This is a genomic window from Burkholderia sp. Bp9143, assembly GCF_003853645.1.
Taxonomy (GTDB): domain Bacteria; phylum Pseudomonadota; class Gammaproteobacteria; order Burkholderiales; family Burkholderiaceae; genus Burkholderia.
The window spans coordinates 1-56498 of record NZ_QTPO01000051.1; the positions used below are offsets into that span (position 1 = coordinate 1).

General features: G+C 67.6%; 52 protein-coding genes (1 of these 52 running past the window's edge). 26 read left to right on the forward strand and 26 right to left on the reverse strand.

Going from position 1 to position 56498, the window contains the following annotated elements; translation table 11 throughout:
- The 6 genes from DIE23_RS30650 to DIE23_RS30675 all read left to right on the forward strand — a co-directional run.
- On the forward strand, positions 1 to 528 hold a 528-nt coding region (locus DIE23_RS30650; RefSeq protein ID WP_148093478.1), incomplete at its 5' end, for an alpha-E domain-containing protein.
- Positions 529 to 538: 10 nt separating this feature from the next.
- Positions 539 to 1513, forward strand: coding sequence for a transglutaminase family protein (locus tag DIE23_RS30655; protein WP_124615546.1), 975 nt, complete (start codon positions 539 to 541; stop codon positions 1511 to 1513).
- A gap of 93 nt (positions 1514 to 1606) precedes the next feature.
- Positions 1607 to 5035, forward strand: coding sequence for a DUF2126 domain-containing protein (locus DIE23_RS30660; protein ID WP_124615547.1), 3429 nt, complete (start codon positions 1607 to 1609; stop codon positions 5033 to 5035).
- A 212-nt stretch (positions 5036 to 5247) separates the two neighbouring features.
- Positions 5248 to 7854 carry a circularly permuted type 2 ATP-grasp protein gene (locus tag DIE23_RS30665; RefSeq protein WP_124615594.1) on the forward strand — a complete coding sequence of 869 codons (2607 nt, stop codon included), beginning with the start codon at positions 5248 to 5250 and terminating at the stop codon, positions 7852 to 7854.
- Positions 7848 to 8903, forward strand: coding sequence for a transglutaminase family protein (locus DIE23_RS30670; protein ID WP_124615548.1), 1056 nt, complete (start codon positions 7848 to 7850; stop codon positions 8901 to 8903). The genes DIE23_RS30665 and DIE23_RS30670 overlap by 7 nt, the downstream gene beginning before the upstream one ends.
- 185 nt (positions 8904 to 9088) lie before the next feature.
- Positions 9089 to 9361 carry a hypothetical protein gene (locus DIE23_RS30675; RefSeq protein WP_059607812.1) on the forward strand — a complete coding sequence of 91 codons (273 nt, stop codon included), beginning with the start codon at positions 9089 to 9091 and terminating at the stop codon, positions 9359 to 9361.
- A gap of 70 nt (positions 9362 to 9431) precedes the next feature.
- Here the strand turns inward: DIE23_RS30675 and pip are convergent, their stop codons facing one another.
- The gene (gene pip, locus DIE23_RS30680) at positions 9432 to 10364 is read right to left on the reverse strand and encodes a prolyl aminopeptidase (protein ID WP_124615549.1); all 933 of its coding nucleotides are present in this window, start codon (positions 10362 to 10364) and stop codon (positions 9432 to 9434) included.
- Positions 10365 to 10518: 154 nt separating this feature from the next.
- Positions 10519 to 10674, reverse strand: coding sequence for a hypothetical protein (locus DIE23_RS39745; RefSeq protein WP_185646568.1), 156 nt, complete (start codon positions 10672 to 10674; stop codon positions 10519 to 10521).
- Positions 10675 to 10709: 35 nt separating this feature from the next.
- Between DIE23_RS39745 and DIE23_RS30685 the strand changes: the two genes are divergently transcribed.
- A complete protein-coding gene (locus tag DIE23_RS30685) occupies positions 10710 to 11861 on the forward strand; it encodes an acyltransferase (RefSeq protein WP_124615550.1) in 1152 nt (383 codons plus the stop codon).
- 28 nt (positions 11862 to 11889) lie between these two features.
- Here the strand turns inward: DIE23_RS30685 and DIE23_RS30690 are convergent, their stop codons facing one another.
- The 3 genes from DIE23_RS30690 to DIE23_RS30700 all read right to left on the reverse strand — a co-directional run bounded on the left by DIE23_RS30690 (position 11890) and on the right by DIE23_RS30700 (position 14161).
- A complete protein-coding gene (locus tag DIE23_RS30690) occupies positions 11890 to 12714 on the reverse strand; it encodes a multidrug ABC transporter ATPase (RefSeq protein WP_124615551.1) in 825 nt (274 codons plus the stop codon).
- Between the two features lie 164 nt (positions 12715 to 12878).
- The gene (locus DIE23_RS30695; RefSeq protein ID WP_124615552.1) at positions 12879 to 13142 is read right to left on the reverse strand and encodes a hypothetical protein; all 264 of its coding nucleotides are present in this window, start codon (positions 13140 to 13142) and stop codon (positions 12879 to 12881) included.
- A 638-nt stretch (positions 13143 to 13780) separates the two neighbouring features.
- Entirely contained in the window at positions 13781 to 14161 is a 381-nt protein-coding gene (locus DIE23_RS30700) for a hypothetical protein (RefSeq protein ID WP_124615553.1), read from the reverse strand.
- 196 nt (positions 14162 to 14357) lie between these two features.
- Between DIE23_RS30700 and DIE23_RS30705 the strand changes: the two genes are divergently transcribed.
- On the forward strand, positions 14358 to 14666 hold the full coding sequence (locus DIE23_RS30705; RefSeq protein ID WP_124615554.1) for a hypothetical protein: 309 nt from the start codon (positions 14358 to 14360) through the stop codon (positions 14664 to 14666).
- Between the two features lie 355 nt (positions 14667 to 15021).
- On the opposite strand, the gene DIE23_RS30710 is transcribed toward DIE23_RS30705, so the two are convergent.
- The 8 genes from DIE23_RS30710 to DIE23_RS30745 form a co-directional block, all read right to left on the reverse strand.
- A complete protein-coding gene (locus tag DIE23_RS30710) occupies positions 15022 to 16017 on the reverse strand; it encodes a hypothetical protein (RefSeq protein ID WP_124615555.1) in 996 nt (331 codons plus the stop codon).
- A 293-nt stretch (positions 16018 to 16310) separates the two neighbouring features.
- Entirely contained in the window at positions 16311 to 17375 is a 1065-nt protein-coding gene (locus DIE23_RS30715) for a 2-aminoethylphosphonate aminotransferase (protein WP_124615556.1), read from the reverse strand.
- Positions 17375 to 18556 (reverse strand): phosphonopyruvate decarboxylase, encoded by a 1182-nt coding sequence (gene aepY, locus DIE23_RS30720; RefSeq protein ID WP_124615557.1) that lies wholly within the window; start codon positions 18554 to 18556, stop codon positions 17375 to 17377. Before aepY ends, DIE23_RS30715 begins: the two co-directional genes overlap by 1 nt.
- Positions 18553 to 20238, reverse strand: coding sequence for a phosphoenolpyruvate mutase (gene aepX, locus DIE23_RS30725; RefSeq protein ID WP_124615558.1), 1686 nt, complete (start codon positions 20236 to 20238; stop codon positions 18553 to 18555). Before aepX ends, aepY begins: the two co-directional genes overlap by 4 nt.
- A complete protein-coding gene (locus DIE23_RS30730) occupies positions 20235 to 21002 on the reverse strand; it encodes an NTP transferase domain-containing protein (RefSeq protein WP_124615559.1) in 768 nt (255 codons plus the stop codon). The genes aepX and DIE23_RS30730 overlap by 4 nt, the downstream gene beginning before the upstream one ends.
- Before the next feature lie 36 nt (positions 21003 to 21038).
- Positions 21039 to 22040: an HpnL family protein gene (locus DIE23_RS30735; protein WP_124615560.1), complete on the reverse strand. Its 1002-nt coding sequence runs from the start codon at positions 22038 to 22040 to the stop codon at positions 21039 to 21041.
- A complete protein-coding gene (locus DIE23_RS30740) occupies positions 22037 to 22846 on the reverse strand; it encodes a 2OG-Fe(II) oxygenase (RefSeq protein ID WP_124615561.1) in 810 nt (269 codons plus the stop codon). The genes DIE23_RS30735 and DIE23_RS30740 overlap by 4 nt, the downstream gene beginning before the upstream one ends.
- Positions 22843 to 23529 carry a CDP-alcohol phosphatidyltransferase family protein gene (locus tag DIE23_RS30745; protein ID WP_124615562.1) on the reverse strand — a complete coding sequence of 229 codons (687 nt, stop codon included), beginning with the start codon at positions 23527 to 23529 and terminating at the stop codon, positions 22843 to 22845. The genes DIE23_RS30740 and DIE23_RS30745 overlap by 4 nt, the downstream gene beginning before the upstream one ends.
- A gap of 642 nt (positions 23530 to 24171) precedes the next feature.
- Between DIE23_RS30745 and DIE23_RS30750 the strand changes: the two genes are divergently transcribed.
- Complete coding sequence (locus tag DIE23_RS30750) at positions 24172 to 25686, forward strand: acetyl-CoA hydrolase/transferase family protein (RefSeq protein ID WP_124615563.1); 1515 nt, start codon at positions 24172 to 24174, stop codon at positions 25684 to 25686.
- 37 nt (positions 25687 to 25723) lie between these two features.
- Here the strand turns inward: DIE23_RS30750 and DIE23_RS30755 are convergent, their stop codons facing one another.
- A complete protein-coding gene (locus tag DIE23_RS30755; protein ID WP_124615564.1) occupies positions 25724 to 27256 on the reverse strand; it encodes a DHA2 family efflux MFS transporter permease subunit in 1533 nt (510 codons plus the stop codon).
- 134 nt (positions 27257 to 27390) lie between these two features.
- On the opposite strand from DIE23_RS30755, the gene DIE23_RS30760 reads away from it, so the two are divergent.
- Positions 27391 to 27831, forward strand: coding sequence for a MarR family winged helix-turn-helix transcriptional regulator (locus DIE23_RS30760; protein WP_124615565.1), 441 nt, complete (start codon positions 27391 to 27393; stop codon positions 27829 to 27831).
- Positions 27832 to 28009: 178 nt separating this feature from the next.
- Positions 28010 to 28435 (forward strand): helix-turn-helix domain-containing protein, encoded by a 426-nt coding sequence (locus DIE23_RS30765; RefSeq protein WP_124615566.1) that lies wholly within the window; start codon positions 28010 to 28012, stop codon positions 28433 to 28435.
- A gap of 86 nt (positions 28436 to 28521) precedes the next feature.
- Here DIE23_RS30765 and DIE23_RS30770 read toward each other — a convergent pair whose 3' ends face one another.
- Both DIE23_RS30770 and DIE23_RS30775 read right to left on the reverse strand, forming a co-directional pair.
- A complete protein-coding gene (locus DIE23_RS30770; protein WP_124615567.1) occupies positions 28522 to 29400 on the reverse strand; it encodes a helix-hairpin-helix domain-containing protein in 879 nt (292 codons plus the stop codon).
- A gap of 185 nt (positions 29401 to 29585) precedes the next feature.
- Positions 29586 to 31148, reverse strand: a complete 1563-nt coding sequence (locus DIE23_RS30775) for a sigma-70 family RNA polymerase sigma factor (RefSeq protein WP_124615568.1) — start codon at positions 31146 to 31148, stop codon at positions 29586 to 29588.
- 312 nt (positions 31149 to 31460) lie between these two features.
- Between DIE23_RS30775 and DIE23_RS30780 the strand changes: the two genes are divergently transcribed.
- Both DIE23_RS30780 and DIE23_RS30785 read left to right on the forward strand, forming a co-directional pair.
- Positions 31461 to 31895, forward strand: a complete 435-nt coding sequence (locus tag DIE23_RS30780; protein WP_124615569.1) for a hypothetical protein — start codon at positions 31461 to 31463, stop codon at positions 31893 to 31895.
- A 33-nt stretch (positions 31896 to 31928) separates the two neighbouring features.
- Entirely contained in the window at positions 31929 to 32735 is an 807-nt protein-coding gene (locus tag DIE23_RS30785; RefSeq protein WP_124615570.1) for an SH3 domain-containing protein, read from the forward strand.
- 96 nt (positions 32736 to 32831) lie between these two features.
- Here the strand turns inward: DIE23_RS30785 and ilvD are convergent, their stop codons facing one another.
- From ilvD to DIE23_RS40460, 5 genes are all read right to left on the reverse strand, one after another.
- The gene (gene ilvD, locus DIE23_RS30790) at positions 32832 to 34691 is read right to left on the reverse strand and encodes a dihydroxy-acid dehydratase (protein ID WP_124615571.1); all 1860 of its coding nucleotides are present in this window, start codon (positions 34689 to 34691) and stop codon (positions 32832 to 32834) included.
- Between the two features lie 266 nt (positions 34692 to 34957).
- Positions 34958 to 35980: an Ldh family oxidoreductase gene (locus DIE23_RS30795; protein WP_124615572.1), complete on the reverse strand. Its 1023-nt coding sequence runs from the start codon at positions 35978 to 35980 to the stop codon at positions 34958 to 34960.
- Positions 35973 to 37565, reverse strand: coding sequence for an aldehyde dehydrogenase (NADP(+)) (locus DIE23_RS30800; protein ID WP_124615573.1), 1593 nt, complete (start codon positions 37563 to 37565; stop codon positions 35973 to 35975). Before DIE23_RS30800 ends, DIE23_RS30795 begins: the two co-directional genes overlap by 8 nt.
- Positions 37566 to 37636: 71 nt before the next feature.
- Entirely contained in the window at positions 37637 to 39262 is a 1626-nt protein-coding gene (locus tag DIE23_RS30805; protein ID WP_124615574.1) for an APC family permease, read from the reverse strand.
- Between the two features lie 232 nt (positions 39263 to 39494).
- Positions 39495 to 39617: a hypothetical protein gene (locus DIE23_RS40460; protein ID WP_260436216.1), complete on the reverse strand. Its 123-nt coding sequence runs from the start codon at positions 39615 to 39617 to the stop codon at positions 39495 to 39497.
- Positions 39618 to 39865: 248 nt separating this feature from the next.
- Between DIE23_RS40460 and DIE23_RS30810 the strand changes: the two genes are divergently transcribed.
- The 4 genes from DIE23_RS30810 (at position 39866) to DIE23_RS30825 (ending at position 43625) form a co-directional block, all read left to right on the forward strand.
- On the forward strand, positions 39866 to 40798 hold the full coding sequence (locus tag DIE23_RS30810) for a 4-hydroxyproline epimerase (protein ID WP_124615595.1): 933 nt from the start codon (positions 39866 to 39868) through the stop codon (positions 40796 to 40798).
- On the forward strand, positions 40795 to 41922 hold the full coding sequence (locus tag DIE23_RS30815; protein WP_124615575.1) for an FAD-binding oxidoreductase: 1128 nt from the start codon (positions 40795 to 40797) through the stop codon (positions 41920 to 41922). The genes DIE23_RS30810 and DIE23_RS30815 overlap by 4 nt, the downstream gene beginning before the upstream one ends.
- 204 nt (positions 41923 to 42126) lie before the next feature.
- Positions 42127 to 42360, forward strand: a complete 234-nt coding sequence (locus tag DIE23_RS30820) for a (2Fe-2S)-binding protein (protein WP_124615576.1) — start codon at positions 42127 to 42129, stop codon at positions 42358 to 42360.
- Positions 42357 to 43625, forward strand: a complete 1269-nt coding sequence (locus tag DIE23_RS30825) for an FAD/NAD(P)-binding oxidoreductase (RefSeq protein WP_124615577.1) — start codon at positions 42357 to 42359, stop codon at positions 43623 to 43625. The genes DIE23_RS30820 and DIE23_RS30825 overlap by 4 nt, the downstream gene beginning before the upstream one ends.
- 45 nt (positions 43626 to 43670) lie before the next feature.
- Here DIE23_RS30825 and DIE23_RS30830 read toward each other — a convergent pair whose 3' ends face one another.
- Positions 43671 to 44615 (reverse strand): LysR substrate-binding domain-containing protein, encoded by a 945-nt coding sequence (locus DIE23_RS30830; protein WP_124615578.1) that lies wholly within the window; start codon positions 44613 to 44615, stop codon positions 43671 to 43673.
- 164 nt (positions 44616 to 44779) lie between these two features.
- On the opposite strand from DIE23_RS30830, the gene gtdA reads away from it, so the two are divergent.
- The 8 genes from gtdA to DIE23_RS30870 all read left to right on the forward strand — a co-directional run bounded on the left by gtdA (position 44780) and on the right by DIE23_RS30870 (position 51295).
- On the forward strand, positions 44780 to 45826 hold the full coding sequence (gtdA, locus tag DIE23_RS30835) for a gentisate 1,2-dioxygenase (RefSeq protein ID WP_124615579.1): 1047 nt from the start codon (positions 44780 to 44782) through the stop codon (positions 45824 to 45826).
- A gap of 99 nt (positions 45827 to 45925) precedes the next feature.
- On the forward strand, positions 45926 to 46624 hold the full coding sequence (locus tag DIE23_RS30840; RefSeq protein WP_124615580.1) for a fumarylacetoacetate hydrolase family protein: 699 nt from the start codon (positions 45926 to 45928) through the stop codon (positions 46622 to 46624).
- A 34-nt stretch (positions 46625 to 46658) separates the two neighbouring features.
- A complete protein-coding gene (gene maiA / locus DIE23_RS30845; RefSeq protein WP_124615581.1) occupies positions 46659 to 47300 on the forward strand; it encodes a maleylacetoacetate isomerase in 642 nt (213 codons plus the stop codon).
- A 19-nt stretch (positions 47301 to 47319) separates the two neighbouring features.
- Positions 47320 to 48528 (forward strand): 3-hydroxybenzoate 6-monooxygenase, encoded by a 1209-nt coding sequence (locus tag DIE23_RS30850; protein WP_124615582.1) that lies wholly within the window; start codon positions 47320 to 47322, stop codon positions 48526 to 48528.
- Between the two features lie 76 nt (positions 48529 to 48604).
- Positions 48605 to 49966, forward strand: a complete 1362-nt coding sequence (locus tag DIE23_RS30855) for an aromatic acid/H+ symport family MFS transporter (RefSeq protein ID WP_124615583.1) — start codon at positions 48605 to 48607, stop codon at positions 49964 to 49966.
- A 130-nt stretch (positions 49967 to 50096) separates the two neighbouring features.
- Positions 50097 to 50447: a helix-turn-helix transcriptional regulator gene (locus DIE23_RS30860; protein WP_124615584.1), complete on the forward strand. Its 351-nt coding sequence runs from the start codon at positions 50097 to 50099 to the stop codon at positions 50445 to 50447.
- Entirely contained in the window at positions 50437 to 50871 is a 435-nt protein-coding gene (locus DIE23_RS30865) for a YeeE/YedE family protein (protein ID WP_124615585.1), read from the forward strand. Before DIE23_RS30860 ends, DIE23_RS30865 begins: the two co-directional genes overlap by 11 nt.
- Before the next feature lies 1 nt (position 50872).
- On the forward strand, positions 50873 to 51295 hold the full coding sequence (locus DIE23_RS30870; protein ID WP_124615586.1) for a DUF6691 family protein: 423 nt from the start codon (positions 50873 to 50875) through the stop codon (positions 51293 to 51295).
- Positions 51296 to 51423: 128 nt separating this feature from the next.
- On the opposite strand, the gene DIE23_RS30875 is transcribed toward DIE23_RS30870, so the two are convergent.
- Entirely contained in the window at positions 51424 to 51774 is a 351-nt protein-coding gene (locus tag DIE23_RS30875) for a hypothetical protein (protein WP_124615587.1), read from the reverse strand.
- 203 nt (positions 51775 to 51977) lie between these two features.
- On the opposite strand from DIE23_RS30875, the gene DIE23_RS30880 reads away from it, so the two are divergent.
- On the forward strand, positions 51978 to 53462 hold the full coding sequence (locus DIE23_RS30880) for a PLP-dependent aminotransferase family protein (RefSeq protein WP_185646569.1): 1485 nt from the start codon (positions 51978 to 51980) through the stop codon (positions 53460 to 53462).
- A gap of 144 nt (positions 53463 to 53606) precedes the next feature.
- Here the strand turns inward: DIE23_RS30880 and DIE23_RS30885 are convergent, their stop codons facing one another.
- From DIE23_RS30885 to DIE23_RS40895, 3 genes are all read right to left on the reverse strand, one after another.
- Positions 53607 to 53882 (reverse strand): hypothetical protein, encoded by a 276-nt coding sequence (locus DIE23_RS30885; RefSeq protein ID WP_124615589.1) that lies wholly within the window; start codon positions 53880 to 53882, stop codon positions 53607 to 53609.
- A gap of 314 nt (positions 53883 to 54196) precedes the next feature.
- Positions 54197 to 55705 carry a TniQ family protein gene (locus DIE23_RS30890; protein ID WP_124615590.1) on the reverse strand — a complete coding sequence of 503 codons (1509 nt, stop codon included), beginning with the start codon at positions 55703 to 55705 and terminating at the stop codon, positions 54197 to 54199.
- 177 nt (positions 55706 to 55882) lie between these two features.
- A protein-coding gene (locus tag DIE23_RS40895) for a TniQ family protein (RefSeq protein ID WP_124615591.1) crosses the window boundary here: on the reverse strand, positions 55883 to 56498 show its 3' portion. It continues 857 nt past the right edge of the window; only the last 616 of its 1473 coding nucleotides appear in the window; its start codon lies off the right edge, out of view — the gene reads right to left on this strand; its stop codon occupies positions 55883 to 55885.

Here is a 56498-nt window from a genome sequence, read left to right on the forward strand (position 1 = left end):
CGCGAAACCGCGCTGATCCTCGGCAGCTTCTACAGCACGATGCTGCGCAACGAGATCTTCGATTTCGCGCAGATCGGCGCATTCGTCGAGCGGGCGGACAACACGGCGCGCATCATCGACGTGAAATACCACCTGCTGCTGCCGTCGGTGTCGCACGTCGGCACGATCCTCGACAACTACCAGTGGGAGACGATCCTGCGCTGCGTGGCCGCGCACCGGTCGTATCGCTGGGTGTACGACGTGCAGTACAAGCCGATGAACATCGCCGACTACCTGATCCTGAACGGCCGGATGCCGCGCTCGCTGCGCTATTGCTACGGGCGCGTGGTGTCGAGCCTGAACCTGCTCGCGAAGGATTACGGCGTGACACATCCGTGTCACGACACGGCCACGAAGATTCTCCAGATGCTGTCCGACACCTCGGTCGAGCGGATCTTCAAGAGCGGCCTGCACGAGTTCCTGACCGACTTCATCGGCCGCAACAACAGCCTCGGGGTCGATATCGCCCAGGCCTACAACTTCGACTGAGAGCCTTGCCATGCGACTCGCCATCCGACACATCTCGCGTTATCAGTTCGACGATCAAGCCACCCATGCGCTGCAACGGCTGCGGCTGCGCCCGCAATCGGGGCCCGGGCAGACGGTGCGCGCTTGGCAGGTCACGATCGACGGCGTCGAGCCGACGCTCTCCTATACGGACGGGTTCGGCAACCGGATCGACCTCGTGCGCCACGACCGCGGCGCGAAGAACGAGGTCGTCGTGATCGCGGCCGGCGTCGTCGAGACGCAGGACCGCGCCGGCATTCTCGGCAACCTGGAGGGCTATGCGCCGCCATGGATCTTCGAACGCGAGACCGCGCTCACGAAGGCCGGCGACACCGTGCGCGAGCTCACGCAGGCGCTGCCGATCGAGCCGCACAGCCTCGATGCGCTGCACTGGCTGATGACGGAAGTGCACGACCGCATCGCGTACGCGCCGAACCTGGTCGACGCGCCGGTCGATGCCGAAACCGCGCTGCAAAGCGGCGAGGGCACGAGCCGCGACCATGCGCATGCGTTCATCGCGGCCGCGCGTGCGCTGAAGGTGCCCGCGCGCTACATCTCGGGCTACGTGCTCGCCGACAGCGCGATGCAGCGCATCGCCGACGCGAAGCAGAGCTTGATCGACGACGATGTCGAGGAAGCGCTCGCGCTGCAGACGGGCGACGGCATGCAGCAGGCGCTCGGCGCATCGCATGCCGCGCAGTCGCAGGGCTTGCCGCAGGCGGCACTCGGCGCGCAGCCGCAGACCGTCGTGCTGATGCAGCAGCCGGCCGGTCATGCGTGGGCCGAGGCCTATGTCGAAGGGCTCGGCTGGGTCGGCTTCGATCCGTTCATGAACCGGTGCCCGGACGAGCGCTACGTGCGCATCGCCGTCGGCCTCGACTCTCGCGACGCGCAGCCGGTGACGGGGCTCGGCGCGAGCGCCGTCGGCATCGAGATCAGCGTCGTGCAGTCGCCGGAACTCGTCTGACGCACCCCTTCGCCGAATCCGCCGTGCCGTGCCGCCGCAGCGACGGCGACGCGGCGCGCGCGGCCGGCCCAACCCGAACCGAGCGGCTCTCCCATGCCCATCCACGTCGCGCTGCATCACACCACCCGCTACCGCTACGACCGGCCCGTCAACCTCGGGCCGCAGATCGTGCGGCTGCGGCCCGCGCCGCACTGCCGGACGCCGATCGTCGCGTATTCGATGACGGTCGAGCCCGCGCAGCACTTCATCAACTGGCAGCAGGACCCGTTCTCGAACTATCTCGCGCGGCTCGTGTTTCCGGAACGCACCGAACACTTCGAGATCACGATCGACCTGGTTGCCGAGATGTCGGTGTACAACCCGTTCGACTTCTTTCTGGAAGCCAGCGCGGAGCAATACCCGTTCAGCTATGACGATGCGCTGAAGACCGAACTCGCGCCGTACCTCGCGTGCGATCCGCAGACGACCGCGGCGCCGCTGTTCCGCGCGTATCTCGACGGCGTCGACCGCACGCCGGCCGGTACCATGAACTTCCTCGTCGCGCTGAACCAGCAACTGCAGCACGACATCGGCTATCTCGTGCGGATGGAGCCGGGCGTGCAGACGCCCGAGCAGACGCTCGAGCTCGCGTCCGGGTCGTGCCGCGACAGCGCGTGGCTGCTCGTGCAGCTGTGCCGGCATCTCGGCATTGCCGCGCGTTTCGTGTCCGGCTATCTGATCCAGCTCACGCCCGACGTGAAGGCGCTCGACGGCCCGAGCGGCACGTCGGTCGACTTCACCGACCTGCACGCGTGGTGCGAGGTCTACCTGCCGGGCGCGGGCTGGATCGGCTTCGATCCGACCTCGGGCCTGCTCGCCGGCGAAGGGCACATCCCGCTCGCATGCACGCCGCAGCCGACCAGCGCCGCGCCGGTCGAAGGGCTGATCGACGAGTGCGAAGTGTCGTTCGAGCATGAGATGGTGGTGGCGCGCGTGTACGAATCGCCGCGCGTGACGAAGCCGTATACCGAGTCGCAATGGGATGCCGTGCGCACGCTCGGCGCGCAGGTCGACGGCGCGCTGACGGCCGGCGACGTGCGGCTGACGCAAGGCGGCGAGCCGACCTTCGTGTCGATCGACGATCGCGACGGCGCCGAGTGGAACACCGATGCGCTCGGCCCGACCAAGCGTGGCTACGCGACCGAACTCGTGCAGCGCCTGCGCGCCGAATACGGCGAAGGCGGCTTCCTGCATTTCGGGCAGGGCAAGTGGTATCCGGGCGAGCAGTTGCCGCGCTGGGCGCTGTCGATCTTCTGGCGCGCCGATGGCCAGCCCGTGTGGCACGATCCGTCGCTGTTCGCCGACGAACGCGAGCCGTCCGCGTGCACGACCGAGGACGCGAAACGCTTCATCGACGCGCTGGCCGCGCGCCTCGGCCTGACCGACGAATTCGTGCGGCCCGGCTACGAGGACGTCTGGTACTACCTGTGGCGCGAGCGCCGGCTGCCCGTCAACGTCGATCCGTTCGATTCGCGCCTCGACGACGAGCTCGAACGCGCGCGGCTGCGCAAGGTGTTCGACCAGCAGCTCGACAGCGTGGTCGGCTACGTGCTGCCGATCAAGCGCGCGGATGGTGCGCCGGGTCTCGATGGTCCGCGCTGGCAGACCGGCCCGTGGTTTTTCCGCGACGAGCGGATGTACCTCGTGCCCGGCGATTCGCCGATGGGCTATCGGCTGCCGCTCGATTCGCTGCCGTGGGTCTCCGGCGCCGACTATCCGTATCTGGTCGAACGCGATCCGTTCGCGCCGCGTGACGCGCTGCCGGACGCGGTCGCGCTCCGTGCGCGTCATGCGGGCACGGCCGACGCGCCGCGCTATCTGGCCGGCGCGCATCGCGAAGCACCCGCGCAAACGGTCATGCAGTGGCGCAGTGACGGCACCGCCGCAGGCGGACGGCACGCGCATGCGACGCCGGACCAGCAGGACCCGCAGCGCCGCCCCGAGCGCTTCGAATCGGCTGCGTGGATCACGCGTACCGCGCTGTGCGTCGAAGTGCGCAACGGCGTGCTGTACCTGTTCATGCCGCCGCTCGCCGCGCTCGAGGATTATCTCGACCTGGTCGCCGCGATCGAGCTGACCGCGCACGCGCTTGGCGTGAAGCTCGTGCTCGAGGGCTATCCGCCGCCGCGCGACGCACGGCTCAAGCTGCTGCAGGTCACGCCCGATCCCGGCGTGATCGAGGTGAACATCCACCCGGCCCGGAGCTTCGACGAACTCGTCGGCCAGACCGAATTCCTGTACGACGCGGCGTGGCAGTCGCGCCTGTCCAGCGAGAAGTTCATGGTCGACGGCCGGCACGTCGGCACGGGCGGCGGCAACCACTTCGTGCTCGGCGGCGCGACGCCGGCCGACAGCCCGTTCCTGCGCCGTCCGGACCTGCTCGCGAGCCTGATCGCTTACTGGCACAACCATCCGTCGCTGTCGTACCTGTTCTCGGGGCTGTTCATCGGTCCGACGAGCCAGGCCCCGCGCGTCGACGAGGCGCGCAACGACCAGGTCTACGAGCTCGACATCGCGTTCGCGGAAATCCAGCGCAACAAGCTGCTGTACGGGCAGGACATGCCGCCGTGGCTCGTCGACCGCGTGCTGCGGAACCTGCTGATCGACGTGACCGGCAACACGCACCGCAGCGAATTCTGCATCGACAAGCTGTATTCGCCGGATTCGTCGACCGGGCGGCTCGGCCTGCTCGAACTGCGCGCATTCGAGATGCCGCCGCATGCGCGGATGAGCGTCGTGCAGCAACTGCTGCTGCGCGCGCTGGTCGCGCGCTTCTGGGCCGCGCCGTACACGACGCCGCTCACGCGCTGGGGCACCGCGTTGCACGATCGCTTCATGCTGCCCGCGTTCCTGAAGATGGATTTCGAGGACGTGCTGGCCGAGCTGCGCGACGCCGGCTTCGGGTTCGATCCCGCGTGGTTCGCGCCGCACTTCGAATTCCGCTTCCCGCTGTTCGGCCAGATCGCGGTGAGCGGGATGCAGCTGTCGCTGCGTGGCGCGCTGGAGCCGTGGCACGTGATGGGCGAGGAGGGCGCGCCCGGCGGCACGGTGCGCTACGTCGATTCGTCGGTCGAACGGCTCGAAGTGCGCGTGACCGGGCTGAACGACAACCGGTACGTCGTGACCGTCAACGGCCGCGCGCTGCCGCTGCAGCCGACCGGCACCGTCGGCGAGTACGTCGCGGGCGTGCGCTACAAGGCGTGGGCGCCGCCGTCCGCGCTGCACCCGACCATCGGCGTGCATGCGCCGCTCACGTTCGACATCGTCGATACGTGGCTGCAGCGCTCGCTCGGCGGCTGCCGGTATCACGTCGCGCATCCGGGCGGGCGCAACTATGCGACGTTCCCGGTCAATGCGTACGAGGCCGAGAGCCGCCGGCTCGCGCGCTTCGTCGCGATGGGGCACACGCCGGGGCAAATGACGGTGGCGGCTGCCGCGCCGAGCCGTGAATTCCCGTTCACGCTCGATCTGCGACGGCCCTGATCGTCGGATGAAAGGACGGACGACGATGCGCGGTTCGCGACCTCCCGGCGGGCGGGCCGGAGTGCTAGGATGCGGGCAGACCGCGGCCGCCTGCCGCGTCCGCCGTGCCGGGCAGACGGTGCGGCGGCGCGCGGGCGCGGCCGCCCCCTGACGACGGAACGATCTCGACTGTGCCGCCCATTCACCCCGACGATCTCGCCGACGCCGACGCGATGCCCACGCTCTTCGATACCGGCGCGCAGCCGGATGCCGCGGAACTGGCTGCCGCGCTCGCGGCGCCGGCCGCGGCCGGCCGCTACGACGAACTGCGCGGCAGCGCCGCCGGCCTCACCGCGCCGCTGCTCGCACCCGCATGGCGCAGCTTCTTCACGTCGATCGGCAGCGACGGCGTGGCCGACCTCGACCGCCGCGCCGACGCGCTGCAGCGACGCATGCGCGAGAACGGGCTCTTCTACCAGCTCCACGAACAACGCGCGGGCGACGGCGCGGCCGGCCCGTGGTCGCTCGACCTGCTGCCGCTGATCGTCACGCCCGAGGACTGGGTCGCGATCGAGCGCGGCGTGCTGCAGCGCGTGCGGCTGCTGAACGCGACGATGGCCGACCTGTACGGACCGCAGACGATCCTGCAGCGCGGGCTGCTGCCGCCCGCGCTCGTGACCGGCCACCCGGGCTACCTGCGCGCGATGCGCGGCGCACGCGTGCCGGGCGATACGTGGCTGCACGTCGTCGCGTTCGACCTCGCGCGCGGCCCCGACGGCCAATGGCGGATCGTCGCGCAGCACACGCAGGGCGCGGCCGGCCTCGGCTATCTGCTCGAGAACCGGCTGATCGTGTCGCGGCTCTTTCCGCGCGGCTTCCGCGGGCTGCGCGTGCAGCGGCTCGCATCCGCGTACCGGTCGCTGCTGCAGAGCATGCAGGCGCTGAGCCCCGCCCGCAAGAATTCGCGGATCGTGCTGCTGACACCCGGCCCGCACAGCGCGACGTATTTCGAGCATGCGTATCTCGCGCGCTACCTCGGCCTCACGCTCGTCGAAGGCGGCGACCTGACCGCGCGCGACAACCGCGTGTTCCTGAAGACACTGCGCGGGCTCGAACCGGTGCACGGGATCCTGCGGCGCGTCGAAGACGCGTGGCTCGATCCGCTCGAACTGCGGCCCGATTCGATGCTCGGCGTGCCGGGGCTGCTGCAGGCCGTGCGCGCGGGAAACGTGCTGCTCGCGAATGCACCGGGCTCAGGCTTCCTCGAATCGCCGGGCGTGCTCGGCTTCATGCCGCGCCTCGCGGAAGGGCTGCTCGGCGAAACGCTGACGCTGCCCGCCGTGCATTCGTGGTGGTGCGGTGAGGCGGCAGCATGCGACGACGCGCTGCCGCAGCTCGCGCGCTGCATCGTGAAGCCGTCGTATCCGCCCGACGTGCAGGCGGGCGGCGCGTTCGACCCGGTGATCGGCGCGCGGCTCACGCCGGCGCAGCTTGCCGAGTGGCGCGCGCGGATCCTGGCCCGGCCCGAGCATTACACGGTGCAGGCCGATCTGCCGCTGTCGCAGGCGCCCACCTGGCCGGGGCACGACGTGCCCGACGGGGCCGGCGGCGCGCGCATCGTGCCGAAGCCGCTGCTGCTGCGCGTGTTCGCGCTCGCCGATGGCGCGCAACGCTGGCGGCTCCTGCCGGGCGGACTGTCGCGGGTCGGCACGCGCGATACGCTGTTCAACGCGCCGATGCCGCGCGGCGGCAGTACCGTCGATACGTGGGTGATGACCGAAGGCATCGTCGATTCGACGACGCTGCTGCAGACCCGTCTCGGCCCTGACGATCTGGTCGAGCGCCCGCGCGCGATCGCGAGCCGCGCGGCCGAGAACCTGTTCTGGCTCGGCCGCTATACCGAGCGCGCGACCAACCTGATGCGTCTCGCGCGTGCCGCGCTGGAGCGGCTGCGCGGCGAGGACGACGTCGACAGTCCCGCGCATCTGGAGCTGATCGACACGCTGTGCCGCGACACGGGGCTGATCGCGCCCGACGGGCCGAACGCCGTCGATGCGCCGCGCGCATTCCAGCACGCGCTCGCGACCTCGCTGACGCGCGGCGCGGACCGCACGTCCGGCATCGCGTCCTGCCTGTTCGGGATGCGCGGTGCCGCCGCCGCGATTCGCGAGCGACTGTCGAGCGATCAGTGGCGGCTGATCGACGACGCGACACAGCTGTTCGCCGATAGCGCGGACCATCCCGAAGCCGAGGAGCAGATCGGCAACGAGGCGCTGCAGTTGCTGGAGCGGCTGGGGCTGTTGCTCGGCGCGATCACCGGCGCGCAGACCGACAACATGACGCGCGACGACGGCTGGCGGCTGCTGTCGATCGGCCGGCAGATCGACCGGCTGGACTTCCTGTGCAGCGTGCTGAAGTTCGCGTTCGACGAGGGTGCCGTGCACCGGCAGGACGGCTTCGAACTCGTGCTGGAGCTGTTCGACAGCACGATCACGTTCCGCTCGCGCTTCCAGCGCGGCTTCGACGTCGCGCCGTTGCTGTCGCTCGTGCTGCTCGACACCGACAATCCGCGTTCGCTCGGCTGGGTCGTGCAGGCGCTGCGCGGCCGGCTGACGAAGGTCGAGCGCAGCGAAGGCTATGCGCTGTCCGAACTGGCCGAGACGGTTCCGGACGTGCCCGCTTGGTCGCTGCACGAACTGTGCGAAACCGGCGACGACGGCCGGCACGACAAGCTGCTCGATGCGCTCGACACGACCGTGAAGGCCGTGTGGGAGCTGTCGAACCGGATCGGCGAGCGCTATTTCAGTCACGTGCGCGAAGCGGGCAGGACGCTATGGTGACGACGAAACACGCGGCGAAGACGCCGCCCGCGCCCGGTTCCGGCAGCGCGAAGGAGAGGGCGGCCACGCCTGCAGCACCCGCTACGCCGGCTGCTGTCGCGGCCGGCCGCGTGCTGCGCGTCACGCACGACACCGAATACCGTTACGCGGCACGCGTCGAATCCGCACAGCATCAGGCGCGGCTGCAGCCGCTCGCGACGCCCCGCCAGCAGGTGCTGTCGTTCGCGCTCGACATCGAGCCTTCACCGGAAGCGGTCGGCACCGAGATCGACGCGTTCGGCAACGCGCGCGCATCGTTCGCGCTGAACCAGCCTCACGATGCGCTGCTCGTGCGCAGCCGCAGCACGGTGCGCGTGAGCCCGCCCGTCTGGTCGCTGGGCGCACGCGGCGCGCCGCCGCCCGCGATCGCGCATCCCGACGCCGAACACGCGACGGCATGGGAAGCCGTGCGCGACCGCCTGCGGTTTCGCGCGGGGCAGCCGTACGACGCGGCGAGCGAATTCGTGTTCGCGTCGCCGCATGTGGCGTGCGATCCCGAACTGGCCGCGTATGCGGCCGCCAGCTTCACGCCGCAGCGGCCGCTCGTGCAGGCCGCGTGGGACCTGATGCGGCGGATTCACGCCGACTTCGCGTATACGCCGAACAGCACCGACATCACGACGAGCGCGCTCGATGCATTGCGATTGCGCAAGGGCGTCTGCCAGGATTTCGCGCACGTGATGATCGGCGCGCTGCGCTCGCTTGGGCTCGCCGCGCGCTACGTGAGCGGGTATCTGCTGACGCAGCCGCCGCCCGGGCAGCCGCGGCTGATCGGCGCGGACGCGTCGCATGCATGGGTCGACGTGTACGACCCGGCATGGCCCGAAGACGGCGGCTGGCTGCAGCTCGATCCGACCAACGACCGCGCGCCGGGCGACGACTACGTGATGCTGTCCATCGGCCGCGACTATGCGGACGTGACGCCGCTGCGCGGCGTGATCCGCGGCGGCGGCGCGGATCAGGAGCTGAAGGTCGGCGTGACGGTCGAGCCGCTCGACGATGCGTCGTAGTACGGCGTGATCGGCCTGACGCACTGCTCGCCGGCCGTTTAAGTCTTCGTTAATACTGCCCGCCTAGCATGGTGATGCCGGCGACCGGATCGGACCACGGTTCGGCGCCGGCGGCACGCACGGGTGCGTCGACGTCACGGCGCCGCGCCGTCGCGCGTCGCCATTTCCTTGCAACGGCGGCACAGATGATCAAGAACTTCGACTACACGCTCGGCAACGAGACGATCGCGCTCTGCGCGAGCTTCGGCGCGGGCCCGGCATTCCGCCGCGTGCTCGTGAGCCGTGCGGATTCGATGGAGACGCTCGTGGTGCTCGACGCGCGCGGCCTGTCGGGCCTGCTGAAGGTCGCGACCGAGCAGCCGGAAGGATTGCTTGACGACGCGATTCGCAAGGTCGGCGACGAACAGCTCGTCGAGCGCGCGATCAGCGGCCGGACGATCGTCGAAGCCGCGCTTTGAGCGGGCGGCGCGTGCAGGCCGGCCTTGCCGGCTGCAGCGCGCCGTGTGGTGTTGCGCAGTGTCGTACTGCTTACGCGGCGAACCGGTCCGTCGCGGCGAGCAGCGCCTTCAGGATGCCCGGTTCGTTGTACGCGTGTCCGGCATCCGGCACGATCTCGAACGTCGCGTCCGGCCATGCCTTCGCGAGATCCCACGCGGTGCGTGCGGGCGTCGCGATGTCGTAGCGGCCTTGCACGATCACGCCCGGAATGCCGGCGAGGCGATGCGCGTCGCGCAGCAACTGGCCTTCGTCGACGAACCCGCAGTTCACGAAGTAGTGGTTCTCGATCCGCGCGAACGCGAGCGCGTAGTGGCCGTCCGCGAAGTGCGCGGCCAGCGCCGGGTCGGGCAGCAGCGTGATCGTGCGGCCTTCCCAGAGGCTCCATGCGCGCGCGGCTTCGAGCTTCGCGGCTTCGTCGTCGCCCGTCAGCCGGCGATGGTAGGCGGCCATCAGGTCGCCGCGCTCGGCTTCCGGAATCGGCGCGAGGAATTCCTCCCACAGGTCCGGGAACAGCCACGACGCGCCTTCCTGGTAGTACCACAGCAACTCCGCGCGACGCATCGTGAAGATGCCGCGCACGACGAGCGCGCTCACGCGTTGCGGGTGCGTCTCCGCGTAGGCGAGCGCGAGCGCGCTGCCCCACGAGCCGCCGAACACGAGCCACTGTTCCGCGCCCACCATCTCGCGCAGCCGCTCGATGTCGGACACCAGGTCCCAGGTCGTGTTGTGGTCGAGGCTCGCGTGCGGCGTCGAGCGCCCGCAGCCGCGCTGGTCGAACAGCAGGATGTCGTAACGCTCGGGATCGAACAGGCGGCGATGGTCGGGGCTGCAGCCTGCGCCCGGGCCGCCGTGCAGAAACACCGCGGGCTTGCCGGACGGGTTGCCGCAGCGCTCCCAGTAGATGCGGTGGCCGTCGCCGGCGTCGAGGTGGCCGTGGGCGTAGGGTTCGATCGGTGGGTACACAGGCAGGCTCCGGGTGAGGGGCGACGGGAGGGCGGACGACGCACGGGCCGGTGTGCGGACGCAGTACCGGTAGCGCCGATATTGCGGTGCCGCAAAATTCGTTGTGTCTGCATCGGACCGGCCGCCGCCGGACAAGGCTTGTCATTATGCCCATTCAATCCGCGCATTGCGTGCCGATCGGCGCAGGCGGCGCGGCCCGGTGTTCCGGGTCGCATGGGCACCGGAATTTTTTAAGCAATTTCGTTCCGATATTTTTCAGACAAAATCCCGGCGGCATATCGGCGCGCCGCTCGCGGGCGCCGGCCTTCATTCCGTTCCTCCACCGTGCCAACGGGAAACGAGCCGATGAACCATCGCGTCAAGCAGCTGACCGGGTTGCGCGCCGTCGCGGTCACGATGGTCGTCGTCGGCCATGCCGAGCATGTGCTGCCGGGCGGCTACACCGGCTGGTTCGCGCCGCTGCGGCTGATCGCCGACGGCCGGCTCGGCGTGCTGATCTTCTTCGTCCTCAGCGGCTTCCTGATCACCAACGTGCTGCGCGCGGAGTTCGCGCGCACCGGCGGGATCGCGCTGACGTCGTTCTACGTGCGCCGCGCGCTGCGGATCTGGCCGGCCTGCTACGTGTATCTCGCGACCGTCGGCGTGCTCGCCGTCGCCGGCTGGCTCGACGTCGATCGCCGCCAGTGGCTGTATGCGGCGCTGCATCTGTGGAATTACTCGGCGTGGTTCGGGCTGGCCGGCGACAACGCGCTGCATCCGGACGGCGCGTGGTATCTCGGCCACTTCTGGTCGCTCGCGCTCGAGGAGCAGTTCTACTGGTTCTGGCCGATGCTGTTCGTGTACGGGGCACGCCGTCGCGGCACGCGCTGGCTGGCCGCCTTGATCCTGGTCGTGCCGCTGGTGCGCGCGCTGACGTATTTCGTCGCGCCGGCGCTGCGCGGGCAGCTCGGGATGATGCTGCACACGGGCGTCGATCCGATCCTGATCGGCTGCTACGCGGCGCTCAACCGCGAACGGCTCGAAGCGTGGATCCGCTCGTGGCGCGGCGAGACGCGCATCGTGACGGTGATCGTCTTCGTCGTGCTGTTCGGGATGCCGCTTGCCGAACATCGGCTCGGCGGCTTCTGGAATGCCACTTACGGCGTGACGCTCGAGGCCGCGCTGATCGCGATCGTGATCGTCGTGCTGAATTTCCGCAGCGAGTTCTGGTGTGCGCGGTGGTTGCGGGCTCGGCCGGTCGTGTTCGTCGGTACGATCTCGTTTAGCCTGTATCTGTGGCAGCAGCCGTTCGCGAATCCGGATCTGGCGGTGCCGCATGCGTTCCCGCTCGGCATCGTGTGGGCGCTGCTGGCCGCGACGGCGAGCTATTTCCTCGTCGAGAAGCCGTTCCTGCGGCTGAAGGATCGCTACACCGCGCGCGAGGCGCGACGCGTGCGTGATGACGCGCTGCGGATGCCGGTGCCGACCGATGCGATCGGGCCGAAGGTGGTGGAGTAGGCGGGTGTGGCGTGAACCGTCCGCCGCTTCACTTGAATCGCTTCAGCGCCTCGGGCGAATACCAGAAGGTCCGGAACATATCGATCCCGTACGACTTGCCGTCGTATTTGACGACCGTGCGTGCGATTCGATGGCCCGTATCCGAGTAGTTGCCGTCTTCGCGCTTCGTCTGCGTGACGTGTGCCGCGATCGACAGGTCGGCGAAGCCGTGGCTCGACGTATTCTCGACGGCGATCGTCATCTTCGCTTCTTCGCTGCGGGCATCGCCCGCACCGGGGCCGCAGGCCTCGCCCTCGACGCTGACCCACCCGTACAGGTTGGTGCCGAACACCGGACGGATGCGATTGCCTTCGCGAACCCACAGCGTCAGCTCGTCGCTTGCGTTCGCATCGGGACAGCTCGGTCCGCGTGCACTGCTCGTGAACACGACGCCGAACGCGCGCACCTCGGGCGACAGACGGTACCGCGCGGTATCGATGCGATAGCTGTTCTCGCCGATCTCCGTCACCGCGTCTTCCTGGACCACCGACCGGTTGGCTGCCACGACCTTGCCGCCTTCGACGAGCGCGATGACCTGCAGCTTGTCACTTTCGTCCGGGTTCTTGCTCCTCGGCAGCGAATCGAACGCGACGGCCGCGATCGTCGTGCCCGGCGTGTCGGGCATCATCTTGCACGCCGAGGCGACGACGAGCCGGTCCGCGTCGCGGGTAGCGATGCGCGCGCTCGCGATACCGGCCCAGCGGGCGACGGCCGTGATCGCTGCATCGTCGCAGGGCTGGTTGTCGGCGGCCTGAACCGCCGGGGCGGCGGCGAGTACCAGCAGCGGGGCGAAACGAAGGGTGCTCGTGATCACGATGAAAAGGGGTTTTTCACAGGTTTTCGTGGATGTCGCTTACCGACCCTGAGCGGTCCTTCAGAATTCCCAAAAGCTGTCGTTGAATCAGGAAACTTCGCGACTCGATATGAGTGTCGAACGCCCCATGTTGGTCAGCGAAGGACGATGCGTCGCGGATTCCCTTATTTCATCTTTCGAAACAAATAGAAAACACCTGTTATCGAAGCGATTATGACCAGCAGAAAAACGGGGGCGAGTGCCAACAATGCAAAACCTCCGGCAAGGTCGGTGTCTTCTGTTGAGGGGGCCGTGAAGCGGTGATAAAGAATCAGATTGAGAGTGGTATTGCAGATGATCGCCGCAACTGTGATCCCAGTTGCGACAGCCAGTACGCCAATACAGAACTTCTCTATCGACGTAAGCGTTTGTTGTTCTTTCTCAGACACCGTCGCCTCCCTCGTGCGTCCTTCGCCGATGCGTCGATTTTCGTCGATCTGTGCGGCGATGTCTAACGACCGCTGTTGGCCGAGGCCGTGTCAAAACTCGAAATTACCCGGTTTTCGGGTGTCGCTTTACCCTTCCCCAAGTGCCGCGAAGCCGATACAGAGCATTCTGGTGGGTCGACTTTCGCGCCCGACGTCGACGTCACACGTTTTGATACGGCCTCGGCCGGCAGCGGCCCCCCGTTCGGCCTTGCGGGCGGATGACCGTTCAAGGTCGGCGCCGTGAAAGGTTGCACTTTTCCAACGGTGGCAATGACGTCCAGCAACGGTCCTGCCTCCCCCGATCGAGACGTTATGCCCTTCCTTCGTCCAAGTGTCCTGATGCCCCCCCAATTGATCACACCAAAAGTGAGATGAGCGCCGAAGCGCGAAGGTTTACAACTCTTTCGGATCGTCATGTGTGAAATGGAAGGGGGTTAACGATTGCTTGAAAGCTCAGTCGCCATCGCATTTAATGTCTGTTAATGCAAAAAATTCGAAGCTCAGCGGGGCGACATCATGAAAAAACTTGCCTTATACATGATGGATACTGCATTAGTCTCAGCGGTTTTGTTTTTTTACTACGTCATCGCATTCTACGGTCACGGCCGAGCGGCAATATCAAACCAAATGGCCCACTGGCGAGACGTATGCTTCGTCTTGACGCTTGTTGCGATGTTTGTCATCCCTTTTAGATTAAAATCATACCCATCATTATATAATTTCGTTATGTTTGATTCGCACGGGGAAAGAAGAAAAACAATATTCGTCCCCTTGGTGGGAATGGTGTCAATCATCATCGGCACGGTGGCAATAATTCGAATATTTGTTGTGGTGGCTCCGTAAGGGGCGCGAATGGTAACGAACACCTCTTCATGTTCGAGTCGACTGTGAGCATATCTTCGCCGCAACCGTGCCTTCGAGCTGTCACTGACCGATTTCGAGGTGATGGAGCCTCTCAAATGTCTTTCGGATCGCGTCATCGAACGTCTCAAACTGGCCGCCGGGAGCTGCCGCCGACGATTGGCGACAACTGGCAGGATGGCGAACTTCGAGCAGTCTCGGTCAGGCCGCTAGTAAACTCGGGCAACATCCGCGACACTTCACTTCTTCCCATTGTGCGCGCTTGCAGCGACTCATGCCCGACACAGCTTCGAAGCCTTCAAAAGGAATTGAAACGTGGAAAAACTGGCGACTGATCGAACCAACGCCCTAGCTGGCCTACTCATTCTCCACGTCATCTTTGCGCTCGGGGCTCTGCTGGCGATCATTTCCTTCAGGATGGTCCCCATATTAATCACTGGCCTACTGACATCGGGCTACACCGTATTCCTTAGCCACATCATGCGCAGTAGCGATGCCGCACGTAAGATATCCAAGAGCTTTGGAGGCAAGGTGTATGTTGTCTGCATGTGGACCATCGCGGCATGCGGAATATGCGCGATCGTTGCGGTAAATTACCTTGCCATTTTCAGGCATCCCCATTGAACAAGAGCCCTGCCAGTGTCCGACTGAGGCGGGCTCGTGCGACTGGCGACACCCTCCAGCTAGCTCGGCTCCCCGTCCTGCCGCGCATCCGGGTAGGACGGCTGCCAAAGCAACTTTTGCGGTCACATGAGCACGCAACCCGTCGCAGCACCTGCAACCGCCACCCCAATGATGCAGCAGTACCTGCGCTTTATCTGACAAGTCTCGGCGCACGAAGCTACGCCAAGACCTACGCTCAATCTTTTCAGGACCGGCCGCACCCGAAGCGGACAATCATCGACCTCAGAGGCAGACACTCGGCGACAAGTTGGTAGATCGATCTACGGTCAATCGCATGGCGGGGTGACTATGGGCGTTACTGGGGCAATCTGTGCCGCTTAAATAAACGCCAGCCCCGGAAAAACAAAAAGATGAGCACGGCTGCGGTGGGTATGACGAAAGGATAGGCGGGGAAGTGATAATGACCTTCAGAGTCAAGGTCCGGCAGCACTCCGTGTGTTGGAGCGTATGTGCCAAACCATATCGCTATCCGGACAGCATCTAGCAGAGAAGCCCGCGGGAAATCGTGAAAAAACGTCCACGCCCCGGCGGCCAATCCGCTCAGCGGATATGCGAGTGCTATCGCGGCGCCAGTTTTGGCGATGCGCCACAACATGCATCTGAAAATGCCGTGGCTCACCTCAACCCTTTGCTCTCCGGCCATACGATAGCCAAGCGAAAGTAGTGTGCCGCCATAGATAGCAAGAGGCACCACGAATAGCGGCCAGAACGATAACCACCAGAGCCAGCCGGAACCTGAGGGTGGGGCCTCGGCGACGAACGTAACGTTCTCACTCAAAATTGTTGGGCCCACATCGACTACTGAAATGGTCAGGTGGGTGATTCCTCGCGGCAACAACTGAGCGTCAGCGCGAAGGGGCCACGGAAGGCGGTCAGGGTTACCGTTGCCTTCGCTGGCAACCAAATCTCGCCACATATCACTCCCGTTAGATCTCGACCTCGGCATTGCGTGGAACAGCGCGTCCATGCCGGAGTCAGACGTGATGCGAATCGTGATGGGTTCTCCAGGTTCCTTAAATTGCAAATACCCGCTCGCCCTGAAATTCGAGTTATACGAGTAGTTGCCCAACTCAGGGCGTTTGTCCGCCCAGCCATTGCGCTTGAAGTCGATTCCGACCGCAAGCGGGGCTCGTATTAGACGAAATACTGAGAAGCTGATGGTGGCGCCGGGCTTCAGAGACAGTTCAACACTATGCGAAGCACGGGACAGTTCGAATGCCGCTACGGCCACGCTGAACAATATGGTGAGCGCGCCCCAGCACACCCAGTGGACTTTTCGCCGAGCAGACATTGATGACTCTCCTGCCAAGGATGAGTACTGCTGGACCTGCCAGATAGCCTGAGCCGCATACTTTCTGTCCACAACGAGACCTTGTGGCAGGTACGGTGGCGAGCGCTTGAAGATCTTGCACTATCTCTCGTTTGCGCCGAAAACGTCCCGCCGATTGTCGACGATCCTGGCACCTATGTCGACTGACCGTTCTTGGCCGAACGCCGACATCGTGTTCCGTGTTTCCGATAAATTTTCGAAGAATAAAAAAGGCCCTTGCGGGCCTTTTCGTCGATGAAGGTGTGGGCGAGAGCTTACCGCGTCAGCTCCGTAAACCCCTCCAGCAGCCGCTCGACATCAGCCGCCTGGATCGCCCCCATCGTCGAAATCCGGAACAGTTCCTTCGACAACCCGCCTTGCCCCGCATAGATCACGAAGCCACGCGTCTTCAACCCGTCGTGCAGCGTCTCGTACGTGACACCTTGCGGCAGCCGATACGCGCGCAGCACGACCGACGACGCGCCTTCCGGCAGCACGAGCGGCATTCCGCGCGCCGCGAGCCCGGCCTGCGCCTGATCGGCGAGCGCCTTGTAATGCGCATGCCGCGCGCGCCAGCCACCGGCCTCATCGAATTCACGCAGCGCCTCGACAAGCGCATAGTACGCATGCACGGAAGGCGTAAACGGCGTATTCCGCTGATCCTGCAGCTTCGCGAGCCGGCCGAGATCGAGGTAGTACGTACGGCTCGCGGCCATCGCGAGCGCGCTGCGACGCACGATCACGAACGCCGCGCCCGGCACGCCGTGCAGGCACTTGTTCGCGGTCGCGGCGACCGCGTCGATCACGCCGCCGGCGAAGTCGATCGCTTCGGCGCCGAAGCTGCTGACGCCGTCGACGAGCATTTTCACGCCGCGTGCACGGCAGACCTCGGCGATCGTGCCGAGGTCATTCAACCGGCCGGTCGTCGTTTCATGATGAATCACCGCGACGTGCGAATAGCCGCCCGCGTCGAGCCGGGCGGCGATCTGCGCGAGATCGGGTGCCTGCATCCATTCATGCTTCAGCACGTCGTGCGCGATGCCGTACTGCGTCGCAATCTGCGTAATCCGCTCGCCGTACACGCCGTTCTCGATCACGAGCAGCTTGCCGTCCTGCGGCACGAGCGCCGCGATCATGCTTTCGACGGCGGCGGTGCCCGAGCCCGTCATCAGCACGGCGGCCCATTCGGCCGGATCGAGTTCGTATGCGGCGACGAGGCGCGCACGCGCTTCATCCTGCAGATCGAAGAATTCGCTTTCGCGATGGCACAGGTCGGGTTGCAGCAGGCTGCGGCGCACGCGTTCGGTCAGCGTTACCGGGCCGGGGTTCAGCAGCAGCATCAATGAGCTCCTTCGGCATGGGCTTCAGCCCGTGCGGCGCCGATATGCCGCATCAGGCGGGTCTTGACCTCGACCGGCGTGACGGTCGGGCGGGGCAGGCCGTCGGGCACGCCCGTGCGGATCGCAATACGCACGAACTGCGTACCGTCGGCTTGCGCGGCAAGCGTCGCATCGAGCACGTCGAGCGTGTCGCCTTCGACGGCCGACGCATAGCCGCATGCGGCCGCGACGCCCGCGAACGACACATGCTGCGACACGGTCGCCTGGCCGCCCGTCGATTCGTGCGCGCCGTTGTCGAGCAGCACGTGCGTGAGATTGGACGGACCGTAGGTGCCGAGCGTCGCGAACACGCCCATCCGCATCAGCGCGGCGCCGTCGCCGTCGACAGCCACCACGCGCAGGTCGGGGCGCGCGAGCGCGAGACCCAGCGCGAGCGGCGTCACGCAGCCCATCGAGCCGACCATGTACAGCTGGTTCGGGCGGTCGTCGATCGCATAGAGTTCGCGGCCGCAGAAGCCGGTCGACGCGAGCACGACGGTCGAATCGACCGGCGTGTGCGCGATCACGCGCTGCAGCGCGTCGTGACGGGTCGGCCACGCGGCGGGCGCTTCGGCGCGTGCCGCCGACTGCGCGGCGACATGCGCGCGCGGTGCCGCCGCCGGGTTCGCCTTCAGCTCATACGGCGCGACGCTGCCTTTCTGCATCACGAGCGCGTACGGGCGGCCCGTCGCGTCCATGTGCGCGATCGCGCGGTCGAGTGCCGGGCCGACCTGTTCGGGGTCGGTCGGGAACGTCTCCCACGGGATCTCCATCGTGTCGAGCATCGCCGGCGTGATGGGCCCCATCAGCGCATGCTGCGGCTCGTCGGGCACGCCCGGCTGGCCGCGCCACGTGACGATCAGCAGCTGCGGCAGCCGGAACGTCCAGGTCAGCGACGTGAGCGGGCTCACCGCATTCCCGAGCCCCGAGTTCTGCATCATCGCGATCCCGCGCTTGCCACCGAGCGTGGCGCCGGCGATCAGCGCGACCGCGTCGCCTTCGTTCGCGGCCGACAGGTAGTGCAGCGTCGGGTCCTGCAGCACGTAGTTGATGAACGGCGTCAGGTACGAGCAGGGCACGCCCGCGTACCAGTCGAAGCCGCGTTCGCGCGCGGCCTCGACGAACTGGGCCGCTTCGATCATCGCGCGCTCCCGTTGCCGGCGCCCGGCTCGGACAGCGGCGTCTGGCCGTGCGCGAAATCGCCCGCGCGGCGGAAGTCTTCCAGATCGTTGACGCCGCGCCAGTGGCCGTGCACGTACTGCACCTCGATCTTCTCGCCGGCGGCGATCAGTTCGTTGAGTAGCGACGGGATGTCGAGCGTGTCGAAATCGGGGCGTGCCTGCAGCGTCGCGAGCATCGCCTTCAGGCGGTCGACGCCTGCGCCGCGCACGTTCAGCAGGCCGATCCAGCGGCCGTGCGGCGTGCCTGCGGCGACGTCGCTCGACACGCGTTGCAGATAAGTCTTTTGGCCGAACAAGCCGCGGTCATCGGCAGCCGAGCAGAGCGCGAAATCGCGCACGCTCTGGTTGGTCTCCGTGAGCGACGAATCGACGACGACGCTGAACTCGGCCTCGCTCTCCGCGAGGTCGCGCAAGATGTAGCTGCGGAACAGCAGGTCGCCGTACGAGATCACGGTGTCGCCGGTCAGGCGCTCGGCCGCGCACGCGAGCGACGCGAGTTCGCCCGTCTGCGCATGGCGCTCGTTGACGACGAGCTTGATGCCCGACGTGTCGATCGCGTCGGCGCGATAGCCGCCGACCACGGTGATGTCGTTTACGCCATGCTTCTTGAAGCCGTCGACGAGCCAGCGCAGCAGCGGCTTGCCGGCGACCGGCAGCATGACCTTGGGCTTATCCTCGGTGACGGCCTCGAGCCCCTTGCCGCGGCTTGCGGCGAGCACGATCGCGGCGTTCGACGCGCGCGACGACGACGACAGGTAGATGCGCTCGGCCGCCGAGTATTCGTCGGCATCCTGCAGGCGGAAGATCTCGTTGACCGATGCGACGCGGTCCTCGACGTTGATCAGCGTTTCGTTCTCGTGGATCTCGCGCGCGGTTGCCTGCATCGCGGATGCCGATGCGCGGATCAGGTGGTTCGCCCAGATCACGGTGCTGATGCCGGCCTGGCGGAATACGTCGGTCGGCGTGCTGTAGTACTTGGTCGGCACGATCACGAGCGGCGCCTTGCCGCTCCATTCGCGCGCGAACTGCAGGATCTCGTCCGGGCGCGACAGCTTGCTGTGGATCAGGATCGCGTCGGCGCCGGCTTCCGCATATGCGTTCGCGCGGCGCAGCGCCTCGTCCATCCCCCAGCCCGCGATCAGCGCCTCGACGCGCGCGACGATCGAGAAGTCGGGATCGCTCTGCGAATCCTTGCCGGCCTTGATCTTGCCGCAGAATTCGTCGATCTCGGCGAGCGGCTGGCGTTCGCCGTCGATGAAGCTGTTCGTCTTCGGGAACTGCTTGTCCTCGATGCACACGCCGGCGATGCCGCGCTGCTCGAGCTTCTTCACGAGGCGGCGCACGTTGTTGAAGTTGCCGTAGCCGGTGTCGCCGTCGAGCAGGATCGGCAGGTCGCTCGCGTCGGCCATGAACTCGAGCACGTCGACGACTTGCGTCCAGCTCGCTTCGTTGTTGTCGCGCACGCCGAACTGCGCGGAGATCGCGAGGCCCGATGCCCAGATCCCCTTGAAGCCGGCTTCGCGAACGATGCGCGCGGACAGGCCGTTGTGCGCTTCCATCAGGAATTCGAGGTCGCTGCTGACGAGCATGCGGCGCAGGCGTGCGCTGCGCGATTCGGAGAAGTTGGGTTCGCGTGCGTTCATCGCGCGGCTCCTGCGGTGGTGCGTTGAATCAGGGGGAGAATCTCTTGCGTGGCACGCGCGACGTCGTTCGGGAAGTCGATCTCGATCCACGGCAAACTCGTGACGTCGGCGACGTCGAACGAATGGCCGCCTTCGAGCAGCAGGTCGCGCACGGCTTCCTCATGCGGCATGTTCGCGCGGCCGCTGTCGACGTAGCCCGCGACGATCGTAGCGAGACGGCGCGCGGTGCCTTCGGTGAAGCGGAAGAAGCCGACCGACTCGCCGATCGTGTCGTACTCGAGGTCGACCGCGAGCTGCTTGCGCAGTTCGACCGGTACGCCGTTCTTCAGGCACAGCTTGACGGGTTCATCACCGGCCTCGAAGTCGCGATCGATCAGCAGGCGGTCGACCGACTGGTCCGCATCGGCGACCAGCGCGTGCAGGATGTTCTCGTCGTACAGCACGTCCGCGTCCATCAGCAGCACGTCGCCGCCGCGCGTCATCGCATCGGCGACGGTGTGCACGGTCAGCACGCTGCCGAGGTCGTAGCGCTCGTTCAGCACGATCTCGGCGGTGCGGCCGAGGCGCTTCAGTTCCTGCTCGACCTTCGCGGACTGGAAGCCGAGCCCGAGCACGATGTCATCGACGCCGGCGGCGTCGAGCACGCGCAGATGGCGCTCGAGCAGCGACACGTCGTCGAAGCGCAGCAGGCACTTCGGGAATTGCGCCTCGGGCGGTTGTTGCAGGCGCAAGCCGAGGCCTGCCGCAAGAATGATGGCTCGCATGGGTTCTCCAACCAAAAAGCCGGCGGATCTGAACGATCAGTCGGCGAGCGGCTGCGGCGCACGGCGCCGCTGCCAGTTTCTTTCACTGAAATGCAGATAGAGCAGGCCGGGCAGGCCGAGCGCGAGTTCGCGCGCACGCTTCGCGAGCGACAGCGCGAGCGCCGCGTCGGGCGGCAGGCCGACCAGTGGCGCGAGCAGCAGGTAACCGCCTTCCTGTGCGCCGAGCGAGCCCGGGATCGCGAACGCCGCACCGCGAATCGCCTGGCCGACGCTCTCGAGCAGCAGCGCGTCGAGCCAGCTGACCGGGTGCCCGAGGAAGTGCAGCGCGAGCCACACTTCGGCGGTGCCGACGATCCAGCCGACGAGGCTCAATGCGAAGGTCTTCGCGACCTTCGCGCGATCGCGGTACAGCGCGCCGACCGCGTCGTCGATCGCGTCCGCGCGGGTCGCCAGCGACGACCAGTCGCGCGGGCCGAGCAGCTTCGACGCGAGACGCAGCCCGCGGCCGAACAGCCCGCGCCGCTGCGCCGCGTAGAACGCGACGGCGAGGGCGCCGAGCACGCCGGTGGCGATCAGCGCCGGCGTGCGCAGGTGAGCGACCGACTCGTGCGTCGCATACAGGCTGAACGTGGCGATGCCGATCAGCGCGAACGCCATCTGCGCGAGCGCCTGCATCGTCGTGCTGACGGTGACGGCGGCGGCCGCATCGGCCATCCGCGTGCCGCGCTGCGCAAGGTGGCGCACCATCAGCACCGGGCCGCCGATCTGCCCGGCGGGCAGCAGGCTGTTCACCGATTCGCCGACCCAGCGCGCGCGCAGCGCGTCGCCGAGTTCGGCGCCGGGCTGGCCGCGGCGGAACATCACCGAGATCGCCAGCGCGTCGATCACGAGCGGCACGACATGGAACGCCGCGACGAGCGCGAGGCCCCAGCCGGCCGCGAGGAACGTCGACGCGACCGCGCCGACACCCTGCCAGGCGAGCAGGGCGACGAACAGTGCCGTTCCGAGGGACAGCAGGATCAGGCCGGCGCGTGTCATGACCCGGTCGACCGTCGTGTGGCCAGTTGCTTGAACACCTGGCGGAAGCCGAAATATGCGATCGCGTCCTTCATGTTCGAGATGAAGCGCTTCCACGGCCGCATGCCGGGATTGGTCACGTATTCGAACGTCAGCGACACGCGCGTCTCGTTCTGGCCGAGCGGCGTGATGCGATGGCGCAGCTTGTCGCCGTCGAAGAGCACGATGCCGCCGTCGGCGATCTGCACGGAGCCCGGTTCGTCGGGCACGTCCGGATTGCGCGTGTGCAGCTCGTAGTCGAGCCGGCACGACGATTCGTCGATCACGCCGATCAGCAGCGTGTAGCGGCGGCCGTCGTAGTAAGACGTGTCGTAGTGCCAGCCGATGTGGTCGCCCGGCTTCGTGTAGTAATACAGCGCGTACGCATGCGGATCGTTGTCCGGCGACAGCATCAGCTTGTCGCCCGTGATCTTCTCGAGGAAGCCGATCAGCGCTTTCGAGCGATACAGCTCGGCGATGTACGGCGCCTGCTCGTCGATCGTGTGCCGGCTCACGCTGCCGCCCTGCTTGTGGCCGGGCAGGTAATTGCGGTTCAGGCCGGCCTGCATCGCGCGGGCGGCGGCCGCGAGCTTCGCGTGCGCGTCGGGCGGCAGGAATGCGTCGAGGTACAGGAACGACCCCTGGCGCGCGTAGTCGCCGCGCAGGCGGTCGAGGTCGAGACGGCCGACGCAGTCGGCCACTGTGTGATCGGGATCGGCCGCTACCGCGCGCGCAGGCGCGGGGCGTGCCGGGCTCAGCACGGAGTCGTCGCGCGTGCTCGGAGTCATTTGGAAGCCTGGATTTCGGTTGAATTCTGCGGATGCGGAAGGTCGCCGCGGCGGACGATGCGCCACCAGTCGATCACGACCCACGCGGCGAACAGCGGGGCGCCGATCGATGCCGCGAGCAGGAACGGCTGGACGCCGTCGACGAGCGTCACGATCGGCAGCAGGTAGAGCACGTCTTCCGTTTCGAAGCCGCCGGCGAAAGCCTGCTTGGTGCCGGCCTTGCCGGCGATCGATTCGATCCGCATGCGCAGGAAGAAGATCAGCGCGACGGCCGCGCCGGCCACCGCCCCGAGCAGCACCGGCGACGCGGCCATCTGGCCGCCCTGGGCGACGATGCCGAGGCCCATGCTGACGAACAGCGCGACCGTCACGAGCGCGTCGGCCGCGAGGTCGTAAAAGTGACCGATCTTGCTGGACTTGCCGCTGATGCGCGCGAGTTCGCCGTCGGTGTGGTCGACGAAGTTCGACAGCACGATCAGGAATGCCCCTGCGTTGATCCAGCCGAAGCCGCCTTGCGCGAGGCACCAGGCGCCGGCGAGGCCGATCAGCAGACGAAGGGTAGTGAGGTGATTCGGGGTGACCGGCGTGTCGATCAGCGGTCGGACAAGCGAGCGCGCGAGCCGCGCATCCCAGGTGCGTGGCAGGGGCGGTTCGGAACGTGTGGCGGTTTTTCTTTGGTCCATCGGCGAAATATATACGGAATTGTAATTTGTTGCTTTTTATTCGATCAATGTCCTGACATACGGGAGTGTTACCGCGCATTCCGGGCATCGGTCGGTTGCAAACCGGATGCGCGAAACGGCGTTCGCGCAGGCGGACCTCACCTGATCCAGTGTGGTTCGCATCACGCGGCTGTCAAGGGCGGACGAGCCTCGCGCGTGGGCCCGGCGGCGATTCGCGCACGTCGACGGGTTGATGTGCATCAGGCCGGAAACGGCGGTGCCGGGTGACAATCGGCCGCGGCGATCGCCGATCGGCCATTGCATGCGGATTCCCTGCGTTTACGCGGTCAATCCGGAAAGGTATCGGTTGATTGACGTTCAGCCGTTCGTAATCTTCGAGCCGAAAATTGGCGGTTTGCTTTCGCGTGCCTTTCGACTGCATTCGACGTCGACGCCGCGACCTGTCACAGAACGGCCGTTCGATACCCGGTGCATTCAGCAAGTATCTTTTGCATCCGGCGGACATTTCGCGGCGATGGCCTCTGCGATACTCGGACCACGCCCGTGGTGCCGGGCCGCCCCTCGCGGCCCCAAGGGCTTCGCGTCGCTCAGGAGACACCCCCCGCGACGTCAACGACAGACCAAAGCGTCAGATAACCAGCCATGTCTTCTTCACGCATCCTCGCTCCCGCCCTGCGTTCGCTCGTCCGCACCGCCGACGAAGCCGCCGCGCTGATCCGTCCCGGCATGACCGTCGCGATGAGCGGCTTCACCGGTTCCGGCTATCCGAAGGCCGTGCCGGCCGCGCTCGCCGCCCACATCGACGCCGCCCACGCGCGCGGCGAGGACTTCCGGATCAACGTGCTGACGGGCGCATCGACCGCGCCGGAACTCGACGGCGCGCTCGCCCGCACCAACGGCATCTCGATGCGCCTGCCGTACCAGTCCGACCCGACGCTGCGCGACAAGATCAACAACGGCGAAGTCGACTATCAGGACGTCCACCTCAGCCACGTCGCGCAATACGCATGGTTCGGGCTGTACGGCGACCTCGACGTCGCGATCGTCGAAGTCGCGGGCATTCGCGAGGACGGGCTGCTGATTCCGTCCGCATCGATCGGCAACAACAAGACGTGGCTCGAGCGGGCGAAGCACGTGATTCTCGAAGTCAACTCGCGCCAGCCGCTCGGCCTCGACGGGATGCACGACGTCTATTACGGCACCGCGCTGCCGCCGCACCGCAAGCCTATTCCGCTGACGAAAAGCGACGACCGGATCGGCGAGCCGTACCTGCGCTGCCCGGCCGACAAGATCGTCGCGATCGTCGAGACCGACGCGCCGGACCGCAGCAACGCGTTCTCCGCACCCGACGCCACGTCGAAGCAGATCGCGCTGCAACTGATCGACTTCCTGCGCCACGAAGTGAAGCGCGGCCGCCTGCCGGAAAACCTGCTGCCGCTGCAGTCGGGCGTCGGCAACATCACGAACGCGGTGCTCGCGGAACTGAGCTCGGCCGGCTTCTCGAACCTGACCGCGTACACCGAGGTGATCCAGGACGGCATGCTCGACCTGCTCGACGACGGCACGCTGAGCTTCGCGTCGGCCACGGCGCTGTCGCTGAGCCCGGTCGCCGTGCAGCGCTTCGCCGACGAGATCGCGACGTTCCGCGAAAAGATCCTGCTGCGCCCGCAGGAGATCAGCAACCATCCGGAACTCGTGCGCCGCCTCGGCTGCATCGCGATGAACGGGATGATCGAGGCCGACATCTACGGCAACGTGAACTCGACGCACGTGATGGGCACGAAGATCCAGAACGGCATCGGCGGCTCGGGCGACTTCGCGCGCAACGGCTACCTGTCGTGCTTCATGTCGGCCAGCACCGCGAAGGGCGGCGCGATCTCGCGGATCGTGCCGATGGCGAGCCACGTCGACCATACCGAGCACGACGTCGCGGTGGTCGTCACCGAGCAGGGGCTCGCGGACCTGCGCGGCCTGTCGCCGAAGCAGCGCGCGCGCAAGATCATCGCGACCTGCGCGCATCCCGACTATCGCCCGATGCTCGAGGACTACTTCGAGCGCGCGTCGCGCGAGAGCTTCGGGAAGCACACGCCGCACCTGCTCGCCGAGGCGCTGTCGTGGCACGAGCGCTATGTGCGCACCGGGACGATGAAGGCCTGACGTTGCGGCCCGCGACGGGCGTATGCCCGTCGCATCGTCAATCCATCGCCGCGTGCGCGACGTCGACGCTCGCCGTTTTCTGCGGCGGGCGGATCAGCAGCAACAGCGGGATCATCAGCAGCGTCGCGACGAACATCAGCTTGAAGTCGTTCAGGTACGCGATCATCGCGGCCTGCTGGTTGATCGTGCGGTCGAGCAGCGCGATGTCGAGGTGGCTGCCGGCCATCGCCTGCACGGCCGGGTCGAACGGCGTGATGTGGGTCACGAGGTTGGCATGCGCGACCTGCGTGTTGCGCGTCATCAGCGTCTGCACGATCGAGATGCCGATACTGCTTCCGATGTTGCGCATCAGGCTGTAGGTGGCCGTGCCGTCCGCGCGCAACTCGGGCTGCAGCGTCGAGAACGACAGCGCGCTCAGCGGCACGAACACGAGCCCCAGCCCGAAGCCCTGGACCACCCCGGGCCACACGATGTCCGCCTCGGACAGCACGATCGTGTACTGCATCATCTGCCACAGCGCGAGCGCGGAAATCGCCAGCCCGGCGAACAGCAGCGCCCGCGCGTCCACGTACTTCAGCAATCGCCCGACGAACAGCATCGCGATCATCGTGCCCGCGCCGCTCGGCGCGGTGACGAGGCCCGTCGTCGCGACGGGATAGCCCATCAGGTTCTGCAGCATCGGCGGCAACAGCGCACGCGTCGCGTACAGCACCGCGCCGACGACGAAGATGAACAGCGTGCCGGTCGCGAAGTTCGGGTCGCGCAGCAACTCCGACTTGAAGAACGACGCCTTGCCGACGGTCGCCGTATGCACGAGGAAGAACGCGAAGCTCAGGGCCGCGACGAGCGCCTCGATGCGAATTTCGTACGAACCGAACCAGTCGAGCTGTTCGCCGCGGTCGAGCATCGCCTGGAACGCGCCGATCGCGAGTGCGAGCGTCGCGAAGCCGAACGCGTCGAATTTCACGTGCGGGCGCGGCGCGCGCGCGGGCAGGAAGGTCAGCACGCCGGCCAGTGCGAACGCGCCGATCGGCACGTTGATGAAGAACACCCAGCGCCAGTTGTAGCTGTCGGTGAGCCAGCCGCCGAGCGTCGGGCCGAGGATCGGACCGACCATCACGCCCATCCCCCAGATCGCCATTGCCTGACCCTGCTTCTCGCGCGGGTTGATGTCGAGCAGGATCGACTGCGACAGCGGCACCAGCGCGGCGCCGAACACGCCCTGCAGCAGCCGCGCGCCGACGATCTGCACGAGCGACTCGGACAGCCCGCAGAGCGCGGACGCGATCGTGAAGCCCGCGATCGAGATCGTCAGCAGCCGTTTCATGCTGAGCCGGTCGGACAGCCAGCCGGTCAGCGGCGTCGCGATCGCCGCGGCGACGATGTAGGAGGTCAGCACCCAGGTGATCTCGTCCTGCGACGCGGACAGCGTGCCCTGCATGTGCGGCAACGCGACGTTCGCGATCGTGCTGTCGAGCGTCTGGATCAGCGTCGCGAGCATGATCGACAGGGTCAGCATCGGCCGATTGAGGGCGGGCGGCGAGGCGGGGGCGTCGGCGGCGGGATTCAAGCGGGTGTCTCCGTGGGGCGGTCGCCGTGGGCGGCGATCCGGTATCACTCGAATTATAAGCACGCTTATTATAGCCGTGCTCATCGCCTGGCCCGAGCCGCGGGTCATTCGCGGCCTGCCCCTATAATCGCCGCATGGACAAGACTTACGAGAACCGGATCGGCTACCTGATTTCCGACGTGGCCCGCCTGCAGGGACGCCTGTTCGACCGGCGCGCGAAGCGCATCGGACTGACGCGCGCGCAAAGCCGCGTGCTCGCGTACCTGACGTGGAAGGGCGAGATGAATCAGGCGCGGCTCGCGGAATGGCTCGAGATCACGCCGATCTCGCTGACGCGGCTGCTCGACCGGATGGAAAGCTGCGGGTGGATCGAACGCATCGCGAACGACGACGATCGCCGCGCGTTCGTGATCCGGCTGACCGACAAGTCGCGCGCCATCTTTCCGCAGATGCTGGAAGTGGGCGACACCGTCACCGACGACGGGCTGCGCGGCTTCACGCGCGACGAGCGCGACACGCTCGTGCGCCTGCTCGGGCGTGTGCGCCACAACCTGATCGAAAGCGGCGGCGAATGATGCGGGCGCGGGTTCGCCGCCGCTGCGTCGTCCGGCAGCAGCGGGGCGGCCGCGGTTACGGCGGGGTGGTCCGGCGTGTCGGGAGTCGAGCCGGTTTCGGTGGGGGCATGGCGGTCCACGCTTGTGTCGAAGGAATCGGGCAGCTATCTTGCAACTTCAAGTTCACTTGAGATCAAGCATGAGCCGTCTGGACATCGCCGATGTCGCGCGCCGCTCGGGATTGCCCGCGTCGACGCTGCGCTACTACGAGGAAAAGGGATTGATCGTGCCGAACGGCCGTCACGGGCTGCGGCGCCAGTACGACGAGTCGGTGCTCGAGCGCCTGGCGCTGATCGCGCTCGGCCGCGAGGCCGGCTTTTCGCTGGACGACATCCTCGCGATGTTCGGCGCGGACGGCCGGCCCGCGATCGACCGCGCGAAACTCGACGACAAGGCCGACGAGCTCGACCGTACGATCCGCCGTCTCGGCGCGGTGCGCGATGCATTGCGGCATGCGGCCGTGTGCCCGGCGCCGAGTCATCTCGAGTGTCCGTCGTTCCGCAAGCTGCTGCGCATCGCGGCGCATCGTCATCCGGCACGCCGCACGAAGACGGAAGGCGCGTAGGCGGTCAAGCGGTTCGGTTTGCCGGAACGTGGTGCTCGAGTGTGCGGCGAGGCGGCCGTACCGCGGCGGCTAGCACCCCGAGCGCATCATCCCGCGTAATACACGCGGCACTCCATTTCGCGTCCGCGCACGACGCGCTTGCCGACGAGCGAGCCGAGCGTTTCGGTGACGACCGTCCTCTGGTACTCGCATTGCAGCGCATCGTAGAAGTAGAGCGCGACCCAGTCCGCGGTGCGGGTGGACTCCTGCGGGCGCACGGGATACGGGCTCAGCGCGGTGAAATGCCAGCCGCCTTTCGTCATGTGCATGACGGGCGGCTGAATGCTCAGGTCTGCGTTCAGCCGACGCGACACGAGCGTGGGCAGGGTGCCGGCGGCGGCCTTGCTGCGGTACAGGCGGTCGATGTAAAGCAGCAGCTCGACGGGCGGTTCCGTGCCGAGATCGGCGTCGCGCACATGGCCTTGCCAGCGCCGGCGCCGGCTCAGCACGTCGTCGAGCGCCGCGCGGATGCCGGCCGCGCGACGCGGGCCGACGCCCGCGATCGCTTCGAGCTGGCCGCTGCGGGCCGCGCGTTCGAGATCCTCGAGCGTATCGATGTGCAACTGGTCGTGAATCCGCAGCGCGAGCGCGTGGCCGATGCCCGGCACGGCCTCGAAGGCGGACGCGCGCTCCGCGTCGCCGCGCAGCCGGTCGAGCAGGCGCCAGCGTCCGGTCACCAGCAATTCGGCGATCGCCTGCGCGACGCCGGTGCCAACCTCCGGCAGTGCGCCGAGCGCATCGACACCGCCCGCGTCGAACCGTGTGCGGATGGCGTCGTCGAGCGACTCGATCGTGTCGGCCGACGCGCGGTAGGCGGCAACCCGATAGGGATTCGCCCCCTGGTCGGCAAGCAATTGCGCGGCTTCGCGCAGGCAGGCCGCGATTTGCCGGTTTTCCTCGTGTGTTTGGCCGATGGTCGTTTGCATGTGCGGAGCCCGGAGATGTGCAAACGGAACGGACACGGCGTGCAATGCGCCGGTCCAGCTTTTATTTCATCACATTGTCATGGCAAGCGACGAACAAAACTTGATGTGAGTCAATGGCAAACGTTGCACCGGCGGAACCGGGCCGCGCGCGTTCGTGCCGTGCTGCAGCACGAACGCGCGACCGGTTACGCGTCGAGGAACGACTGCGCGCCCTCGGCCTCCGCGGCCGTGCGCAGCGTGGCGAGCGCGCGCTTCTCGATCTGTCGCACGCGTTCTCGCGACATGCCCGCGTCCTGCGCGATCGCGTCATAGGTGTCGGGCTCGGCGCCGCCGAGGCCGAACCGCCGGCGCAGCACGTCGGCCTCGGCCGGCGTGACCGAGCGCAGCAGCGACGTCACGCATTCGCGCATGCGCGTGTCCGCCAGCCGCTCGAACGGGCTTGCCGATGCCTGGTCCTCGATCAGGTCGACGAGGCCGGTGTCCGCGTCGGGCAGCGGCGTGTCGAGCGACAGCGGCTCGGCAGGGAGCGCGAGTACCGCGCGCAGCTTGTCCTCGGCGAGCCCGGTTTCGGCCGCTAGCTCGGCCGGCGTCGCGCGCCGGCCCGTGCGCTGGTGGAAGCGCCGCGCATGCCGCTGCACGCGCTGGTGCTGGTCGCCGACGTGCACGGGCACGCGGATCGTGCGCGAGCGGTCGGCCACCGCACGCGCGACCGCTTGCCGGATCCACCAGGTCGCGTAGGTCGAGAACTTGAAGCCGCGCCGGTATTCGAACTTCTCGATCGCGCGCATCAGGCCGAGGCAGCCGTCCTGCACGAGGTCGGGCAGGTCGACGCCGCGGTTCATGTACTTGCGCGCGATCGACAGCACGAGCCGCAGGTTCGCCTCGAGCATCGCGCGCGTACCGTCGCGCACCTTCTGCTGGCCGTCGCTCAGGGCGGCGCCGAGCGCACGCCGTGCGACCGTGTCGAAGCACGCGGCGTCGGTGCCGGCGGCGGCGTCCGTCGCGGCGTCGACCGGTGCGGCGGCGAGCGCGCGCACCACGCGGCTTGCGTCGTCGACGGCCGGCGCAACCCACGCGAGCGAACCGAGCAGCGCGGCCAGGCGGTTGCGTGCGTCGCGGTACTCGGCCGAGCGGCAGCCCGGTGCGTGCAATGCGCCGCGCACGGCCGTCACCGCGTCCTGCAGCAGGTCGTAGCGCGCAGCGGCCGGCGTGCCGCCATCGCCGTCGTCGACGTCATCGCCCTCGTTGGCGGCCGCGCCGGTTGCACCCGTTGCGCCATGGCGCGCGAGCAGCGCCTCCACGGCCGCCGGACAGCCGGCGAGCGCGTGCAGGATCTGATGGCGACCCGTTTCGATCTCGCGGGCAAGCACGATTTCGTCCTCGCGCTTGAGCAGCGGCACCGCATGGATGCGCCGCATGTAGAGCGCGAGCGGATCGGTCGATGCGCTCGCGCCGCGGGCGAGATCGCCGAGCAGCGCGCGGCCCTCGTCGAGCGTGTCGCGATCGACGTCGACCGGTGCCGCGCCCGCGAACGGCACCGGCGCGGCCGGCTCGTCGAGCACGGCGATGCCGATGTCCGCGAGCGCGGCGCGCACGACGTCCAGCGCGTCGGGGCTGTCGCTTTCCGGCGGCAGCGCGTCGACGAGGTCGGCGTGCGTCAGATAACCCTGTTCGCCGGCAAGCGCCAGCAGCTGGATGATCGGATCGAGGGGCGTGTCCGCCCGAAGCGTGGGGCGTGGCGTAGTCATGTCGATGGCGGCGTGAGCCGCGTTCCTGTCTGGGCGGGGCGAAGTCCGCGGGTTTCGGAGGCCGCCGGGGGCCGCGAACGCCCGTCCGCGCCGGCCAGCCTGACTCGATGTTCAAGTTGAGGGCATTTGCGCCAACTTCAACGTCGGCACGGCTGAAGCGCGAGCATGGGGCATACCTGCGCGGTCGCGACCCCTGCATTCGATCCGGGGAAACAAAAAGTAACCGATCAAACCCGCAGAAATATGCAGGGGACGTAAGCTAGAGTCAGGCGCGCGCCACGCGGCGACGCGCGGATTGCTGCGGAGCATGAAATGAACCCGATTCCCGCCGCGAGGCCTGCCGTCATGGCGCTGGCCATGCTTGCGCTGAGCGGCTGCTATTACACGGGCCCGTACGGCTATGCACCGTATTACGCACCCGTGCCTGCCACGGTGTCGCAGCGCGAGATCCCGGTGGCGCCGGCAAACGCCGGGCCGGCCGTCCCGTCGACATCCGCGGTGCCAGCCGTGCCGCCGCCGGCGGACGATTACGCGTACGTGCCGGCTCCGGTGTATGCCGCGCCGGCCTACGTGCCTTACCCGGCCTACTATCCCGCGTATTACCCGGGCTGGTACGGGCCGCCCGTCACGATCGGCCTCGGTTTCTGGGGTCATTGGGGAGGCGGCTACCGGGGCGGGTACTGGCACCGTCCATGGGGCGGCGGCCACTGGGGAGGCGGACATGGGGGCGGGGGCCATCGACACTGACCGACGCGCGGCGGCACCGCGCGGGAGAGCAACATGAGCAATACGATCATCCGAAGTCTGTGCGTCGTCCTGTTCGGCATCGCCGCGGTACCGGGCATCGCCGACGCGCAAAGCAGTGCCTACACGAACTCCGGGGCCGATATCTATGCGGGGCCGGCGCCCGATTATCCGGTCGTCGCGCAGGTGCCGCCCGGCACAGCACTCGACGTGTTCGGCTGCCTGAGCGACTACTCGTGGTGCGACGTCGCGCTGCCGGGCGTGCGCGGCTGGATCGACGCGGAGCAACTCGACTATCCGTACCAGGGCAGTTACGTGCCGTTGCTCGAATACGGCGCGATCATCGGCGTGCCGGTGACCGGGTTCGCGATCGGCGCGTACTGGGATCGCTACTACCGCCACCGGCCGTGGTTTCACGATCGCGACCGCTGGGAGCGTCGTGCCGAGCCGCGTGTCGGCCCCGGCGGGATGCCGCCGGCCTACGGGCGCCCGCAGCCGGGCGGGCCGGTTCAGCACGCGCCGGGCGGTGAGCCGCACGAGCGGCATGATGCCCGGCCGTCGGCCACGCGCGGCGGCTGGAACGGCCCGAACCGCGCGCCGGCGCCACAGGTCGCACCGGCACCCGCGCCGATGCCTGGCGCGGGCGGCAATGCGCGTCCGCCGGCGGCCGTCGCGCGTCCGGCGCCCGAGCAGGGCGGCGGCGCGGTGACCCGCATGATGCCGCCGCAGGCGAATCCGGGCGGCGGCGGGTACGGTGCACGGCAGCAAGGTGGGGGAAACGATGGGGGAGGCCACGGCGGTGGCGGCGGCGGTGACCGTCGCAGCGACGAGTATCGTCGCTGAGCGCGCGACAATTCGGCGTGCCATCGACGAAAAAAAGCCGCTCCGGAGAGCGGCTTTTCGATCGGGCGGGCCGTTCGCGCGGCCCCTCGCCCGGCGTCAGTCTTCGAGCAGCGACAGGTCGCGCACGGCGCCCTTGTCGGCCGACATCACCAGCTTCGCATAGGCCTTCAGCGCCGCGGACACCTTGCGCGGGCGCGGTTGCGCCGGTTTCCAGCCCTTCGCGTTCTGCTCTTCGCGGCGACGCGCGAGTTCCTCGTCCGAAACCAGTACGTCGATCGTGCGGTTCGGGATGTCGATGCGGATCTTGTCGCCGTCGCGAACGAGGCCGATCGCGCCGCCCGCTGCCGCTTCCGGCGAGCAATGACCGATCGACAGCCCCGACGTGCCGCCCGAGAAGCGGCCGTCCGTCAGCAGCGCGCATGCCTTGCCGAGGCCCTTCGACTTGATGTAGCTCGTCGGGTACAGCATTTCCTGCATGCCCGGGCCGCCCTTCGGGCCTTCGTAGCGCACGATCACCACGTCGCCGGCCTTGACCTTGTCGTTCAGGATGTTCTCGACTGCTTCGTCCTGCGATTCGGTCACGTGAGCCGAGCCCTCGAACACGAGGATGCTTTCATCGACGCCGGCCGTCTTCACCACGCAGCCGTCGAGCGCGATGTTGCCGGTCAGCACCGCGAGGCCGCCTTCCTTCGAGAACGCATGCTCGTACGAACGGATGCAGCCTTCGGCGCGGTCGAGGTCGAGGCTCGGCCAGCGCGTGTCCTGGCTGAACGCGACCTGCGTCGGGATGCCGGCCGGGCCGGCCAGGTAGAACGTGCGGACCGCCGCGTCTTCCGTGCGGACGATATCCCACTGGTCGAGCGCATCCTTCAGCGTCGGCGCGTGCACGGTCGGCACGTCGGTGTGCAGCTTGCCGGCGCGGTCGAGCTCGCCGAGGATCGCCATGATGCCGCCCGCGCGGTGCACGTCCTCGATGTGGTACTTGTTCGTGTTCGGCGCGACCTTGCACAGCTGCGGCACGATGCGCGACAGGCGATCGATGTCCTTCATCGTGAAGTCGATGCCGGCTTCCTGCGCGATCGCCAGCAGGTGCAGGATCGTGTTCGTCGAGCCGCCCATCGCGATATCGAGCGTCATTGCGTTCTCGAACGCCTTGAAGCCGACCGAGCGCGGCAGCAAGCGCATGTCGTCCTGCTCGTAGTGCTGGCGGGTCAGCTCGACGATGCGGCGGCCGGCGCGCTTGAACAGCTGTTCGCGATCGGCGTGCGTGGCCACCACCGTGCCGTTGCCGGGCAGCGACAGGCCGAGCGCCTCAGTCAGGCAGTTCATCGAGTTGGCGGTGAACATGCCCGAGCACGAACCGCAGGTCGGGCACGCCGAGCGTTCGACTTCGGCGACGTCGGCGTCCGAATACGACTGGTCGGCCGCGATCACCATCGCGTCGACGAGGTCGAGCTTCTTCAGTTCGACGGTCTTGGTGACCGGGTTCGCGAGACGCGTCTTGCCGGCTTCCATCGGGCCGCCCGACACGAAGATCACCGGAATGTTGAGGCGCATCGCGGCCATCAGCATCCCCGGCGTGATCTTGTCGCAGTTCGAGATGCATACCATCGCGTCCGCGCAGTGCGCGTTCACCATGTATTCGACCGAGTCGGCGATGATGTCGCGGCTCGGCAGCGAGTAGAGCATGCCGTCATGGCCCATCGCGATGCCGTCGTCGACGGCGATCGTGTTGAATTCCTTCGCGACGCCGCCGGCGGCCTCGATCTCGCGCGCGACGAGCTGGCCGAGATCCTTCAGGTGCACGTGCCCGGGCACGAACTGCGTGAACGAGTTGACGACCGCGATGATCGGCTTCGAGAAATCGTCGTCTTTCATGCCGGTGGCGCGCCACAGCGAGCGCGCACCTGCCATGTTGCGGCCGGCGGTGGAGGTTTTGGAACGGTATGTGGGCATGGTGATGGCTGAAGAAATATCGCGGAAAAGGGTGGAGGCACGGGAATAAAGGCCTCTCGCGCGCCCGTGCGAACAACCTCTTGAGCTGCGCCCTGGGCAAACTTGGCGATTATCCCACAGCCGCCGGGCGTGCGGCGCCCGCGGGAGCGGGCGAGCGGCGCGGGCGGTGCGCCGCGCAGGGGGCGCGGAGGACATCGTCGGCCGAACCGGACGGCGGCTTCATCGCCCGTCCTGCCGGCGATGAAGCCGCCGTCCGGGATCGCGCGTCAGTCGAGCAGCGTCAGGATTTCGTCGTACAGCGCCTTCGGAATCCGCACGCCGTGCGCGATGCTGCGCGCGCGGGCGTCGAAGCGCCGTTGCGACGGCAGCCGCGCGCCTTGCCCGGTGATCGACGCGAACATCCGTTCGCCGCGCGCGAGGCCCGCGTCGAGTTCGTCGCCGAGGAACACCTGCGGGTCGAACGCGATCACGAGTTCGCCATGGCACGGCGTCGCGCCGACGCCTTCGTCGAAGTCCATCGACTCCTGGCTCGTCATGTCGCCGATCAGCGCGCCGCCGAGCAACTCGACCATCGCCGCGAGCGCCGAGCCCTTGTGGCCGCCGAAGGTGCGCATCGCGCCCTGCAGCGCGGCCTTCGGATCGGTGGTCGGCTGGCCGTCGGCATCGATCGCCCAGTGCGGCGGGATCGCCTTGCCCTGTTTCGCGTGCAGCTCGATGTCGCCGCGCGCGATCGCGCTGGTCGCGAAGTCGAACACGAACGGCACGCCGTCCGGGCGCGGCCACGCGAACGCGATGGGGTTCGTGCCGAACACCGGTTCGCGGCCGCCTTCCGGCGCGACCCAGCTGTGGCTCGGGTTCATCGCGATGCCGACCAGCCCCTCGGCGGCGATCGCCTCGACCTCGGGCCACAGTGCCGAGAAGTGGTAGCAGCGGTTGATCGCCATCGCGGCGATCCCGTGCTGCTTCGCCATCTCGACGAGCACCGGCAGGCCGGTCTCGAAGCTCAGCAGCGAGAAGCCGCGATGCGCGTCGACCGCGACGATCGACGACGACAGCCGGCGCAGCGTCGGCACGGCCTGCGGATCGACCTTGCCCTTCTTCAGCGAACGTACGCACACGAGCAGCCGGTACACGCCGTGCGAGTGGCACTCGTCGCGCTGGCCTTGCGTGATCACGCGGGCGATCGCCTGCGCGTGCGCATCGGACATCCCGTGGTGCGTCAGCACCCGCAGCGCGAGCGCGTGCACCTCATCGAGCGACAGGACGACTTCGGCGAGCGGCTCAGACATTGCGCGCTTCCCGCGGCGCGGGCACGCCGTCGATGCGTTGCGGCACATTCAGCGGGTTGCCGTTTCGGATGGCGTCGGGCAGCAGCGCGTCCGGCACGTCCTGGTACGACACGGGGCGCAGGAAACGCTCGATCGCGCGTGCGCCGACCGACGTGGTGCGCGTGTCGGACGTGGCCGGGAACGGGCCGCCGTGGACCATCGCATGACCGACCTCGACGCCGGTGCCGAAGCCGTTGACGAGAATGCGGCCGGCCTTGCGCTCGAGCGTCGGGCGCAGCGCGGCGAACAGCGCGGCGTCGCCGTCGGCGAGATGCGCGGCGATCGTCAGTTGGCCTTCGAGCGACTTCAGCACGCGATGCAGCGTGTCGGCGTCCGGGCAGCGCACGATCAGCGACGCGGGGCCGAACACTTCGTCACGCAGTTCGGGGTGGGCGATGAACGCGTCCGCCGACGTCACGAACAGCGCCGCGCGCGCCTGGTAGCGGCCGCCTTCCACGCCTTCCGCCAGCAGCTCGACCGCGTCATGCGCGCGCAGGGCGGCCACGCCTTGCGCATAGCTCGCGTGGATGTGCGGCGTCAGCATCGTCTGCGCGGCGGTCGCTTGCACGGCGGTGGCCGCCGCGGCTTCGAACGCGCGCAGCGCGGGGCCGTCGACCGCGAGCACGAGGCCCGGGTTCGTGCAGAACTGGCCGGCGCCGAGGGCGAGCGATGCAACGAACTGCGGCGCGATCGTGTCGTGACGCGCGTCGAGCGCGGCCGGGAACAGCAGCACCGGGTTGATCGAGCTCATTTCCGCATAGACCGGAATCGGCTCGTGGCGCGCGGCCGCGATGTTCATCAACGCGACGCCGCCGCGGCGCGAGCCCGTGAACCCGACGGCCTTGATGCGCGGATCGGCGACGAGCGCCTGGCCGATGTCGCGCGATGTGTCGAACAGCAGCGAGAACACGCCGGCCGGCAGCCCGCATTCGCGCACGGCCTGCTGGATCGCGCGGCCGACGAGCTCGGACGTGCCCGGGTGTGCGGAGTGTGCCTTGACGATCACCGGGCAACCGGCCGCAAGTGCCGATGCGGTATCGCCGCCCGCGACCGAGAACGCGAGCGGGAAGTTCGACGCGCCGAACACGGCGACCGGCCCGATCGCGACGTTGCGCAGGCGCAGATCGACGCGCGGCAGCGGCTTGCGGTCCGGGCGGGCCGGATCGATGCGCGCATCGACGTAACCGCCGTCGCGCACGAGCGACGCGAACAGCGCGAGCTGGCCGACCGTGCGGCCGCGTTCGCCTTCGATGCGTGCGCGCGGCAGGCCGGTTTCGGTGACGCAGCGTTCGATCAGGTCGTCGCCGAGCGCCATGATGTTGCGGCCGATCGCGTCGAGAAACGCGGCGCGTTGCTCGGGGCGCGTTTCGCGATACGTGTCGAATGCTTCGTCGGCGAGCGCGCAGGCCGTCTCCAGGTCGTGCAGGCTCGCGCCGCCGAACGCGGGTTCGAGCGGTTCGCCGGTCGCGGCGGCGATCGCGTGAAGGGTGCCGTTCTGTCCGGCGATGGCCGACTGGCCGATCAGGAGCTGACCTGTGAGTTGCATGGTTCTTCCTCGGAAAATGCGGGGCCGGGCGTGGTGCGCCCGGCCGGAGTGGAAAGGGGAAAGCGGGTGCGTCAGTCTTCGTCGTCTTCGAGCTGCAGCTTGTCGGACCGGATGCCGGTATTGGCGCCCCAGTAGAAGATGACGAGCGCGACGGCCGCGACGACGACCGTGTCGTACGGATGCGCGAGCTGGCCCGTGCCGCCGAAGCCGCCGAAGTACGACAGCACGATCATGGCCGCGTAGAACGCGATCAGCCACGCGGACGAACGCACCTGCTCGGCGAGGCTCAGGTGTGCGGTCGGCACCCAGCGGCGGCACGCGAGATAGACGACGAACATCACGATCTGCAGGCCGAGCAGCCAGGACACCGTGCCCCAGCCCGACCAGTAGACGATCAGCGCGGCGATCACGAACGACGCGGGGCCGGTGATGCCGAACGCCACCGCGCGGAACGGCCGCGGCAGGTCGGGCGCGGTGCGGCGCAGTGCGGCGACCGACACGGGCGCGACGGCATAGCTCAGCACGAGCGCGGCCGACACGATGTTGATCAGCGCTTCCCACGACGGGAACGGCATCGTCCAGAAGATCGCGAGGCCGAACGTGAGCCACAGGCCCGCGCGCGGGATGCCCGATGCTTCGTCGACGCGCGTGAACACCTTGAAGAACGTGCCCGTCTTCGCCCAGCCGTACACGACGCGCGGCGTCGCGTTCATGTAGATGTTGCCGCAGCCGCTCGGCGAGATCATCGCGTCGGCCACCACCATCACTGCAAGCCAGCCCACGCCGAGCGCGAGCGCGATGTCGCGGTACGGCAGCGAGAAGGCCTTGCTCACGTCGTGCCAGCCGGCGGCGAGCATGTCGGTCGGGATGCTGCCGATGAACGCGAGCTGCAGCAGCACGTAGATCAGCGTGGACAGCAGGATCGACAGGATCAGCGCGATCGGGATCGTGCGCTGCGGATCGCGCACTTCGCTCGCGACCGACACGATCGGCGTGAGGCCGAGGTACGCGAAGATGATGCCGCCGGCCGACACGGCCATCTCGATGCCCGGCATGCCGAACGGCGCGAAGCCGTGCGCGGTCAGGTTGGCGGGCTTGAAGAACGTGAACAGCACCGCGATCACCGACAGCGGCACGATGAACTTGAAGATGCTGATGATGTTGTTCGCCTTCGCGAACGTCTTCACGCTCGAGTAGTTCAGGTAAAAGAAGAAGCACAGCAGCGCGGCCTGCACGAGCCAGCCGAGCGTCGTCGGGTCGCTCGATCCGGCTTTGGTGAGGCCGGGGAACCACGCGGCCGCGTACTGGCGCGCGGCGACCACTTCGATCGCGATCAGGCTCGAGAACGCGATCAGCGTGATGAAGCCCATCAGGTAGCCGAGCAGCGGGCCGTGCGAGAACACCGGGTAGCGGACCACGCCGCCCGCGCGCGGCAGCGCGGCGCCGAGCTCGCAGTAGACGATGCCGAGCAGCAGCACCGCGAAGCCGCCGAGGAGCCACGAGAAGATGCCGGCCGGGCCGGCGATCGTCGACACGTGGCTCGCGGCGAACAGCCACCCCGAACCGAAGATTGCCCCGAGACCGATGAACGTCAGGTCGGTCAGCGACAACTGCTTCTTGAACTTGCCGTGACCGCCGTCGGCGGGCACGGAACGGGAAAGCGGGACGGACGGGTGTGTGTTGCCTTGGCCTGGCATGGGTTTGTCTCCTGGGAAATATCGGGGCAGGTGTGGCTTGCGCCGCGCTCCGGCGGCGCAACTGCGCACACCTGCCGGCCGGCGTGCGACCGGTTCGAACGACCGGGGCGGGCCGAGGGCCGTTCGTGCGCAGCGCGGACTGGCGTTGCAGCGAACGGGCCCGCGCGGGCCATGCCGAACCGGAAGTGGCGATGCGACGGGGGGAGGCCGTTGCACCGCCGGGGGAAATCGGTCAGCGGTTCGCCCGGTTCTGTTCGGCGCGGTGCGCGGCGTCGAAAGCGATGGAAGCGCCCGGTGCGAACCGGTTGCTGAGGGCGGGGATAACTCCGGTCCGCTGGATGGCGTTTCGGCTCACTGCAATCTCCTGCTTCGTATCGACCGACGACAGGTGCGTCGACGTGCAACCAGTATCGCCGTGCAAACACCCGTCACGCTTGAGCCGTATCGCGGAGCAGAATGACGAAATCGGCACAGTGGCCGGAAGGGCCGCGAACGGCGTTTCGCACTATGCCGATTTCGTCGCCGTCCTCATCGAAAAGCCACAAGCGGACGGACGCGCGACGGAGGAAGCTATGCTCCTTTCCCCACTTCGGACGGCTCATGATGAAGCGCATCCAGATCATCGATTCGCACACGGGCGGCGAACCCACGCGGCTCGTCGTGTCCGGTTTCCCCTCGCTCGGCAACGGCACGATGGCCGAGCGCCGCGACGTGCTCGCGCGCGAGCATGATCGCTATCGCACCGCGTGCATTCTCGAGCCGCGCGGCAGCGATGTGCTGGTCGGCGCGCTGCTGTGCGAACCCGTGTCGCCGGAGGCTGCGGCCGGCGTGATCTTCTTCAACAACAGCGGTTACCTCGGGATGTGCGGGCACGGCACGATCGGCGTCGTGCGCACACTGCATCACATGGGCCGCATCGAGCCGGGCGTGCACCAGATCGAAACGCCGGTCGGCACCGTCGAGGCGACGCTGCACGACGACCTGTCGGTCAGCGTGCGCAACGTGCTCGCGTACCGCCATGCGAAGGCCGTCAACGTCGACGTGCCGGGTTACGGCCCCGTGAAGGGCGACATCGCGTGGGGCGGCAACTGGTTCTTCCTGATCAGCGATCACGGCCAGCGCGTGGCCGGCGACAACGTCGCGGCGCTGACCGCCTATTCGTCCGCGGTGCGTGCAGGGCTCGAGCGCGCGGGCATCACCGGCGCGAACGGCGGCGAGATCGACCATATCGAACTGTTCGCGGACGATCCCGAGCACGACAGCCGCAGCTTCGTGCTGTGCCCGGGCCATGCGTACGACCGGTCGCCGTGCGGCACCGGCACGAGCGCGAAGCTCGCGTGCCTCGCGGCCGACGGCAAGCTCGAACCGGGCGTCGCATGGCGGCAAGCGAGCGTGATCGGCAGCGTGTTCCAGGCGAGCTATGCGCAGGCCGACGGCGGCATCGTGCCGACGATCCGCGGCAGCGCGCACCTGAGCGCGGAAGCGACGCTGCTGATCGAGGAAGACGATCCGTTCGGCTGGGGCATCGTGTCGTGAGCGAGACCCGGACCGACGTCGTCGTGATCGGCGCCGGCATCGTCGGCGCGGCGTGTGCGCATGAACTCGCGCAGCGCGGGCTGCGCGTGCTCGTCGTCGACGACGCGAGCGGCGGTGCAACCGGCGCCGGCATGGGGCACCTCGTCGCGATGGACGACAACGCGGCCGAGCTCGCGCTGAGCCATTATTCGATCGAACTGTGGCGCGCGCTCGCCGGCGAGATGCCGGAAGGCTGCGCGTACCGCAACTGCGGCACGCTGTGGCTCGCGGCCGATGCCCACGAGATGGACCTCGCACGCACCAAGCAGGCGACGCTCGCCGCGCACGGCGTGGCGGGCGAACTGATCGACGCGGCGACGCTCGCTCAATGGGAGCCGATGCTGCGGGCGGGCCTCGGCGGCGCGCTGAAGATTCCCGGCGACGCGATTCTCTATGCACCCGTCGCCGCGAGCTGGCTGTTGCAGCGCGCGCCGGGCATCACGTTGCGGCGCGATCGCGCGGTGGCGGTCGACGGCGCGAGCGTGACGCTCGCGAGCGGCGACACGCTGCGTGCGGAACGCGTCGTCGTCGCGAACGGCGTCGCCGCGCGCACGCTGTTACCAGAATTGCCGCTGCGTCCGAAGAAGGGGCACCTGCTGATCACCGACCGCTATCCGCGCCAGGTGTCGCACCAGCTCGTCGAGCTTGGTTATGCGGCGAGCGCGCATGCGAGCGACGGTACGTCGGTCGCATTCAACGTGCAGCCGCGGCCGACCGGCCAACTGCTGATCGGCTCGTCGCGCCAGTTCGACACCGAGGACGCACGCATCGAGCCGCCGGTCCTCGCACGCATGCTGCGCCGCGCGGCCGGCTACCTGCCGGAGCTGGCCGACCTGAACGGGATTCGCGCATGGACGGGCTTCCGTTCCGCGAGCCCTGACGGCCTGCCGCTGCTCGGCGAACATCCGGCGCGGCCGGGCGTGTGGCTCGCGGTCGGGCACGAAGGGCTCGGCGTGACGACCGCGCCGGGCAGTGCGCGGCTCATCGCCGCGCTGATGACCGGCGAACGGCCGCCCATCGACATCGAACCGTATTTGCCGGGACGTTTCCTGACGACGTCCCCCGTAGCCGGAGCGCTGACATGAAACGACCCCCACGCTCACTTCGTTCGCTTGGGGGGACGCAGTCCCCCCATCCCTCGAAGGCCGATTCCCGTACGTGCAGGGCGGCCCGGCGGAGGCTGACATGAAACGACCCCCACGCTCACTTCGTTCGCTTGGGGGGACGCAGTCCCCCCATCCCTCAAAGGCCGATTCCCATACGTGCAGGGCGGCCCGGCGGAGGCTGACATGATCATTCATCTGGACGGCCGCGCGCTGACGGTGGCCGACGGTGCGACCGTCGCGACTGCCATCTCGGCGAGCGGCGACGACACGACGCGTGTGTCGTGCACGGGTGCGGCGCGTGCGCCGTTTTGCGGTATGGGCATCTGCCAGGAGTGCAGGATGACGATCGACGGCCGCCGTCGTCTGGCTTGCCAGACGCTGTGCCGCGACGGGATGCGGGTGGAGCGCACGCGATGAAACAGGAACGACTGAGCGTCGACGTCGCGATCGTCGGCGCGGGCCCGGCCGGGCTGTCGGCGGCGCGGGCCGCCGCACGAAGCGGTGCGACGGTCGCGATCGTCGACGACAACCCGCGCGCGGGCGGGCAGATCTGGCGCCAGGCGGCGGCCGCGACGCCCGTGCCGGCCGCGGCGGAACGTCTTGCGGTGCTGCGTCAGCCGAACGTCAAGCATCTCGCGGCCACGCGCATCGTCGCCGAAACGCAGCCGGGCACGCTGCTGCTCGAGGACGACGAGCGCGGGTTCCTGCTCGAATTTCGCACGCTGATCGTGTGCTGTGGCGCGCGCGAGTTGCTGCTGCCGTTCCCGGGCTGGACGCTGCCGGGCGTGACCGGCGCGGGCGGCCTGCAGGCGCTGATCAAGTACGGCCTCGATGTGCGCGGGCAGCGCACCGTGATCGCCGGCAGCGGCCCGCTGCTGCTCGCGAGCGCGGCGACGGCCCGTCAGGCCGGCGCGCAGGTATCGCACGTGCTCGAACAGGCCGCGTGGAGCGATGTGGCCGGTTTCGGCGCGGGGCTGTGGCGCTGGCCGTCGAAACTCGCGCAAGCCGCGAAGCTCGTCACGACCGCCTACCGGCCCAATGCATATGTCGTCGAAGCGTTCGGCGACAAGCGGCTCGAACGCGTGCGGATCCGGCAGGGCGAGCGCGAGTTCGAGGTCGACTGCGACCGGCTCGCATGCGGCTTCGGCCTCGTGCCGAATACCGTGCTGCCGAGCCATCTCGGCTGCCGGATCGAGAACGGCGCGGTCGTGGTCGACGCACACCAGTACACGAGCCGCGACGGGTGTTTCGCGGCGGGCGAGTGCACGGGTGTCGGCGGCAGCGAACTGGCGATGGTCGAAGGCGAGATCGCGGGCTACGCGGCCACCGGGCAGACAGCGCCGCTGGCCGCACTGGTTGCGCAGCGCGCGCGCTGGCAGGCGTTCGCGGATGCGGTGCGCGAGCGCTTCGCGATCCGCGAGCCGATCCGCCGGCTCGCGCGGCCCGATACGCTGCTGTGCCGTTGCGAGGACGTGCGCTTCGACGCGGTCGCGCCGGCGCCGGGCTGGACGGCCGCGAAGCTGCAGACGCGCTGCGGGATGGGTGCATGCCAGGGCCGCGTGTGCGGCGCGGCCGCGCAGGCGCTGTTCGGCTGGACGCCGCCGGTGCCGCGAACGCCGCTCGTGCCCGCACGGGTCGGCACGTTGATGCTGGACGACACGGCGTCCTGCGACGGCGCCTGATGCGTCACGGCGAAGCGCCCGGTTCGCGCCGGGCCGCTTCGCCGCTCATTCCACCTTCACTTTCTCCCATCCGCCCACCTGCGGCGCCGCACAGGCACGCAGGCACTCGATCGCGGCGGCCACGGCCGCGCGATTCGCGCTGTCCGGGTGCCAGTACATCGATACCGCGCCCTGACCCTCGAGCCGCATCGGCAGGATGCGGATCGCGTTCAATTGCTCGAAGCGCCGCGCGGCACGATGCGAAGCGACGCCCAGCAGGTCGGTGTTGTTCAGCAGCGTGAGGTTCAGGATCGACGAATTCGATTCGACGCAGTGCGGCGGCTGCACGCGGCCGGCGGCCGTCAGCGCGACCTGCAGCGCGTTGTGCACGGGCGTGCCTGGCGGCCAGACGATCCACGAGTGGGCCAGCACCTCGTCCCAGCCGACCGATGCCGCGCCGACGAGCGGGTGATCGGGCCGCGCGACGAACACCACCGGATCGACATACAGCGCTTCGGCGTGCAGGTGCGGATCGACGGACGCCGAGCCGGAACGGCCGACGACGATGTCCAGCTCGCCGCGCGCGAGCTGCGGCATCAACTGGTTCATCGTGCTCTCCGCGAGCCGCACCTGCGCACGCGGCATCCGCTTCAGCAACTGCGATACCGCGAGCGGCACCGTGTCGGCGGCCGCCACGCCCGACGTGCCGATCGTGACCAGGCCGCTGCCGCCTTCGCGCAGTGCGGCCATGTCGTCGCGCGCGACGTCGAGCTGCGCCTCCACGCGGCGTGCATGCTCGATCAACGCGTCGCCGTAGGCCGTCGGCCGCAAGCCGCGCGCATGCCGCTCGAACAGCGGCAGCCCGACGTCCTCTTCGAGTTCCTTCAGCCATTTCGACAGCGCGGGCTGGGTGGTCGCGAGCGCCGCCGCCGACTGGCTCAGGTTGCCCGTGCTGGCCAGGCTCAGCAGGACCTGCAGGTGCCGCAATCGCAGCCGGTGGGTCCAGTCCATTGCACGCTCCGTATCGGAAGGTATATCCGAAATCATATGGATTAGATGATTTCGCCATTTTACTGGGTATGTCTGCGTCGAATATAAATGCGCTAACGGACTGCGGCATGCGGTCCCCGACCCGACACAGCGCCGACCGCGATCGGCCGCCCCAAGGAGACATCATGACCAGCCGACACCCGGATACATCGCGCGCCGACTACTACGCCAGGATCGCCGAGCAACGCCTCGCGCCGTTGTGGGAATCGCTGCATAACCTCGTGCCGAAAACGCCGCAGCCCGCCGCGCTGCCCGCGATCTGGAAGTACGCGCAGGTGCGCGACCTGGTGATGCAGGCCGGTAGCGTGATCAGCGCGGAAGAAGCCGTGCGCCGCGTGCTGGTGCTGGAGAACCCGGGGCTGCCCAGCAAGTCGAGCATGACGCCGACCCTGTACGCAGGCCTGCAGCTGATCCTGCCCGGCGAGATCGCGCCGAGCCACCGGCATACGCAGTCGGCGCTGCGCTTCATCGTCGAAGGCAAGGGCGCCTGGACCGCGGTGAACGGCGAGCGCACGACGATGCATCCGGGCGACTTCATCATCACGCCGTCGTGGGCGTGGCACGACCACGGCAACCCGTCGGTGGAAGACGGCGGCGAGCCGGTCGTGTGGCTCGACGGGCTCGACATCCCGCTCGTCGCGAACCTCGACGCGGGCTTCGCGGAAAACTATCCGGAAGCCGAGCAGCCCGTCAGCCGCGCGGAAGGCGATAGCTTCGCGCGCTTCGGCCACAACATGGTGCCGGTGCGGCATCGCGTCGGCGACCCGACGTCGCCGGTGTTCAGCTATCCGTATGCGCGCACCCGCGAGGCGCTCGACGCGCTGTACCGCAACGGCGAGCTCGACGCGTGGGACGGCGTGAAGCTGCGCTACGTGAACCCCACGACGGGCGGCTGGCCGATGCCGACGATTGCAACCTTCATGCAGTTCCTGCCCGCCGGGTTCGACGGCCGCACGTATCGCAGCACCGACGCGACGATCTACTGCGTCGTCGAAGGCAGCGGTACCGCGTACATCGGCGGCGACGCGTTCGCGTTCGACGCGCACGACATCTTCGTCGCGCCGTCGTGGGTGCCGGTGCGGCTGTCGGCGTCGTCCGACAGCGTGCTGTTCAGCTATTCCGACCGACCTGTGCTGTCCGCGCTGAACCTGTTGCGCGAAGCGCGCGACTGACGCGGCCGGTTGCCCCGATTTCCCCGATTTCCCCGATTCGTCCGGTGCGCTGCCGACGCGGCGCGCGGTTCTTCTTTCATGCTCACGCTGGAGCCGTTCATGACTTACGTTTTCCCGCCCGAAGCGCCGGTGGCGCTTCCCGTCGCCGGTAGCGACGCCCGCTTCGCGGTGCGCCGCGTGTACTGCGTCGGCCGCAACTACGCGGCCCATGCGCGCGAAATGGGCTTCGATCCCGATCGCGAGCCGCCGTTCTTCTTCTGCAAGCCTGCCGATTCGATCGTGCCGGTCGCCTACGGCGAAACGCTCGATCTCGCGTATCCGTCGCAGACGCAGAACTACCACTACGAAGCCGAGCTCGTCGCGGTGATCGGCAAGGGCGGGGCGGACATTCCGCTCGAACGCGCGCTCGAGCACGTGTGGGGCTATGCGGTCGGCCTCGACATGACGCGCCGCGACCTGCAGATGAAGATGCGCGAGATGGGCCGGCCGTGGGAAATCGGCAAGGCGTTCGATCGTTCCGCGCCGATCGGCCCCGTGCATCCGGCGAGCGAAGTCGGTCATTTCGAGCAGGCCGGCGTGTGGCTGACCGTCAACGGTGCGACGAAGCAGAAGAGCGACGTGTCGCACCTGATCTGGTCGGTCGCGGAAACGGTGGCCGACCTGTCGAAGTTCTTCCGCCTCGAACCGGGCGACGTGATCTTCACCGGCACGCCGGAAGGTGTCGGCGCGGTGGTCAAGGGCGACGTGATGCAGGTCGGCATCGAGCGTCTCGGCGAACTGGCCGTGCGCGTGGTCTGACGCACGCTCCTCGCTTTCCTCGAAAGGTCACATCGTGCAATTGCATAGCTTCTTCAACAGTTCGACATCCTATCGGGTGCGCATCGCGCTCGCGCTGAAAGGACTGCCGTACGACACGCTGCCCGTGAACATCCGCACGGGCGAGCACCGCGAGGCCGGCTACGTCGCGCGGGTGAATCCGTCGGCGTCGGTGCCGGCGCTGGTCGACGGCGATTTCCGTCTCGGCCAGTCGCTCGCGATCATCGACTACCTCGACCAGATTCATCCGGCGCCGCGGCTGATTCCGCTCGAACCGCGGCAGCGCGCGCGCGTGCTGGAACTCGCGACGCTGATCGCATGCGACATCCATCCGATCAACAACCTGCGCGTGCTGCGCTACCTCGACAGCGAACTGCAGGTCACGCCGCAGCAGAAGAGCGCGTGGTACCGGCACTGGGTCGCGGAAGGGATGGCCGGCGTCGAGCGGCTGCTCGCGCGTGCGGACACCGGTCCGTGGTGTTTCGGCGATGCGCCGACGCTCGCCGACGTATGCCTCGTGCCGCAGGTCGCGAACGCGCTGCGGATGGATTGCGACCTGGGCGCGTATCCGCGCAGCCTGGCGATTTATGAACACGCTCGGCGCGAGCCGGCATTCGACGCGGCGCAGCCGCAGCGGCAACCGGACTACGTCGCGTAAAACGAAGCAGGAGACAGACATGGACGAGACAAACAACACAGGCCGGCGCGTACTCGTGATCGGCGGCGGTATCGGCGGGCTCGCGACCGCGCTGGCGCTCGCGCGCCAGGGCATTCGCGTGAAGCTGCTCGAGCAGGCCGCGCAAATCGGCGAGATTGGCGCGGGCATCCAGCTTGCCGCGAATGCGTTCAACGCGCTCGACGCGCTGGGTGTCGGCGAGGCCGCGCGCAGCCGCGCGGTGTTCACCGACCGGCTGCAGCTGATGGATGCGGTCGATGCGCGGGAAGTCGCGTGCATCGATACGGGGGCCGCGTATCGCGAACGCTTCGGCAACCCGTATGCGGTGATCCATCGCGCGGACATTCAGCTGTCGATCTACGAGGCGGTCAAGGATCATCCGCTGATCGAATTCCGGACCAGCACGCAGGTGTGCGGGTTCGAGCAGGACGACAACGGCGTGACCGTGACCGACCAGCACGGCGAGCGCTATCGCGCCGACGCGGTGATCGGTTGCGACGGCGTGAAGTCCGCGATCCGGCACGCGCTGATCGGCGACGCGCATCGCGTGACGGGACACGTCGTGTACCGCGCGGTGGTCGACGTCGACAACATGCCGAAGGATCTGCAGATCAATGCGCCGGTCGTCTGGGCCGGCCCGCATTGCCATCTCGTCCACTATCCGCTGCGCGGCGGACGGCAGTACAACCTCGTCGTCACGTTCCACAGCCGCGAGCAGGAAACCTGGGGCGTGCGCGACGGCAGCAAGGAGGAAGTGCTGTCGTACTTCGACGGCATCCATCCGCTGCCGAAGCAGATGCTCGACCGGCCGACGTCGTGGAAGCGCTGGGCGACCGCCGATCGCGATCCGGTCGAGCACTGGAGCGCGGGCCGCGCGACGGTGCTCGGCGACGCCGCGCATCCGATGACGCAATACATCGCGCAGGGCGCGTGCCAGGCGCTCGAGGATGCGGTGACGCTCGGCGCGGCCGTCGCGCAGACGGACGGCGATTTCGAGGCCGCGTTCGCGCTGTACGAGCGCGTGCGGATTCCGCGCACGGCGCGCGTGCTGTATTCGGCGCGCGAGATGGGGCGGATCTATCACGCGAAGGGCGTCGAGCGGCAGGTGCGCAATGCGCTGTGGGTCGGACGCACGCAGGCGCAGTTCTACGACGCGCTCGACTGGCTGCACGGCTGGCGCGCGGAGGATTGCCTGAAGTCCGTCGCCTGACGCACTTCAGCCCGAATCCGGCGGCGCGCATTCCAACGACATCGCGCGCGACCGCCTTCATGGAGGAGACATCATCATGGCCAATACGCTGTCCATCGACGTCAGCGAATGGATCGACCGGCATCGCGTTGCACCGTTTCAGGTCGCGATCGTCGTGCTGTGCTTCCTGATCGTCGCGATCGACGGTTTCGACACGGCATCGATCGGGTTCATCGCCCCCGTCATCCGCGCGGAATGGGGGCTGTCGCCCGCGCAGCTCGCGCCGGTATTCGGCGCGGGGCTCGCCGGGCTGATGGCCGGCGCGCTCGTGTTCGGGCCGTTCGGCGACCGGTTCGGCCGCAAGCGCCTGCTGCTCGCTTGCGTTGCTTGCTTCGGCATCGCGAGTGCCGCGTCGGCGAGCGCGGGCGGTTTGACCGAATTGATCGCGTGGCGCTTCGTGACGGGCCTCGGGCTCGGCGGCGCGATGCCGAACGCGATCACGCTGACGTCCGAGTATTGCCCCGCGCGCCGGCGCTCGCTGCTCGTGACGACGATGTTCTGCGGTTTCACGATCGGCTCCGCGCTCGGTGGGCTCGCGGCCGCGTCGCTGATCGAACGCGACGGCTGGCGCGCGGTGCTCGTCGTCGGCGGTGCCGCGCCGCTGCTGCTCCTGCCGGTGCTCGCGTGGCGGCTGCCGGAGTCGGTGCGCTACCTCGTCAACACCGGCGCGGCGCGCGAGCGGATCGCGGCGATGCTCGAGCGTATCGCACCGGACCCGCATCTCGCGCACGCATCATTCGTCGCACCGCGCGGCAAGCCGGCCGGTTCGCCGCTCGGCCGCCTGTTCGGCGCCGACCTGCTGCGCGGCACGCTGCTGCTGTGGCTCACGTTCTTCATGAGCCTGCTCGTCATCTACCTGCTGTCGAGCTGGCTGCCGACACTGTTGCGCACGACCGGCGCGACGCTGCAGACGGCCGCGCGCGTGACCGCGATGTTCCAGGTCGGCGGCACGCTCGGCGCGATCGTGCTCGGCGGGCTGATGGACCGCTTCGATCCGCATCGCGTGCTCGGATGCAGCTATGTGGCGGCCGGTGTGTTCGTCGCGGCGATCGGCGTGCTGGCCGCGTCGCCGGCGGGCGCCGCGCTGGTTGTGTTCGCGGCCGGCTTCTGCGTGTCGGGCTCGCAGGTCGGCGCGAATGCGTTGTCGGCCGCGTTCTACCCGACCGAGTGCCGAACCACGGGCGTGAGCTGGGCGAACGGGATCGGCCGCAGCGGGTCGGTCGTCGGGTCGATGGCGGGCGGTGCGATGCTCGCGATGGGGCTGCCGTTGTCGACCGCATTCGCATTCGTCGCGGTGCCGTGCGTGATCGCCGGGATCGCGGTGCTGGTGCTTGGCGCGGTACGGGCCGGCGCGAAGCGCGCGGCGGCGGCCGATGCGATTGCCGGCGAACAGGCGTAGCGGAGCGATGCGAGGGCGGTGCTGAAGGCGCTTTCTCTTTCTGATCGGCGCGCGCCGGACGATGATGGTGGAGATCAATATTATATAAGTTGATATAATATTGATCCGTTAATCGTATGCCATCGACCTCATGAACGCCGATCCTTCCTCCGGGCTGCCCGAGCCCGATCAGATGCGCGCCGCCGCCGAGTCGGCGTGCGCGCTGCTCAAGGTGCTGTCCAATCCCGACCGGTTGCTGTTGCTGTGCGAACTGTCGCAGGGCGAATGCTGCGTGAGCGATCTCGAGGCGCGGCTGGATATTCGCCAGCCGACGCTGTCGCAGCAGCTCGGCGTGTTGCGGGACAACGCGCTCGTCCGCACGCGCCGCGAGGGCAAGAACATCCACTATTCGCTCGACAGCCCGGCCGCGATCGCGGTGATGGGCGTGCTGTACGAACAGTTTTGCGGCCCGGCCGCGAAGGGGACTCGCCATGCAGCTTGATGCGCTTCATTTCACGCCGTGGCTGTCGCTTGCCGGCGGCGTGCTGATCGGGCTGGCGGCCGCGTGGCTCGTCGCGTTCAACGGGCGGATCGCCGGAATCAGCGGCATCGTCGGCAGCCTGTTCACGGCCGGTGGCGCGGAGCGCGACTGGCGTGCCGCATTCGTCGCCGGGCTGATCGCCGCGCCGCTGATGATGCGTATCGCCGGTGCCGCCGTGACGCCGCAGGTCGATGCAGGCTGGGGAGCGTTGCTGGCGGCCGGCCTGCTGGTCGGGATCGGCACGCGCTATGCGGGCGGATGCACGAGCGGTCACGGCGTCTGCGGGCTGTCGCGCGGTGCGGCGCGATCGATCGTCGCGACGGCGGTGTTCATGGTCGCGGGTTTCGCGACCGTATTCGTGCAACGGCACGTGCTGGGGGGCTGACATGCAGGCAGGATTCGCGTTTCTGGCGGGGCTGCTGTTCGGCGTCGGCCTCATCGTGTCGGGGATGGCCAACCCGCAGAAGGTGCTCGGTTTTCTCGACCTGGCAGGCCGCTGGGATCCATCGCTCGCGTTCGTGATGGCCGGCGCGATCGGCGTCGCCGTGTTCGCGTTCGCATGGGCGAAGCGCCGGACGCGGTCGTTGCTCGGCCTGCCGATCCAGTGGCCGGCCGCGCGGACGATTACCGTGCGCCTCGTCGCCGGGAGCGCCGTGTTCGGCATCGGCTGGGGGCTTGCCGGGTTCTGCCCGGGGCCGGCGATCGTGTCGATCGGACTCGGGTCGGTCAAGGGCATCGCGTTCGTCGTCGCGATGCTGGTCGGGATGGCGTTGTTCGAATGGATCGAGCGCGCACGGAAGGCGCGATAGCAGGGCGGGGCTGCTGCGGACGACGTTGTTGTCGGCCCGGTCGAGTCGGCCCGGCGCGGTGAGGGTGCCGGACGGGATCGCGCTCGACGTCGGGGCCGGCGACACGGCGGCCACGTGACGACACCGCGTCAGGATTGCTCGCGCACATGCCGCTCGCCGAATCGCTGCGCGGACATCCGGCGCAGCCACGCGCGCCACGCGGCGAACACGCCGGGCCGGGCCGCGGGTTCCGCGACGGTCGCGACGACCGGCCCGGCACCGCCGGCGGACAACGCCACGTGACCGGCCGTCTCGATCGTCAGACATTCGCCTTCGTCGAGCACGCGGCGAACGTATCTCGGAGCATCAGGCAGCCAGTCGAGCCCGCCGTGCCGCAACGTGACCGCGAGCGCGCCGTCGAGCACGATGACCTGGCTGCCCTTGTCGAACCACGCAAAGTGGCCTTGGCCGGCGTCGAGCCGAATGTCTTGCGTTCGCATGGCGAGTCCTTTTCCCGGTTGCGCAGCCCCGCGACGGCGAGGCGACAGCGTGCAATCAGGTTAGGGAAACGCGCGCGGGCAGGACAGATTCAGGGGACGGGAATCTGTTACGGTGCAGGCGACGATTTCGTACTGCTGTATCGGTGGGTTTCCCGCGAATCTGTATCTGGCGTGCGCCAGGGCGCGCGGGCACGATGACCCGCATGACGCCCATCACCGACCCGTCCCGCACGCCTTTGCCGATGGCCGGCGAGCCGCTTTACGAACGGCTCGCCGAGCATTACCGCCGCATCATCGCGGCCGGCACGCTGTCGCCCGGCGACCGAATGCCGTCGGTGCGCGCATTCATGGCGCAGCACGGTGTGAGCCTGTCGACCGCGATCCAGGCGTTTCGGCGGCTCGAGGATACGGGCTGGTGCGAAGCCAGGCCGCGCTCGGGCTACTTCGTGCGACGCCGCGCGGCGGCCGCGCTCGACACGCTGCCGGAAAGCGACGGGCCGCCGCTGCGCGTCGAGCCGCCGTTCGCGGGGCTGCACGAACGCGTGTCGCGCGTGATCGATCGCGCGAATGCGATGCCCGATGCGCTGAATCTCGGTGGCGCGTCCGCGCTGGCGACGCTGTATCCGGCCGAGCGCCTGCAGGCGTTGGCGATCCGGCTGCTGCGGCGCAAGCCGACGCTGCTGACCGACGCGGGGCCGGTCGGCGGGTCGCCCGAATTCCGGCAGACGATGGCCAAACGCGCGCTGTCGTACGGCGTGACCGTGGCGCCGGACGACGTGATGTCGACGAGCGGCGGCGTCGATGCCGTGAATCTCGCACTGCGCGCGGTGGCGCGCCCCGGCGACACGATCGCGATCGAATCGCCGGCCTTTTTCGGCTTGATCCAGCTGCTCGAAAGCCTCGGCCTGCGTGCGCTCGAGATTCCGGCCAGCCCGACGACCGGGCTGTCGATCGAAGCGCTCGACGTGGCGCTGACCGCGTACCCGGACATTCGGGCCGTGGTGGTCGTGCCGAACCTGCAGAACCCGCTCGGCAGCGTGATGCCCGACGAACGCAAGGCCGCGCTGGTCGCACTGTGTTCGCGTCACGGTGTAGCCGTGATCGAGGACGAGCCGTATCGCGAGCTCGTCGAAGCGCCGCACGCGGTGAAGCCCGTAAAGGCATGGGATCGCGACGGCACGGTGATCTACTGCCCGTCGTTCAACAAGGTGCTGGCGCCCGGGATGCGGCTCGGCTGGATGAGCGCGGGCCGCTGGCACGCGCGCGTGAAGATGCTCAAGTTCGCGCACAGCCGGCACAACGCCGCGTTGCTGCAGGCCGTCGCGGCCGAATTCGTCGGCTCGGGTGCGTTCGATCGCCACCTGCACCGGTTTCGCGAACAACTGCGCGTGCAACGCGATGTGACGATCGATGCGATCGCGCGCCATTTTCCGGCCGGCACGCGGATGAACCGGCCGCCCGGCGGCATGCTGCTGTGGATCGCGTTGCCGGACGGCGTGCGTTCCGAAGCATTGTTCGATGCCGCGTTGGCACGCGGGGTAAGGATCGCGCCAGGCGCGATCTTCTCGAATTCCGACCGCTTTGACGCGTATATCCGGCTTGCCTGCACGCGGGTGTTCGACACGGCCCATGAAGCGGCGGTCGAAACGCTCGGCCAGTTGATACGCGACGCGGCGGCCGCTGTGTGAGCGGGGCGGGTGTCGGCCGGGCTGGCGCGCTGGCGACCGGACTCGGCGGTCGCGACGGGGGCACGGGCCGACCGATCCGGCACGTCGTCTGCGCGCCGGCCGGCCGCTGCGCCATGACGCGCCAACGATACGATTTCGGCGATTTCATCGGCTGACCGAGTGCGCGGCGAGGTGCTGACGGATCAGCGACAGGTAGCGATCGCCGACCGAGAAGTCGCGCGCGGCACGCGGCCGCTCCGCCTGGCGCAGCGTGGCCGGCGCGCTCACGCCCAGATACCGGCATACCGCAGACGGAAAGGGTTTGCGCGTATGCCCGAGCTGGCGCGCCGCGCGCTCGACGCGGGCGTCGCCGACCTGCGCACGCAGCCATGCCAGCACTTGGCGATCGGTGTCGTTGACGATACGGACCAGATGTTCCATCGCGCACCTCACTGTTCATAAATACAGTACTGTAAATATAACCAGTATATGAGGCGGCCGCAAGCAGGCGCACATGCACCTGTGTGGAGGTAACCATAAAACTTCCGTTTGGAAGCGATATGGTGAATTTTTAGCCGCAAGATGTAACATGACTAATGCACACCTGTGCTCGCGTTCTGGCACAGGAACCAATGGTGCGGGTGCCCCGCGAGGCTTATGGCACTTATTTGTTTAGGTTGACTGGCCGGGGTGTTGGCTATCGAGTCCGCGCCCACGTCGGCCGGAGCACCCCAGTCTGACGACTTGCGCACGTCCTATCCACGCGCTTGTTTGAAATGATGATTCGGACGCGGGGCAGTTTGTAGGGCAGCCAGCTGTATCTCCCGGATGCGATATGCGTCGTTGCTGGAGGCGAGCCCGTGCGCCCTCGCGAGGTGGGACAGTTTCCGCACACTCGGATACTCGCCCGCCTCGAGCATTTGGCGCGTTTTGGCGGAAATGTATTCCGTGAGAACCGTGTCCCGCTCTTGACGCCGTTCGTCATCGATTTTCGCGCGCAACGCTCGAGCGGCGTCGGCTACCTCGGTGCAGAGGGATGGAAAGCGCGCACTCACCAGGGCTGGCCGCAGTCCGAAAGATTTGGCTGCACAGGCGAGACTAGTAAAGGGCCGCGTGCCAGAGGCGACCTCCCGGAGGACGTGCTCGACTTCCGCCCAGTCCGTTGCGGGCGGCGGTTGAAGACTGGGGGGAGGTTGCATGGTGAACGGGAGTGGGCGCAAAGACGCGTTGCCGCAACGCGCGATGTCGCCGGCAAATAGGTCACGCAAACTGATCTGCAAGCCGTAAGAAATATTGAGCAGCATCCTCGGATTGGGGTAGCGTCGGCCGCGAAGCCATTCGGTGATATCGGACTTGAGGGCTCCGTGGTGCTGAGTGCTGGCGGTATGATCTCCCTGAAAGAGTCGCGCCGTGCAGGAATCGATTACATGCACAATCCGTTCGCGGTGTTCCGCCAATGTTCCCCGTGGGGGATAGACGAGCAGATCGGCAAAGCATTCTGCTGCCCACGCCTGATACGAGAGAACTGCTTCATCAAATGATTGGGGGCATGTCGGCGTCGTGGAACCGAGCCACGCGCCGCAACTCGAGCAGAAGCCACATAACTGTCGGCGGTTGAATTCGGGCATGCATCTGCGCCGGCATGTCGGGCATCGGTCTTCCAGGAGGCAACGGTGCCGTGGGCACATTTCGACATACTGTAGTGACCAAATCAGGCGCTCGTAGATGGGAGTGCCGGCCTTATGATCCTGGGCAAGACAAAGGGGACACCAACGACGCGCCGCACTCGTCAATTGACTCCTTTCGGAAAACGCGTTCGACCACGGGAGCAGCGTGAGAAGGCTCAAGTCTCGTCGGTCGAGCAACTGGTTTGCACGGATCACCCACGCACATGCTGTCGCGCCCTGCGCGTTAATCCGTTGCTTGGCGGGATGATGGCCGCTTCCTATATGCGGATATTTGAGTTCTCGATCGGATTCAAAATATTTCTCGACCAGTGCGCCCAACGCAATGTGCGATTGCGCCGCCAAACGGGTCAGATAGCTCGTCAATTTTTCGACATCGGCGGTCCGAAGGCCCATCGGTTCGAGATTGGGAAACAGCGTGCGCGGCGGGATCATGCTTTCATGCGGTGACACAGCAATTCCTTTCTGCGCGTTCGCTGGTTGGAGAGCGTATGCCAGCTTGCTGCGTGGCGCTTTCTGTTTTTTTTGACACATCCTTCTCAAACAGCAGAGGCTCATCTGGGCGATAAGCCTCTTCATCTAACTGACGCTCGGCGACACTTTTCAATTTGACCGTCCCAGATTGTTCGCGCGGAGTGCTTCTGTTCTCAGAGCGTTCTCACATTCGGCTGTCGCATGGTCGGCTGGATCACGTCACAGCTGATCCAGTCGCCGTGATTCCGCCGTTCCGTCAATCGATATCTCTCAGTTTTGCGTTCAATAGTGCTTCCTTCGATATTTTCGAGGTTCAAGACATGGCAGCGGTTCATCGTGTAGAACAGCACACCGTATCTGACTGATGCGACGTATGTCCTCGTTCGAACTCGTTGCGAGTCGCTGCGCTCTAGCGAGGGCATGGAGATAACAAATGGTCGGATGCTGGCCAGCACGCACCATATCGCGTATCTGGGCGGAGACATATTTGTATAACAATTTATCGCGTATTGCGCGGGCTTCTTCTCGGGATTTCGCATGATCCCTTGCCGCAATCCTTGCCACCTCGCTGCTGATTGCGGGGAAGTAGTGGTTCAACTGCCAGGATTGCACTCCCAATATTCTTGCGGCATGTGACAGACTGCGAACTTGACATTGGCCGGCGATGATTTGTTGGAGAAATAGTCTGATCCTCTCCCACTCCCTCGTGGTGCGGAGTCGGTTCTTTTTCGCGGGCGCCGTGTGCGGTAGGGGGCGGATTTCACGATCAACGCGAAGATGGCATTGTCCGTCCAACAGATTTCTCAGGGTTATCCGAAAGCAATACGAGAGCGCGAGGAGGAATTTCGCGTTGGGGTAGCCGCGGCCGTGGCGCCAAAAGGATATGTCCGACTCACGA

What these genes read in the sequence shown, in the direction of transcription:
- DIE23_RS30655 (WP_124615546.1), top strand. Translation starts at nt 539, where the DNA reads ATGCGACTCGCCATCCGACACATCTCGCGTTATCAGTTCGACGATCAA.
- DIE23_RS30660 (WP_124615547.1), top strand. Translation starts at nt 1,607, where the DNA reads ATGCCCATCCACGTCGCGCTGCATCACACCACCCGCTACCGCTACGAC.
- DIE23_RS30665 (WP_124615594.1), top strand. Translation starts at nt 5,248, where the DNA reads ATGCCCACGCTCTTCGATACCGGCGCGCAGCCGGATGCCGCGGAACTG.
- DIE23_RS30670 (WP_124615548.1), top strand. Translation starts at nt 7,848, where the DNA reads ATGGTGACGACGAAACACGCGGCGAAGACGCCGCCCGCGCCCGGTTCC.
- DIE23_RS30675 (WP_059607812.1), top strand. Translation starts at nt 9,089, where the DNA reads ATGATCAAGAACTTCGACTACACGCTCGGCAACGAGACGATCGCGCTC.
- DIE23_RS39745 (WP_185646568.1), bottom strand. Translation starts at nt 10,674, where the DNA reads ATGAAGGCCGGCGCCCGCGAGCGGCGCGCCGATATGCCGCCGGGATTT.
- DIE23_RS30685 (WP_124615550.1), top strand. Translation starts at nt 10,710, where the DNA reads ATGAACCATCGCGTCAAGCAGCTGACCGGGTTGCGCGCCGTCGCGGTC.
- DIE23_RS30700 (WP_124615553.1), bottom strand. Translation starts at nt 14,161, where the DNA reads ATGACGCGATCCGAAAGACATTTGAGAGGCTCCATCACCTCGAAATCG.
- DIE23_RS30710 (WP_124615555.1), bottom strand. Translation starts at nt 16,017, where the DNA reads ATGTCTGCTCGGCGAAAAGTCCACTGGGTGTGCTGGGGCGCGCTCACC.
- DIE23_RS30715 (WP_124615556.1), bottom strand. Translation starts at nt 17,375, where the DNA reads ATGCTGCTGCTGAACCCCGGCCCGGTAACGCTGACCGAACGCGTGCGC.
- aepY (WP_124615557.1), bottom strand. Translation starts at nt 18,556, where the DNA reads ATGATCGAAGCGGCCCAGTTCGTCGAGGCCGCGCGCGAACGCGGCTTC.
- aepX (WP_124615558.1), bottom strand. Translation starts at nt 20,238, where the DNA reads ATGAACGCACGCGAACCCAACTTCTCCGAATCGCGCAGCGCACGCCTG.
- DIE23_RS30730 (WP_124615559.1), bottom strand. Translation starts at nt 21,002, where the DNA reads ATGCGAGCCATCATTCTTGCGGCAGGCCTCGGCTTGCGCCTGCAACAA.
- DIE23_RS30735 (WP_124615560.1), bottom strand. Translation starts at nt 22,040, where the DNA reads ATGACACGCGCCGGCCTGATCCTGCTGTCCCTCGGAACGGCACTGTTC.
- DIE23_RS30740 (WP_124615561.1), bottom strand. Translation starts at nt 22,846, where the DNA reads ATGACTCCGAGCACGCGCGACGACTCCGTGCTGAGCCCGGCACGCCCC.
- DIE23_RS30745 (WP_124615562.1), bottom strand. Translation starts at nt 23,529, where the DNA reads ATGGACCAAAGAAAAACCGCCACACGTTCCGAACCGCCCCTGCCACGC.
- DIE23_RS30750 (WP_124615563.1), top strand. Translation starts at nt 24,172, where the DNA reads ATGTCTTCTTCACGCATCCTCGCTCCCGCCCTGCGTTCGCTCGTCCGC.
- DIE23_RS30760 (WP_124615565.1), top strand. Translation starts at nt 27,391, where the DNA reads ATGGACAAGACTTACGAGAACCGGATCGGCTACCTGATTTCCGACGTG.
- DIE23_RS30765 (WP_124615566.1), top strand. Translation starts at nt 28,010, where the DNA reads ATGAGCCGTCTGGACATCGCCGATGTCGCGCGCCGCTCGGGATTGCCC.
- DIE23_RS30770 (WP_124615567.1), bottom strand. Translation starts at nt 29,400, where the DNA reads ATGCAAACGACCATCGGCCAAACACACGAGGAAAACCGGCAAATCGCG.
- DIE23_RS30775 (WP_124615568.1), bottom strand. Translation starts at nt 31,148, where the DNA reads ATGACTACGCCACGCCCCACGCTTCGGGCGGACACGCCCCTCGATCCG.
- DIE23_RS30780 (WP_124615569.1), top strand. Translation starts at nt 31,461, where the DNA reads ATGAACCCGATTCCCGCCGCGAGGCCTGCCGTCATGGCGCTGGCCATG.
- DIE23_RS30785 (WP_124615570.1), top strand. Translation starts at nt 31,929, where the DNA reads ATGAGCAATACGATCATCCGAAGTCTGTGCGTCGTCCTGTTCGGCATC.
- ilvD (WP_124615571.1), bottom strand. Translation starts at nt 34,691, where the DNA reads ATGCCCACATACCGTTCCAAAACCTCCACCGCCGGCCGCAACATGGCA.
- DIE23_RS30795 (WP_124615572.1), bottom strand. Translation starts at nt 35,980, where the DNA reads ATGTCTGAGCCGCTCGCCGAAGTCGTCCTGTCGCTCGATGAGGTGCAC.
- DIE23_RS30800 (WP_124615573.1), bottom strand. Translation starts at nt 37,565, where the DNA reads ATGCAACTCACAGGTCAGCTCCTGATCGGCCAGTCGGCCATCGCCGGA.
- DIE23_RS30805 (WP_124615574.1), bottom strand. Translation starts at nt 39,262, where the DNA reads ATGCCAGGCCAAGGCAACACACACCCGTCCGTCCCGCTTTCCCGTTCC.
- DIE23_RS30810 (WP_124615595.1), top strand. Translation starts at nt 39,866, where the DNA reads ATGAAGCGCATCCAGATCATCGATTCGCACACGGGCGGCGAACCCACG.
- DIE23_RS30820 (WP_124615576.1), top strand. Translation starts at nt 42,127, where the DNA reads ATGATCATTCATCTGGACGGCCGCGCGCTGACGGTGGCCGACGGTGCG.
- DIE23_RS30825 (WP_124615577.1), top strand. Translation starts at nt 42,357, where the DNA reads ATGAAACAGGAACGACTGAGCGTCGACGTCGCGATCGTCGGCGCGGGC.
- DIE23_RS30830 (WP_124615578.1), bottom strand. Translation starts at nt 44,615, where the DNA reads ATGGACTGGACCCACCGGCTGCGATTGCGGCACCTGCAGGTCCTGCTG.
- gtdA (WP_124615579.1), top strand. Translation starts at nt 44,780, where the DNA reads ATGACCAGCCGACACCCGGATACATCGCGCGCCGACTACTACGCCAGG.
- DIE23_RS30840 (WP_124615580.1), top strand. Translation starts at nt 45,926, where the DNA reads ATGACTTACGTTTTCCCGCCCGAAGCGCCGGTGGCGCTTCCCGTCGCC.
- DIE23_RS30850 (WP_124615582.1), top strand. Translation starts at nt 47,320, where the DNA reads ATGGACGAGACAAACAACACAGGCCGGCGCGTACTCGTGATCGGCGGC.
- DIE23_RS30855 (WP_124615583.1), top strand. Translation starts at nt 48,605, where the DNA reads ATGGCCAATACGCTGTCCATCGACGTCAGCGAATGGATCGACCGGCAT.
- DIE23_RS30860 (WP_124615584.1), top strand. Translation starts at nt 50,097, where the DNA reads ATGAACGCCGATCCTTCCTCCGGGCTGCCCGAGCCCGATCAGATGCGC.
- DIE23_RS30865 (WP_124615585.1), top strand. Translation starts at nt 50,437, where the DNA reads ATGCAGCTTGATGCGCTTCATTTCACGCCGTGGCTGTCGCTTGCCGGC.
- DIE23_RS30870 (WP_124615586.1), top strand. Translation starts at nt 50,873, where the DNA reads ATGCAGGCAGGATTCGCGTTTCTGGCGGGGCTGCTGTTCGGCGTCGGC.
- DIE23_RS30875 (WP_124615587.1), bottom strand. Translation starts at nt 51,774, where the DNA reads ATGCGAACGCAAGACATTCGGCTCGACGCCGGCCAAGGCCACTTTGCG.
- DIE23_RS30880 (WP_185646569.1), top strand. Translation starts at nt 51,978, where the DNA reads ATGACGCCCATCACCGACCCGTCCCGCACGCCTTTGCCGATGGCCGGC.
- DIE23_RS30885 (WP_124615589.1), bottom strand. Translation starts at nt 53,882, where the DNA reads ATGGAACATCTGGTCCGTATCGTCAACGACACCGATCGCCAAGTGCTG.
- DIE23_RS30890 (WP_124615590.1), bottom strand. Translation starts at nt 55,705, where the DNA reads ATGAAGAGGCTTATCGCCCAGATGAGCCTCTGCTGTTTGAGAAGGATG.